Source organism: Rhodococcus sp. no. 34 (assembly GCF_054589475.1).
The window spans coordinates 127,643-180,440 of the sequence record NZ_BAAILK010000046.1 but is presented as its reverse complement, the minus strand read 5'-3'; the positions used below and the strand labels follow the sequence as shown (position 1 = coordinate 180,440).

The 52,798-nt window shown below is 64.4% G+C and carries 26 protein-coding genes and 1 riboswitch; of the genes, 14 read left to right on the top strand and 12 right to left on the bottom strand.

What is annotated here, in order from left to right:
- Positions 1-26,016 (bottom strand): non-ribosomal peptide synthase/polyketide synthase (locus tag ACYP01_RS21980; protein ID WP_459682435.1); only part of this gene is annotated, 26,016 nt, incomplete at its 3' end.
- 294 nt (positions 26,017-26,310) lie between these two features.
- The gene (locus tag ACYP01_RS21975) at positions 26,311-26,667 is read right to left on the bottom strand and encodes a hypothetical protein (RefSeq protein ID WP_054781759.1); all 357 of its coding nucleotides are present in this window, start codon (positions 26,665-26,667) and stop codon (positions 26,311-26,313) included.
- 189 nt (positions 26,668-26,856) lie between these two features.
- Here ACYP01_RS21975 and ACYP01_RS21970 point away from each other — a divergent pair, with 189 nt between their 5' ends.
- The gene (locus tag ACYP01_RS21970; RefSeq protein WP_003944971.1) at positions 26,857-27,195 is read left to right on the top strand and encodes an RNA polymerase-binding protein RbpA; all 339 of its coding nucleotides are present in this window, start codon (positions 26,857-26,859) and stop codon (positions 27,193-27,195) included.
- Positions 27,196-27,623: 428 nt separating this feature from the next.
- On the opposite strand, the gene ACYP01_RS21965 is transcribed toward ACYP01_RS21970, so the two are convergent.
- The 6 genes from ACYP01_RS21965 to ACYP01_RS21940 all read right to left on the bottom strand — a co-directional run bounded on the left by ACYP01_RS21965 (position 27,624) and on the right by ACYP01_RS21940 (position 34,325).
- Positions 27,624-28,802 carry a PrsW family intramembrane metalloprotease gene (locus ACYP01_RS21965; protein WP_459682431.1) on the bottom strand — a complete coding sequence of 393 codons (1,179 nt, stop codon included), beginning with the start codon at positions 28,800-28,802 and terminating at the stop codon, positions 27,624-27,626.
- A complete protein-coding gene (locus tag ACYP01_RS21960) occupies positions 28,799-29,452 on the bottom strand; it encodes a hypothetical protein (RefSeq protein WP_251014841.1) in 654 nt (217 codons plus the stop codon). The genes ACYP01_RS21965 and ACYP01_RS21960 overlap by 4 nt, the downstream gene beginning before the upstream one ends.
- 136 nt (positions 29,453-29,588) lie before the next feature.
- The gene (locus ACYP01_RS21955) at positions 29,589-30,419 is read right to left on the bottom strand and encodes a hypothetical protein (RefSeq protein ID WP_459682428.1); all 831 of its coding nucleotides are present in this window, start codon (positions 30,417-30,419) and stop codon (positions 29,589-29,591) included.
- A 92-nt stretch (positions 30,420-30,511) separates the two neighbouring features.
- Positions 30,512-32,080, bottom strand: coding sequence for an apolipoprotein N-acyltransferase (gene lnt / locus ACYP01_RS21950; RefSeq protein WP_030536364.1), 1,569 nt, complete (start codon positions 32,078-32,080; stop codon positions 30,512-30,514).
- Positions 32,081-32,117: 37 nt separating this feature from the next.
- The gene (locus ACYP01_RS21945; RefSeq protein WP_459682425.1) at positions 32,118-33,752 is read right to left on the bottom strand and encodes an amidohydrolase; all 1,635 of its coding nucleotides are present in this window, start codon (positions 33,750-33,752) and stop codon (positions 32,118-32,120) included.
- Between the two features lie 12 nt (positions 33,753-33,764).
- The gene (locus ACYP01_RS21940) at positions 33,765-34,325 is read right to left on the bottom strand and encodes an FxsA family protein (protein WP_003944915.1); all 561 of its coding nucleotides are present in this window, start codon (positions 34,323-34,325) and stop codon (positions 33,765-33,767) included.
- Between the two features lie 250 nt (positions 34,326-34,575).
- Here ACYP01_RS21940 and ACYP01_RS21935 point away from each other — a divergent pair, with 250 nt between their 5' ends.
- Positions 34,576-35,235, top strand: a complete 660-nt coding sequence (locus ACYP01_RS21935) for a hypothetical protein (protein ID WP_003944837.1) — start codon at positions 34,576-34,578, stop codon at positions 35,233-35,235.
- A gap of 37 nt (positions 35,236-35,272) precedes the next feature.
- On the opposite strand, the gene ACYP01_RS21930 is transcribed toward ACYP01_RS21935, so the two are convergent.
- Together ACYP01_RS21930 and ACYP01_RS21925 are read right to left on the bottom strand one after the other, a co-directional pair.
- On the bottom strand, positions 35,273-35,932 hold the full coding sequence (locus ACYP01_RS21930) for a response regulator (RefSeq protein WP_459682422.1): 660 nt from the start codon (positions 35,930-35,932) through the stop codon (positions 35,273-35,275).
- A gap of 57 nt (positions 35,933-35,989) precedes the next feature.
- The gene (locus ACYP01_RS21925; RefSeq protein WP_063316393.1) at positions 35,990-37,153 is read right to left on the bottom strand and encodes a sensor histidine kinase; all 1,164 of its coding nucleotides are present in this window, start codon (positions 37,151-37,153) and stop codon (positions 35,990-35,992) included.
- Between the two features lie 38 nt (positions 37,154-37,191).
- On the opposite strand from ACYP01_RS21925, the gene ACYP01_RS21920 reads away from it, so the two are divergent.
- From ACYP01_RS21920 to ACYP01_RS21905, 4 genes are read left to right on the top strand one after another with little or no spacing between them, the layout of a single operon-like run.
- Positions 37,192-37,959, top strand: coding sequence for a TSUP family transporter (locus ACYP01_RS21920; RefSeq protein ID WP_030536361.1), 768 nt, complete (start codon positions 37,192-37,194; stop codon positions 37,957-37,959).
- Positions 37,960-37,989: 30 nt separating this feature from the next.
- Entirely contained in the window at positions 37,990-39,510 is a 1,521-nt protein-coding gene (locus tag ACYP01_RS21915) for a TldD/PmbA family protein (protein WP_459682419.1), read from the top strand.
- A complete protein-coding gene (locus ACYP01_RS21910) occupies positions 39,507-40,865 on the top strand; it encodes a metallopeptidase TldD-related protein (RefSeq protein ID WP_459682417.1) in 1,359 nt (452 codons plus the stop codon). The genes ACYP01_RS21915 and ACYP01_RS21910 overlap by 4 nt, the downstream gene beginning before the upstream one ends.
- Positions 40,865-41,770, top strand: coding sequence for a TIGR01777 family oxidoreductase (locus ACYP01_RS21905; RefSeq protein ID WP_459682415.1), 906 nt, complete (start codon positions 40,865-40,867; stop codon positions 41,768-41,770). Before ACYP01_RS21910 ends, ACYP01_RS21905 begins: the two co-directional genes overlap by 1 nt.
- Before the next feature lie 7 nt (positions 41,771-41,777).
- On the opposite strand, the gene ACYP01_RS21900 is transcribed toward ACYP01_RS21905, so the two are convergent.
- Complete coding sequence (locus tag ACYP01_RS21900; protein WP_459682412.1) at positions 41,778-42,158, bottom strand: PPOX class F420-dependent oxidoreductase; 381 nt, start codon at positions 42,156-42,158, stop codon at positions 41,778-41,780.
- 218 nt (positions 42,159-42,376) lie between these two features.
- On the opposite strand from ACYP01_RS21900, the gene ACYP01_RS21895 reads away from it, so the two are divergent.
- Positions 42,377-44,017, top strand: a complete 1,641-nt coding sequence (locus ACYP01_RS21895) for a GMC oxidoreductase (RefSeq protein ID WP_459683044.1) — start codon at positions 42,377-42,379, stop codon at positions 44,015-44,017.
- 39 nt (positions 44,018-44,056) lie between these two features.
- Here ACYP01_RS21895 and ACYP01_RS21890 read toward each other — a convergent pair whose 3' ends face one another.
- The gene (locus tag ACYP01_RS21890) at positions 44,057-47,677 is read right to left on the bottom strand and encodes a cobaltochelatase subunit CobN (RefSeq protein WP_459682409.1); all 3,621 of its coding nucleotides are present in this window, start codon (positions 47,675-47,677) and stop codon (positions 44,057-44,059) included.
- Between the two features lie 39 nt (positions 47,678-47,716).
- A riboswitch (cobalamin riboswitch) is annotated at positions 47,717-47,849 on the bottom strand.
- 51 nt (positions 47,850-47,900) lie between these two features.
- Here ACYP01_RS21890 and cobG point away from each other — a divergent pair.
- From cobG to ACYP01_RS21855, 7 genes are all read left to right on the top strand, one after another.
- Positions 47,901-49,043 (top strand): precorrin-3B synthase, encoded by a 1,143-nt coding sequence (gene cobG, locus ACYP01_RS21885; RefSeq protein ID WP_459682405.1) that lies wholly within the window; start codon positions 47,901-47,903, stop codon positions 49,041-49,043.
- Positions 49,044-49,062: 19 nt separating this feature from the next.
- Positions 49,063-49,689: a precorrin-8X methylmutase gene (locus tag ACYP01_RS21880; protein WP_007729839.1), complete on the top strand. Its 627-nt coding sequence runs from the start codon at positions 49,063-49,065 to the stop codon at positions 49,687-49,689.
- Positions 49,686-51,173 (top strand): precorrin-3B C(17)-methyltransferase, encoded by a 1,488-nt coding sequence (cobJ, locus tag ACYP01_RS21875; RefSeq protein ID WP_459682401.1) that lies wholly within the window; start codon positions 49,686-49,688, stop codon positions 51,171-51,173. The genes ACYP01_RS21880 and cobJ overlap by 4 nt, the downstream gene beginning before the upstream one ends.
- A 26-nt stretch (positions 51,174-51,199) precedes the next feature.
- On the top strand, positions 51,200-51,559 hold the full coding sequence (locus ACYP01_RS21870; RefSeq protein ID WP_459682398.1) for an HNH endonuclease: 360 nt from the start codon (positions 51,200-51,202) through the stop codon (positions 51,557-51,559).
- Positions 51,556-51,960 carry a nuclear transport factor 2 family protein gene (locus tag ACYP01_RS21865; RefSeq protein ID WP_021344303.1) on the top strand — a complete coding sequence of 135 codons (405 nt, stop codon included), beginning with the start codon at positions 51,556-51,558 and terminating at the stop codon, positions 51,958-51,960. Before ACYP01_RS21870 ends, ACYP01_RS21865 begins: the two co-directional genes overlap by 4 nt.
- Positions 51,961-52,064: 104 nt before the next feature.
- Positions 52,065-52,316 (top strand): hypothetical protein, encoded by a 252-nt coding sequence (locus ACYP01_RS21860; RefSeq protein ID WP_021344304.1) that lies wholly within the window; start codon positions 52,065-52,067, stop codon positions 52,314-52,316.
- Positions 52,313-52,645 carry a type II toxin-antitoxin system HicB family antitoxin gene (locus ACYP01_RS21855; RefSeq protein WP_322742449.1) on the top strand — a complete coding sequence of 111 codons (333 nt, stop codon included), beginning with the start codon at positions 52,313-52,315 and terminating at the stop codon, positions 52,643-52,645. Before ACYP01_RS21860 ends, ACYP01_RS21855 begins: the two co-directional genes overlap by 4 nt.
- The last annotated feature ends 153 nt before the right edge of the window (positions 52,646-52,798 follow it).

Below are 52,798 nucleotides of genomic sequence, written 5' to 3'. Positions count from 1 at the left end.
CGCGTAGTCGTCGGCGAGTTCGGTCAGCGAGTCGAAGCTGGGCCCGCCGCTCAGGGACGGTAGCTGAAGACCGTAGACGGGTTGATCCAGCTCGAGATGCTTGACGAATTCTGCGTAACCCCAGGACAATCCGATACCCGGATGGACGAAGAACAGTGGTGCACGATCGGATCCGGCGCGCAGCGTGATCATCGGGGCGAGAAGATCCGACGAATCGTCCGGCGAGTGTGCGTCCATTCCGTCGGCAGCCCGGGCGACTCCGGCAGGTGTCGGATCCAGGAAAAGCGATTGCAACGGCACTCGCATCCCGAGACGCTTCTCGAGTTCGATGGTGATGCGAGTGGCCACGATCGACGTTCCGCCCAGTTCGAAGAAGTCGTCGTCGACGCCGATGTGCTCGTGCCCGAGCACGGTCTCGAAGATGTCGACGACCGTTCGTTCGGTGTTGTTTGTCGGCGGTGCGTACGGGACCGTGCGTCGCTCGAAGCTCGGGGTCGGCAGTGCCTTGCGGTCCAGCTTGCCGACCGGTGTCACCGGAATGCGGTCGACGACGACGATCGCGCCGGGAACCATGTGCGCGGGCAGGCGAGAAGACAGATGGCGGCGAAGCTCCCAGTCGTCGACGGTCTGTCCTTCCACGGGCTGGATGTAGGAGGCGATCATCGTCTCCCCCGACGGCGCTTCGTGCCCGAGTGTGGCGGCGAAGTAGACGGATGGGTGTGCCATCAGGACAGAGTCGATTTCGCCGAGCTCGATGCGGAATCCGCGGACTTTGATCTGGAAGTCGCTGCGGCCCAGGTATTCGAGGGTGCTGTCGGAGCGCCAGCGCACCAGGTCGCCCGTGCGGTACATCCGCTGGCCTGGTTCGCCGAACGGATCGGCGACAAATCGGTCGGCGGTGAGGTCGGGACGATTGTGGTATCCCCGGGCGAGTCCGGGGCCGGTCACGTACAGCTCCCCGATGACTCCCACCGGCACGGGCTTGAGGTGCCCGTCGAGGACCAGTCCGGCAAAGCCGATGGCCGGTCGTCCGATGTTGATGTCCTTGCCCGGCCGCATGGGTTCACTGACGCTGGCCTGGATGGTGGATTCGGTGGGTCCGTATCCGTTGAACATGCGACGGTCGCGGCCCCAGATGTCCACGAGTTCGGGTGGGCAGGCCTCGCCACCGACTGCGAGTACGCGGAGTTCGGGTAGCGCGGAGCTTTCGATCGAGCTGAGCGCGGTCGGAGTGATGAACGCGTGTGAGACGTGTTCGTCGGCAAAGATTTCGGCCAACTCGGATCCGCCGAAGACCGTCGGTGGGATGACGACCAGGCACGCTCCGCTGCCGAACGCCATCATGAGTTCGAAGACCGAGGCGTCGAAGCTCGGTGATGCCAGGTGAGAGATCCGCGAATAGGGCTGGACGTTGAATCTCTGATGTTCCTCGGCGTTGAGGTTTGACAACCCGAGGTGGGTGACGATGACGCCCTTCGGCTTCCCGGTTGAACCCGAGGTGTAGATCAGGTACGCGGGATGCCCGTGATGCAAGGGGATCGTGCGGTCGCGATCGGTGATCGCGGCTGCGCTCTGGGCGTCGATCTCGTCGACGGTCTCGGCTTCATCGAGGACCATCCACTCGACCGTGTCGGGAAGTTGACTGCGGTGAGCGTCGTCGGTGATGCCGAGTACGGCCCGCGAATCGTCGAGCATGTGGTTGATGCGATCGTCGGGATAGTTCGGGTCGACCGGCAAGAATGCTGCACCGGTTTTCGTGACCGCCCAGATCGCGACGATCTCCGCGGTGGACCGCGGCAGACCCAGCGCCACAAAATCTTCGGGACCGACGCCACGCCGACACAGCGCGCGCGCCAGCTTCGTCGATTCCTCGTCGAGCTCGCGGTAGGTCATCGACCTCTCGCGACTCGAGAGGGCTGGGGCATCCGGGTTCGAGGAGACTGCTTCGGCGAGGATCTCCGGCCACACCCGCGCTCGAGTCGCGGCGGCACCGGATGCCGGCACCAGGGCAGCTGTTTCATCGGCGCCGAGGATGCCGATGTCGGCGATACGTGTTGCGGGTTCGCGTCCGACAGCGTCCAGGATCAGGCGCAGTCGGTCGGCAAACCGCCGAATGGTGGCGGGTTCGAAGAGATCGGTTGCGAAGTCGAAGGCTGCGGACATCCCAGCCGGGATGCCGAACTCGTCGAACTTCTCGTCGACGATCAGCTCCAGGTCCTCCTTCGCGAATTTGGTTTCCACGGTCAGTCCGTCGATGTCGAGGCCGGGTAGGTGGAAATGTGCGGGTTCGTTGTTCTGAAGTTCGAGGGCGACCTGGAACAACGGTGAGTACGACGTGGATCTGGTTGGGTTGATGACGTCGACGAGCCGTTCGAATGGCAGGTCCGAGTTCTGGAATGCGGCCAGGTCGATTTCCCGGACGTGCTCCAGCAGGTCGGCAAACGTGATGTCGGGATCGACGCTGGTTCGCAGGACCAGTGTGTTGACGAACATTCCGACGAGATGGTCGAGCGCTGCCTGACCTCGGCCGGCGATCGGTGTGCCGATGGTGACTTCGTCGGCGCCCGACAACTTGGACATCAGCACTGCGAGCGCGCCGTGCAGCGCCATGAACATCGTGACACCGTTTGCCCTGGTGAGATCCGCGAGGGCGCGGTGGGTGTTCGCGTCGATGTCGAAGGTGAATCGGTCACCGTGGAAGGTTTGTTGCACGGGTCGCGGGTGGTCGGCGGGCAGTGCGATGACGTCGTCGAGTCCGGCGAGTTGCTCACTCCAGTAGTGCAATTGGCGACTGATGACGGATTCCGGGTCGTCTTCCGATCCGAGGACGCGATGCTGCCACAACGTGAAGTCTGCGTACTGCACCTCGAGCGGCGCCCACGTGGGCTCGGTCCCTGCCGTACGCGCCAGGTAGGCCGTCATCACGTCGCGTGCGAGCGGCGCCATCGACGAACCGTCGGCGCAGATGTGATGGACCACGACAAACAGAATGTGAACGGGTTCAGCGGTGTCGAGTCGGAACAGTGCCACGCGCAGCGGCAGGTCCACTGACACGTCGAAGCCGGTCGTGGCGAGTCGTTGCATGCGCTCCGCGAGTTCGTCCTCCCCCAACGTCATTTCACGGACCGGCGGTACTGCCTCGTCGACGGTGAGCACTTGCTGAATCGGATCGCCGCCGACGGCGGGGAACACCGTCCGCAGTGTTTCGTGCCGCTCGACGACGTCGGCGATGGCCTGTTGCATGGCCGTGACGGCGAGGTCACCGGTAAGGCGAACAGCTAGTGGGATGTTGTACGCGGCTGAGCGTGTGTCGAATTGGTTCAGGAACCACATGCGCTTCTGCGCCAACGAGAGCGGGACGCTGCCACTGCGCTCCATGGGAGTGAGCGGCACAGCGCCGACGGCAGTGACAGCGCTGGAGAGCCGTTCGGCGAGCTGAGCCGTCGTCGGTGCCTCGAACAGCACGCGCACCCCGACGTCGATGTTCAGTGCGGAGTTGAGCCGCGAGACCACGCGAGTGGCGATCAGCGAGTTGCCGCCGAGCTCGAAGAAATTGTCGTCGACGCCTACCCGCTCGACGCCGAGTACGTCGATGAACGCATCGGCGATCCTACGTTCGAGGCTGGTGCCGGGCGCCCGGAATTCCACACCGGTTCCGGTGAACTCCGGCGTCGGCAACGCTTTTCGATCGAGCTTGCCGACCGCGGTGCGCGGTAGCTCGTCGACGATCATGATGCTGGCCGGAACCATATGCGAGGGAACACGTCCGGCGAGGTGCGCGGTGATCTCTGCCCCGGTCAGCGTCGATCCTTCCTCGACGGTGAGGTAGGACGCGAGAACTGTGGCGCCGGCCGGTCCGTCGACGCCGAGTGTCACGCAGTTCGTGACACTCGCCATTGCGGTGATCTGGGCGTCGACCTCGCCGAGCTCGATGCGGAATCCGCGAATCTTGACCTGGAAGTCGCTACGCCCGACGTATTCGATGGTGTGATCGCTTCGCCAGGAGACGATGTCGCCCGTGCGGTACATCCGGTCGCCTGGCTTGCCGAAGGGGTCGGCGACAAATCGCTCGCTGGTCAGGCCGGGACGCCGGTGGTATCCGCGAGCCAGGCCGACGCCGGCGATGTACAGCTCACCGGGAGCTCCGACGGGTACAGGTTGCAGGCGCGAATCGAGGATCATCTCGTGCACGCCGCGGATCGGTCCACCGATCGTGATGGGTGCGCCCACTGTCATGGGTTCGCTGATGTCTGCCATGACGGTTGTCTCGGTCGGGCCGTAGGCGTTGACGAATTCTCGTCCGGGAGCCCAGAGGCCGACGAGATGCGGCGGTAGTGTCTCTCCCCCGACGACGACGTGCCGGAACTCGTCCAGGCCGGCCGGGTCGACGGTGGCGAGTGCTGCCGTGGTGACGAACGCGTGAGTGACGTGTTCGCGGCGGATGAGACTTGCCAGTTCGGCGCCGCCGTAGATGTCGGTCGGGACGATCACCATGGTTGCTCCGACACCGAATGCCTGCAGGTACTCGAAGACGGCTCCGTCGAAGCTGGGGGTGGCGAAGTGCAGGGTTCGAGAGTGGTGATCGGCGTGGAATCGACGTTGCTGGTCGAGTGCGAAGCTGTCGAGTCCGGTGTGGGTGACGACAACTCCCTTGGGTCGGCCGGTGGATCCCGAGGTGTAGACCACGTAGGCGGCGTTGTCCATGACCACCGGTGCACGCCGTTCGTCCTGGGTGATCGGCAGCGTGCAACTGGTGGCGACGTCGTCGTCGAATGCCTCTTCTCCGAGCACCAACCAGGACACGATGGGTGGAAGTGTGTCGATGGCGTCGACGACGGTCAACCCGAACAACACCTCGGAGTCGCTGAGCATGTGTTCGATTCGGTCAGCCGGATAGGTGGGGTCGACGGGGACGAACGCTGCGCCGGTCTTGGCCACCGCCCACACCGCGAGTACGGATTCGACGGACCTTTCGATGCCGATGGCAACCGACGTCTCGGGCCCGGCGCCGCGGCGAATCATGGCTCTGGCCAACTGGTTCGAGCGCCGGTCCAGTTCGGCGTAGGTCATGGAACGGCTGCCGGCCGAGAGCGCGATGCGGTCGGGATTGGTGGCAGAGACGTCGGCGAGAATCTCTGGGAGCGTTCGCGCGGAGCGCCCCGGGGAGCCGAAGACCGGCGCAAGATCACGGCTCTCGAACTCCGTGAGAACCTGCAGACGGGCCAGCGGCTGATCCGGTGCCGAGGCGAGTTGCCCGAGGACGATGCCCACGCGCTCGGTGATCTTGGCGACTTCGCGGGCGGAGAAGTGTGTCGGCAAGTACTCCATCTTCAGATTCAGCGTGTCACTTTCGGACGCCACCACGGCAATCGGATAGTGCGCCGAGTCGCGTCCGTCGATGCCGAGAACGTGCATTCCCGCGATGTCGGTTTCGGCGGTCAGGGCTGTCTCGTCGACGGGATACGACTCGAATACCGTCAGGGTGTCGAAGGAACCGGCGGCGCCGACTGCTCCGGCGATGTCCGACAGTCCGATGTGGTGGTGGTCGAGCAATGACGCTTGCTCGGATTGGACGCGAATGGCCAGTTCGGCGAGGGTTTCTCGGGCGTCGAGGCGGACTCGGACAGGCACCGTGTTGATGAACAGGCCGACTATCGATTCCACGCCGGGCACCTGTGGTGGGCGTCCTGAGACCGTTCCGCCGAAGACGACGTCGTCGCGTCCGACAAGTTCGGCGAGCACGATTCCCCATGCCACCTGTACCAGGGTCGCCATGGTCAGGCCGCGGCTTCGCGCGAACGCTCGAAGAGTCTCGGTTCGTTCTGTCGGCAGCGAGTACGAGTGGATTTCACTTGCCACGGTTTCGGCGGCGGTGTCTGCCCTCGAGAGGTGGGTGGACGTGTCGACGCCCCGTAGCGCTTCTTGCCACGCCCGTAGCGAAGTCTCGGGTTCTTGCTTCGAGATCCAGGAGAGATAGTCGCGATACGACTGAACTCGGGGCAGAATCTCGGGGTCACCGTCGGTTGCGTAGAGAGTGAGCAGGTCTCGAAGCAACAGCGGGGTGGACCAGCCGTCGAGCAGGATGTGGTGGTTCGTCACGACGAGGCGTGCTGTGTCCGGTCCGATTCGCACGAGCATGAAGCGGATCAACGGGGCTGTTTCCATGTCGAAACGATGAGCGCGATCGCGTTCGAGCAGCTGACCGAACGCGACTTCACTGTCTTCGGCCCCGGACAGGTCGATCTCGGCCCAGCCGATGTCGACACCGGAACGGATCACCTGCAGTGCCCGCCCTCCCGGTGCGGAGACAAATCCCGCGCGCAGGCTCGGATGACGATCAACCAAGGCCTGCGCGGCGCGGCGCAGGCGCGGCGCCTCCACCCGACCCCCGAGCTCGAGGGTCAGTTGCACCATGTACGGGTCGATTTCGGTTTCGTCGAACTGGGCGTGGAAGAGCATCCCCGACTGCAGAGGTGACAGTGACCAGATGTCGGTCAGGTCGGGGAATCTGCGCTCGAGCTGTTCGATGCTCTGTTGATCCGCGGTGACGAGATCGAGATCGGTGGGCGTGAGCTCGCGCTCGGAGTGTTCCTCCACGTATTCACTCAGTGCGCCCAGTGCTCGGGCCCAGAGCTCCGCCAGTTCGGTGACTTCGGCCTCGCTGAGAATGCCGCGGGGGAAGGACCACGTAGCGCGCAGAATCGGACCGTGTGCGGTATCGGTCGTGACGGCATTGATGTCGAGCACCGACGCGGCGGCCAATTCGCCGCTGTGCGCTTCGTCGAGGGTCACTTCCGAGATCGGCAGCCATGGCACTTCGCCGTGCTCGGGATCCGAGCCGGCAAATCGTCCGAGGTAATTGAACGAGATCTGCGGCGTGGGCAGCTCACGAAGTTCCTCGTTTCGATCGAGGTACTTCAGGATGCCGAACCCGATTCCGTTGTCGGGCAGGCCGAGCAGCGTTTCCTTGACGAGTTTCACGGCGGAGGCGGCGGTTGATCCCCCGGCCAGTGCATCGACGACATCGAGTCCGGTGAGATCGATCCGGACGGGGAACAAGGTGGTGAACCAACCGACCGTGCGCGAGAGGTCGGCGCCCGGTACGGCGTTCTCCTCGCGGCCGTGCCCTTCGAGGTTGACGAGCACTTCCCCGCTGCGCTGTCCGCGCGATCGACGCCAGGCGGTGACGGCAATCGCGAGAGCTGCAAGCAGCCCGTCGTTCACCGAGCCTCCGAAATGCTGAGGCACCGTCGAGATGACGTTCTCGGTCACCGAAGTCGGAACGTCGACGCTGACTCGGTCGACGGTGGCTCCGACATCGACGGCTGGGTCGAGCCCGCGTGCCCCGAGCAATGGCTCGTCGGTCCGCATTCTCGACCACAGGTCGATCTCGTCGCGTCGCTGCGCAGCGGTCTCGGCGAGCGCTGTCGCCCAGCGACGTATCGACGTTCCACCCGGCGGAAGTATCGGTGTTTCTCCGTCGAACGCCGAGGCATAAGCAGTGACCAGGCCCGGGACGAGCATGCGCCAGGACACACCGTCGACCGCGAGGTGATGAAGGACCAGGAGCAACCGTCCGGCTTCGGCCCGGTTGCCGTTCGAGCTGACGGGATCCAACCAGACTGCGCTGATCATCTTCCCGTGTTCGGGATCGAGGCGGCTGGATGCGTCCTGCATCGCGGTTTCCGCAGTGGCGACGAATTCTTCGCCGCTGGTGGACACGATGGAGGTTCGGCGCAGTATGTCGGGGGCGGTGATGCTCCCTGGCTCGCGGATCTCGAGTTGGTGAGTCGCGGCGTCCAGGCGCGCCCGCAGCACGTCGTGACGATCGAGGATCGTTTGCAATGCTCGTTCCAGCGCGGGGCCGGAGACATCCGCGGGCAGTGCGATCAGCGCACTCTGGCTGTAACTGCGGATCGTGCTCAGGTCACCGCGACTGCGTTCGACGAGCCACTCCATGATCGGCGTGAGCGGTAGCGGGCCGGCTCCCCCGCCGGGTAGCTCCGTGAGAACCGGTGCCGTTTCCGATGATTCGATGAGGAGCACTTTGGTGAGGCCGGCCACGGTCTTCGCTTCGAAGACGTCCCGCGGAGTGAAGACGAGGCCTGCGGACTTCGCCCGTGAGACGAGTTGGATCGACATGATCGAATCGCCGCCGAGACCGAAGAAGGAATCGTCCACTCCGATACTGCCCCGACCCAGCACCTCCGCGAAGAGGTCCGCGAGGACCGCTTCGGTAGCGGTGGCCGGCGCCCGCGTCGCCTCGGTTGGTCCCGTGACGGTGAAGTCCGGAGCCGGGAGGCTTCGTCGGTCGAGCTTTCCGTTGACCGTCAGTGGAAGCGATTCGAGGACGACGATCGCGGTGGGCACCATGTACTCCGCGAGTTCGGCGGCGACGAAGTCGGTCACCGTCGCTGAATCGACGGTACTGCCTGTTTCGGCGACCACGTACCCGACGATCCGCGGTGACGCTCCCTCCGTTCGAACAAGTGCTACCGAGGCCGCGACGCCGGGGCAGCGGAGCATTGTGGCTTCGATCTCTCCGAGTTCGATGCGGAAACCACGCACCTTCACCTGGAAATCACTGCGGCCCACGTACTCCAACTGCCCCGCGTCGTTCCACCTCGCCAGGTCCCCGCTCCGATACATTCGATCCCCCGAACTACCGAATGGATCGGGAAGGAACCGCACCGAAGTCAATGCGGGTTTCCCGAGGTATCCCCGAGTCACCTGATCACCGGCCACGTACATTTCGCCGACGACACCTGGTGGTACCAAGTTCAGTCGCCGATCGAGTACGTAGACGGACAATCCCGGTACTGCTCGCCCGATGATGCTCGCCGACGCGTGCTCGCTGTCGTTGCGGTCGAGTGCGATTCGACTGACGTGCACTGTCGTCTCGGTGATCCCGTACATGTTGACCAACGTCGGAGCCGTGTCGGGCCGCCTGTCGTACCACTTGCGCAACTGCCCGAGATCGAGCGCTTCGCCACCGAAGACGACGTAGCGCAGTGCAAGGTCGGGATCCGTGCCGTTCGGTGAGTACGCACGGTCGGCTTCGGCGAGTTGGTAGAAGGCGGTGGGTGTTTGGTTCAGCACCGTCACTCGCTCCCTGCGGAGCAGTTCGTGGAACATGTCCGGCGATCTGGTCGTGTAGTAGTCGACGACGACCAGTCGGCCCCCGTGTAGCAGCGGCCCCCACAACTCCCAGACGGAGAAGTCGAATGCGTACGAGTGGAACATGGTCCACACGTCCGTGTCGTCGAACCCGAACGTCGGGGCGGTGTTGTCCATCAGAGTCAGCACGTTGCGGTGGCTGACCTGGACACCTTTGGGGCGCCCTGTGGATCCGGAGGTGTAGATGATGTACGCGACCGCGTCGGGCAGAAGTGGTGTCGTCCGGTCCGCGTCGGTGATGCGATGGGGCGCGGAGTGATCGAGGCGTACCGCGATCTCCGGCGATCCGAGTTCGACGACGTCTATGCCGGATTCGATGATCTCCGAAGGTAGGTCGCTTCGGAAGTCTCCGGTCGTGACCAGGCATACCGGCTGCGCGTCGTCGAAGAGGAACCGCATGCGCTCGGCCGGGTAGGTGATGTCGACCGGCAGGTATGCCGCTCCGGTTTTGATGACGGCGACGAGGGCGAGCACGAGATCGGTGGTTCTGGGCATTGCAACGGCAACCACGGATTCCGGACCGATACCGCGGCCGATCAGGAGCCGCGCCAGGCGGTTAGCGCGCCCGTCCAGTTCGGCGTACGTCATGGCGCCGTCGCTGTCGTTGACCGCGGTCGACGACGGATGTGCTGCAACAGCCTCGAAGAATCGGTCCGCGATGTTGTCCGCTGGGGCCGGTTCGGCGTGAGTGTTCCACTCGGTCAGCATCTGTCGACGCTCGTCGGCGCCCACGACGTCGATGTCACCGGTAGGAGTCGACGGCTCTCGCGAGACCGCCTCGAGGATGGTGAGCAGTCTGCGTGAGAACGAATCGATCAAGTCACCGTCGAACAGGTCTGTGGCGTAGATGAATTCGGCGTCGATTCCATCCGTTCCGCCATCCGCGTCGTAACGCTCGGTGACCGAGAGTTGCAGATCGAACTTGGCGACGGGTAGGTCGAACTCGACTCCCGAGACCGACAGCCCCGGCAATTCGAGTTGTGGGAGTGCATTGTTGCGGAACTCGATGAGGATCTGGAACAACGGAGTGTGCGAAGTCGAGCGTTCCGGGTCGAGTGCGTCGACCAACCTTTCGAAGGGCAAGTCGGTGTGCTGGAACGCGCCGAGGTCGCCTTCGCGAACCTGGGCGAGGACGTCCTCGAACGACGCGTCGGGCGTGATCTGTGTTCGCAGCACAAGAGTGTTGACGAACATACCGACCAGGTGATCGAGTTCGGCCTCGCCGCGGCCGGCGACGGGTGTCCCGATGGCGATGTCCTCGGTACCGGCCAGGCGCGCCGCAAGTACCGCCAGTGCTGCGTGCATGAGCATGAACATGGTGGTGCCGTGCTCACGTGCCAGGTCGGTCAGCGCCCGATGGGTCTGCGGCGATACCGCGAACCGGTGGACCGAGCCGACCATGGACGGCTTTGCCGGACGTGGGAAAGACGTCGGCAACGCGATCGGTTCACCGAGTCCCGCGAGTCGGTCCTTCCAGTAATCGAGCTGACGGGTCAGAGCCGAGTCCGGATCTTCCTCGGAGCCGAGCACTTCGTGCTGCCACACAGCGAAGTCGCCGTACTGAACGGCCAGTTCCGACCAGTTCGGCGCACTGCCGGCACTGCGGGCCGCATAGGCGGTTGCCACGTCCGCTGCGAGGGGGTTCATCGAGAACCCGTCGGCGACGATGTGGTGGACGACGATCACAAGTACGTGCCTGCGCTCGTCCCCGTCGACGCGCAGGACCACGCAGCGGATCGGAACTTCGGCCGAGGCGTCGAAGCCTGCGGAGGCCAGCTCGAGGATTCGATCGGACACTCTGGCAGCAGTGACGATTTCCGGCTCCAGGATCGGCATGACCTCGTCGCTGGACATCACCTGCTGAACCGGCTGTCCGTCGATCGAGGGGAACTTCGTCCGCAAGCTCTCGTGGCGCCCCAGTACGTCCGCTACCGCGGCCTGCAATGCGGCGAAGTCCAGATCGCCGTCGAGGCGCACTGCCAGGGGAACGTTGTAGGCGGGGGACGTCACGTCGAACTGGTTGAGGAACCACATCCGCTTCTGTGCCAGTGACACGGGCAGTGGGTCCGGGCGGGATCGCCGAGTCAACGGTGGTCTGGGGTTCTCTCCGCGGCCGACGCTCTCCGCCAGACGCGAGAGCTGCCGAACTGTCGGAGACTCGAACAGTCCTCGAACGCCGATGTCGGTGCCGAGAAGTGCGTTGACGCGGGCGATGACGCGGGTCGCGGTCAGTGAGTTTCCGCCGACGTCGAAGAAGTGAGTGTCGATACCGATCGGAGACACTCCGAGCACGTCCTCGAAAACGCCCACCACCAGCCGTTCCAACTCGGTGGCCGGTGCAGTGAGTGTTTCGGCATCGGTGTCGAAACGAGGCCCCGGAAGAGCAGCCCGATCGACCTTGCCGACGCCGGTCAGCGGTAGTTCGTCGAGCACGACGACGCTTGCGGGCACCATGTGTGCCGGCAGTAGCTCCCGTGCCGCCGCCCGGATGTCCTCGGCGCTCACCCGGCGTTCGTCGTCGCAGACGACATATGCCGCCAAGGCCTGCTCGTCGGAGGGTCCGCGCACCGCCAACGTGACCGCGTACTCCACGCCGGGCAGCTGACCCAACGCCGTGTCGACCTCGCCGAGTTCGATACGGAAGCCGCGGATCTTGACCTGGAAGTCGCTGCGTCCGAGGTACTCGATGGTGCGGTCGCTGCGCCAGCGCACCACGTCGCCCGTGCGGTACATCCGCTCCCCCGGCTCGCCGTACGGGTTGGCGACAAATCGTTCGCTCGTCAGTGGTGAGCGCCCGTGATAGCCGCGCGCGAGTCCGACTCCGGCGACATACAGTTCGCCGGGAACTCCGACGGACACCGGTTGAAGTCTGCGATCGAGGACAACCTCGCTGAATCCGCGGTTCGGCGGTCCGAGATAGACCTTCTCGCCGGCCGGGATGGGGTCGCTGAGGTTGCAGGAGATGGTGGTTTCGGTGGGTCCGTAGACGTTGACGAACGATCTTCCCGGCGCCCAGGTGCGCACCAGGTCCGCCGAGGGCGCCTCGCCGCCCACCGTGATGGTGGTCAGTTCGTCGATTCCCTCGGGATCCACCGACGTCAGCGCTGCAGGCGTGATGAACGCGTGGGTGACATGTCCCTCGCGGAGAACGTCGGCCAGTTCGGTTCCCCCGTAGACGGTGGTGGGAGCTACGACCAGTTCGCCGCCGACGGCGAAGGCGAGCAGGTACTCGAGAACGGAGGCGTCGAAGCTCGGAGAGGCGAAATGCAGTGCGCGCGAATTCTCGGTGAGACCGTAGCGATGACGCTGTTCGTCGGCGAAGTTCTCGAGACCGGTGTGCGTGACGACGACGCCCTTGGGTCGGCCGGTCGAGCCCGAGGTGTAGATGAGGTAGGCAGTGTTCTCCAACCGCGGGGTTCCTCGACGCTCGTCCTCGCGTAGCGGCGCCGTGGACACTCCGGAGAGCCGAGCGATGCTCGTCGGGTCGTCGAGTTCGAGCCACTTCGTCACACCGCCGTCGCCGGGTCTGTGGGCAGCTGTGGTCAATCCGAGCGAGGATGCCGAGTCCTCGAGCATGAACGAGATCCGGTCACTCGGGTAGCGAGGATCGATCGGCACGAAGGCGGCGCCGGTCTTGGTGATCGCCCAGACCGCTGCGACGGATTCGAAGGAGCGTTCCACACAGATCGCCACCCGTGAGTCCGGCCCGGCGCCTTCAGCGATCAGCACGCGCGCCCACTGATTCGACGCCTCGTCCAGCTCTCGATAGGTCATCTTTCTCTCACCACAGGACAGCGCGACCCGTTCGGGGAATCTGCTCGCGGTGTCCGAAAAGACGCGATCGAGTGTCCTGACCGAGCGGCCCTGCCTGCCGCGCGCGGGAACCAATTGCTGCACTTGCGAATCCGGCATCAAACGCAGTTTCGCCAGCGGCAGATCCGGTTGTGCGGTGATCAGCTCGAGGGTGCGGAGCAACCGGTCGGCGATCGCGTCGATGTCGTGATCGCCCAGGACTCCCGGGAAATACTCGAATTTGAGCCGCAGTCGCCCGTCTGCCGCAGAGGCAACGATCGCGAGTGGATAGTGCGCGGCATCCTCGGCGTCGTGGACGTCGAGAACGTGCATTCCGGCGATGTCGGTGCCGGAGGAGAGTCCACCGCGGTCGACGGGATACGACTCGAAGACAGTAAGGGTGTCGAACGATGCAGCGGCGCCCACTGCCGAAGTGATGTGCGAAAGCCCCACGTGATGGTGATCGGACAACCGCGCCTGTTCCGCCTGGACGCGAATGCACAGCGCTGCCAGGGACTCTCGCGGATCGAGGCGCACTCGAACGGGGACGGTGTTGATGAACAAACCCACCATCGACTCGACGCCGGACACCTGGGGTGGTCGGCCGGAGACGGTTCCACCGAAGACGACGTCGTCGCGGCCGAGGAGTTCGGCGAGCACGATTCCCCAGGCCACCTGGATCAAGGAGGCTGTCGTCAGGCCACGGGAGCGGACGAATCCACGCAGAAGTTCCGTCTCACGTTCTCCGAGGGCTGTGGTGGTCGAGCGTGAAGTCGCGCCGTCCTCGTCGACAGCGTGGGTTCCGGTCAGCAGCGTCGGGTCGTCGAGTCCGCGGAGTGCTTCGCCCCAGGCTTCGATCGACACGCTGTCGTCGCGAGTGCTGATCCAGCTCAGATAGTCCCGGTAGGGGTGTACGCGTGGGATGGCACTGTGATCACTGTCGGTGGCGTAGAGCGTCAGTAGGTCACGGACCAGCAGCGGCATCGACCATCCGTCGAGGAGGATGTGGTGGTTGGTCAGGATCAACCGATACGCGTCGTCTCCGGTTCGCAGAAGCAGGAACCGCAGCAGGGGCGGCGTGGCCATGTCGAAGCCTCGCACCCGATCCGCATGGAGGAGCTCGCGTATCTCGGTTGCCTGTTCGGTGGGGGCCAACGGAGAGATGTCGATCTCGGTCCACGGCACGTCCACGTCTGCGTTGATCACCTGCACCGATCGTCCACCGGTGTCGGTCGTGAACGCCGCGCGTAGGTTCTCGTGTCTGTCGAGCAGTGCCTGTGCGGCGCGGTGCAACCGGGACGCGTCGACGCCGTCGAGTTCGAGTGCGAGTTGGACGGTGTACGCGTCGACTGTGTGTTCGGCGTAGCGGGCGTGGAAGAGCAGTCCGGATTGCAGTGGTGAGAGGGACCAGATGTCGGTCAGTGTCGGGAACTCGTGCTCGAGGTGGTCGATGGACTCCTGGTCGAGGTCGATCAGGTCGATGTCGGACGGGGTGAGTCCCCCGCGTTCGCTGTGTTCGGCGTAGGTGGCCAGCGCGCGCAACGCCTGCACCCAGAGGTCGGCGATGGCGCGAGCATCGCGCTCTGCCAGCACGCCGGTGGGATAGGCGATAGTGGCACCGATGTGCGGTGCGCCCGAGATCTCGGTGGTGACGACGTTGACGTCCAGGACCGAACCCACGGGCATGGCGGACCGAGCTGCCTCTTCCAGATCGACGTCCCGCGCCAGTGCCCAGTCCCCCAGTGACTCTCCTGCTTCGGTTCCGGAAAAGCGACCGAGATAGTTGAACGAGATCTGCGGTTGGCGGAGGTCTTCGAGTTCCCCTCGACCCACCTCGTCGAGGTAACGCAGAACTCCGTAGCCGATGCCGCTGTCCGGAACACCCAAGAGTTCTTCCTTGACACGCTTGAGCACCACCGCTGCCTCTGGGGCGCTGCTCATCACTTCCGAGATGTCGATGCCGGCGAGGTCGATCCGCATCGGGAAGACGCTGGTGAACCAGCCGACCGTGTGCAGGACGTCCGCACCGGGCACCACGTGAGCTTCGCGTCCGTGGCCCTCCATCGAGATGAGTACGTTGTCGGTTCGTATGCCCTGTGCCTGCCTCCACTGCGTCAGTGCCAGTGCGAGAGCAGCAACGAGACCGTCGTTGACTGATCCACCGAAAAGCGCCGGAAGCGTGGTCAGGACTGTGTCGGACAGTTCGACGGGTACGTCGGCGACAACTCGGCCGACCGAATCGAACGTGTCGAGCCGCGGGTCCAGCGGCCGGGTTCCGATCAGCGGGTCGGCACCTTCGAGTATCGAACGCCACCGGGGCAATTCGACTCTTCGATCGGGCGCGATGTCGCGGAGCGCATGCGACCAACGACGAACCGACGTGCCCGAGTACGACGGCTCCGGTTCCTCGCCTGCATCGATGCGGTGGAAAGCCGACGCAAGTTCCGGCACGAGGACGCGCCAGGAGACACCGTCGACGGCGAGGTGGTGGATCACCAGGAGCAGCCGGCCGGTGTTGCGCACGCCGGACAACCAGACGACCCGCACCATCACGCCCCGGCCGGGGTCGAGTTCTCGACGCGCACCGCCCAGTGCGTCGACGATCGCCGCGTCGAACACCGCGGTGCCCGGCTCGGCCTCTACCTCGATCACCCGGCAAATATTCTCGGCTGCAACAGATCCCGGCTCGCCGACAACAAGCCTGCGCTCGCCGTCGAGCTCGAGGCGTGCGCGAAGGATGTCGTGACGATCGAGAACAACTTGAAGAGCCGCGGTCAACTGCTCCACACTGTGAAGCCCGTGCGGCGCGTTGAGAAGAGTCGCTTGGGAGAACGAATCGAGACCTCGGAGATCGGAGCCGAGCCGGTCGAGCCACCACTGAGCCACCGGCATCAACGGCACGTGGCCCACGCCGTCTCCGGGAAGTTCCTCGAGCACCTCGGGTTCGTCGTCCTTGGTCGATGCCAGCAAAACCGCAAGACCGGCGACCGATTTCACCTCGAAGACGTCACGCGGGGTGAAGACGAGCCCGGCATCGCGGGCACGGGCGACGAGCTGAATCGACATGATCGAATCGCCGCCCATCGAGAAGAACGAGTCGTCGACGCCCACCGATTCGACACCGAGGACATCGACGAACAAGGCGGCCAGCGTGCGTTCGGTATCGGATTCGGCGGCCCGCGAGCGTGCCTGGGTTGCTCGCAAGTCGGGAACCGGCAGGGCTCGGCGGTCGAGCTTTCCGTTGGCAGTCATCGGCAGTTCGTCGAGAACGACCACGACCGCAGGAACCATGTACGGGGCCAGAGCCGAGCCCGCGAACGCGATGACGGCCTCGGGATCCACAGTCTGAGCGTCGTTGGCAGGCACGACGTATCCGACGATCCGTGCGGCGCCTCCGTCACGTTCGAGCGTGGTCACCACGGAATGTGCAACGCCGGGATAGCGAGCCAGAACTGCCTCGATCTCGCCGAGTTCGATGCGGAATCCGCGAATCTTGACCTGGAAATCGCCTCGACCCTGGTACTCGAGTTCGCCGTTCTTGTTCCACCTGGCGAGGTCGCCGGTTCGGTACATCCGTGTGCCCGCACTACCCGCGGGATTGGGCACGAATCGTTCGGCGGTCGTGCCGGCGCGGTTTCGGTAACCGCGGGCGAGTCCGTCGCCGCTGACGTACAGCTCTCCCGTCACTCCGACCGGGACGCGGTGCAGGCGATTGTCGAGGACCCACGCGGTGATGCCTGTCGACGGGCGACCGATCGTCACTCGATCGGTCGGGGACATCGGCTCGGTGATGCTGGCGACGACCGTCGATTCGGTTGGTCCGTAGGCATTGATCATGATCCGGTGATCGCTGACCCAGGCGGCGACGAGGTCCGGTGGGCAGACGTCGCCGCCGGTTCCGATGCACACCAGCTCGTTCAGTCCGCTCGGATCGACCGTGGCCAGAGCGGCTGGTGTGATGAAGGCGTGCGTGACGTGCTGGTCGGCGATCAGACTCGTCAGTTCGGTTCCGCCGATGATGCTCGGTGGGGCGATGACCATCGTGGCCCCGGCACCAACAGCCATCAGGAGTTCGAGAATCGAGGCGTCGAAGCTCGGTGAGCTGAAATGCAGCGTGCGCGAGGTCGACTCGACGCGGAAGCGACTGCGTTCCTGCTCGGCAAGTGCCGAAAGCCCACGGTGAGTGACCATGACGCCTTTGGGGACGCCGGTGGAACCGGAGGTGTAGATGACATAGGCCGGGTTGTCCAGGGACACCGCAGCCAGCAGCTCCGAGGCATCTATCCGCTGATCACCGATCTGTTCGAGGGTTGCGAGTGTCTTTGCCTGATCGAGCAGAACGGCGTCTGCCTCGTCGGGGACGACACCCACATGCTCGGCGGTGGTGAGAACGACGCCCGCTCCCGAGTCGTTGATCATGTGGTGCACGCGGTCGACGGGATACGCCGGGTCGACGGGTACGAATGCAGCGCCGGACCGGGCAACCGCCCAGATCGCGACCACGGATTCCAGTGAGCGTGGTAATGCCAGGGCGACAACGGATTCCGGACCGACCCCGCGGCTGATCAACAGTCGTGCAAGCCGGTTGGCGCGGCGGTCCAGATCGGAGTAGGTCAGATGGCGGTCGCCGAAAATCAGTGCAGTCCTCTGCGGTTCGTCGACGTACTTGCGCTCGAGCAACGTCGAGAAGTGAACCTGCTCGGGAAGTTCCGGTGCGACGGCGCGAATCGTGTCGAGATCACTCACGAGATCGATGTCGCCGACCGGCGTGTGCGGTGATTCGGTGACAGCACCGAGAATCCGAACCAGGTATCGAGCGAAACCTTCGACGGTCGACTCGTCGAACAGGGCGCTGGCGTAGGTGAACCCGGCCTCGATTCCGGCCGGCCGGCCGTCGTCGTCGAAGGTCTCGGCAAGCGTGAGTTGCAGATCGAAATTCGAGACGGCGGATTCGAGTTCGAGGACCTCGACGTCCAAATCCGTCAGACGAACTGCTGGCCGAGTGGTGTTCTTGAACTCCAGCATCACCTGGAACAACGGTGAATGCGACGTCGACCGCTCCGGAGCCAGCGCATCGACGACGCGCTCGAAGGGGACGTCTGCGTGAGCGAAGGCGTCGAGGTCGGTGCTGCGAACTCTGGCCAACAGATCGGTGAACGAGGCGGCGGGGTCGACGTCGGCGCGCAGGACCAACGTGCCGACGAACATACCGACCATCGGATCCAGCAGGGCATTTCCGCGCCCGGCGATCGGTGAGCCGATCGTGATGTCTTCCATGCCGGACAATCTCGCCACGAGCACTGCGTATGCGGCGTGTACCGCCATGAACATACTGCTTCGGTGTTCGATCGCGGTTTCGCTCAGACGACGGTGGATGCCGGCATCGATGTCGAATCGAACGACGCCGCCCGAGAGATCCTGCACACGCGGACGCGGTCGATCTGCGGGGAGCGCAAGAAGTTCGGGAACACTCGCCAGTTGACGTGTCCAGTACTCGAGCTGACCGGCAAGAGTGCTGTCCGCTTCGTCGATCCGACCGAGAGCCCTTTCCTGCCAGATGGCGAAGTCCGCGTACTGGACCGGAAGAGGAGACCAGTCTGGCGCCTCACCTCGATGCCTTGCCGAGTACGCGCTCATCACGTCGAACGCCAACGGTGCCATCGAGAATCCGTCGGCGCAGATGTGATGGACGACCACGGTCAGGACGTGATCTTCTTCGTCGACCTCGATCAGTTCCGCCCTGATCGGTGGAGTCTGCGTGACGTCGAAGCCCCTCGAGGTGAGACGTTCGATCTCCCCGAGTACCGCTTCGGCGTTCGCGGCGACAACCGGCAGCGCGCCCAACGCTTCACCGGGTTCGACGATCACCTGCGCCGGCACTCCCTCGGTCATGGGAAACAGCGTGCGCAGCGATTCGTGGCGAGTAAGCACGTCGGTGATCGCGCCCTCCAACACGGCAACGTCCAACCGGCCTCTCAGCCTGATCGCTATGGCGACGTTGTACGCCGCGGACGTGACGTCGAATTGATTGACGAACCACATGCGCTTTTGTGCCAGCGACAGCGGGATCGTCTGTGGCCGCGGCAATGCCTCGAGCGGAAGGACTGCCGGTCCCCCTCGTGCCGTGGCGCACTCGACCGCCAACTGCGCAACGGTCGGCGCGTCGAACAACTCTCTGATCGACAAGTTCAACGACAGCGAATCGTTCACGCGCGCCACAGCGCGTGCAGCGACGAGGCTGTTTCCGCCGATCTCGAAGAAGTTGTCGTGAACACCGACTGCCCCGGATTCGAGAAGCTCCTCGAAGATCGCCGCCAACTGCGCTTCGAGCGGTGTTCGCGGCGCCAGATACGTCTGCGAACTGTCGAAGCTGGGCGCGGGCAGAGCCTTCCGATCAAGCTTGCCGGTCGAACCGAGAGGGAACACGTCGAGGGCGATGACCACCGCGGGAACCATGTAGGCCGGAAGGAGACCTCTCAACTCGGTGCGTAGACCGTCCGTGTCGATCGAAGTGCCGGTCTCGGCGATGACGTAGCCGACCAAACTGTCACCGACCACGTCGTCGTGATGGACGAGAGCAGCAGCTTGCGTGACACCGGGCAGCCTGAGCAACGCTGCTTCGACCTCGGCGAGTTCGATGCGCTGCCCGCGGATCTTGACCTGGAAATCGCGTCGACCGACATAGTCGAGCAGCCCGTCGGCGCGCCACCGGACGACATCACCGGTTCGGTACATCCGGGTGCCAGACGGGCCGTACGGGTCGGCCACGAACCTGTCGGCGGTGAGATCGCTGCGCCCGAGGTATCCACGCGCCAGTTGCACTCCCGCCAGATACAGCTCGCCGTGAACGCCGACCGGAACCGGATGCAGCCGCCCGTCGAGGACATAGAGCTGGGTGTTCCACACGGGCGCACCGATGGGAACGGTGACGGTCATGTCGGGGGTGAATTCGGCGGCGCTGACGTCGACGGCAGCCTCCGTGGGTCCGTACAGGTTGAACAGTCCCGCAGAACTCAGACGGGTGAACGCCTCCGCAGTGGTAGGCGCGAGGGCTTCACCGCTGCAGAACACCTGACGCAGGCTCGCACACTGCCCGGCAGTCGCGGCAGCGACGAATTCCGCGAGCATCGACGGAACGAAGTGCGCCGTCGTGACGCCTCTGTCGGCAATCAACACCGACAGGTACCCGGGATCACGGTGCCCGTCCGGTTCCGCGATCACCAACTGCGCGCCGGTCTGCAGGGGCCAGAACAGTTCCCACACCGAGACGTCGAAGGTCACCGGAGTCTTGTGCAGCACCACGTCCGACGCGTGAAGGGGGTACGTGTCCTGCATCCACAGCAGGCGATTGACGATCGAACGGTGTGATACTGCAACACCTTTCGGTCGACCCGTCGATCCGGACGTGAAGATCACGTAAGCAGCATTGTCCGGGCGGAGGGGTCCGAGCCGATCAGCGTCGGTGATCGGCGCCGTCGTGGACACCTGACGATCGAGATCGACGTCCACGATCGGGACTCGCGCGGGAAGAGCGCCGTGGTCCTGGGGCCGGCTCAGCACGCAGATCGGTTCCGCGATGTCGAAGACGTACGCGATGCGCTCGGCGGGATGATCGGGATCCACCGGGACGTATGCCGCACCGGCACGGATCACGGCGTGGACCGCGACGAGTAGTTCCGGTGACCGTCGAATCGACACCGCGACGCGCATGTCCGGGCCGACCCCGCGGGCGATGAGGGTTCTGGCAAGTTCACCGACCCTCGCGTCGAACTCCGCATAGGTCAGTGTCCGCTCGCCGAAGACCAGCGCGGCCCCCTCGGGTGTCCGGGCTGCCTGCTCCGCCACCAGGTCCGAGAGGGTGGTGATCGGTACGGCGTGTTCGGTGGCATTCCAACGCTCGAGGACCAGTTCCGCCTCGCCCGGAGCTGTGAGATCGACGTCGCCGACGACGGATTCCGGGTAGGCAGCTACCGCGTCGAGGAGCATCGTGAAGCGATCAGCGAGGCCGGACATGGTGTCCGAGTCGAAAAGCTGGCTGGCGTAGTTCAACTGGCCGTCGAGATGGTCGCCGCGGTCGGTGAGAATGACCTGAAGATCGAACTTTGCCGCGCCCGTCGACAGTTCGTCGACCGTGACCTCGAGCTCGGGCAAAGTGACCTCGGTAGGAGCGGCGCCCTGCATCACCAGCATCACCTGGAACAGCGGCGCCTGGTTGTCTGCGAGGGATTCGACGAGTACGTCGTACGGCACTTCGGTGTGCTGCAAGGCCGCCACGTCGACGTCGCGGACGCGGGTGAGAACTTCACCGAAGGTGAGTCCCCCCTCGAGAACCGTCCTCAGCACCACCGTGTTGACGAACATTCCGACGACGTCGTCGAGAGCGCGCTCGCTCCGCCCGGCCACCGGAGTGCCGATCGTGATGTCGTTCGCTCCGGATTCTCGGCTGAGCAGGACGGCCAGCGCGGCGTGGATCACCATGAACACGCTGACATCGCTGCGCGCCGCGATCTCGCCGACCCGGCGGTACGTCGCGGAGTCGATCCGGAAATCGAGATCGTCACCGCGCAGCGAGACACCCGCAGGCCGCGGATGATCCATCGGCAGTTCCGCGAGCTCACCGCGTTCGGTGAGCGTGTGCGACCAGAACCGCAACTGCTCGGCAAGAATCGAATCCGGGTCGGACGCTTCACCGAGCGCTCCGCGTTGCCACTCGCTGAAATCGCCGTACTGCACTTCGAGTGGCAGCCACGCCGGCACGCGTCCGCTCGCCCGCGAGGCGTACGCCACCATCACGTCACGAGCCAGCGGCGCCATCGACAGGCCGTCTGCTGCAATGTGGTGCACGACGAGGACCAAGGTGTGCTCGCGTTCGTTCACCTCGAGCAGAGTCGCGCGGATCGGCACCGATTCGCTGACGTCGAATCCCTCTCGCGCGAGCTCACTCGCCCGCGCCGAGGTCACTGCGGCAGGCACCGTTTCCACCTCGAGATGATCGAACATCTCGTCCACACCGAGAACGTGCTGGACGGGGCCACGCGCACTCTCGGGGAAAACGGTCCGCAAGATCTCGTGTCGAACGATCACGTCCCGCAGCGCGGTGAACAGTGCATCGACGTCGAGATCGCCGGTCATCGAAACCGCGATCGGAATGTTGTACGCCGGCGAACTCGGATCGAGTTGATTGGTCAGCCACATTCGTTGCTGCGCCAGAGATACCGGTATCCGGTCAGGGCGATCGATACGCGTCAGTGCCGGGGCACGTGTGTTCCGCGAGTCCGCGAGGTCGGCACGTGCTGCCAGAGCGGAGACGGTCGGCGCCTCGAAGAGGTCGAGAACGCTCAGCGTCGTTCCGAGAGCTCCGTTGACTCGCGACACGACGCGGGTCGCGATCAACGAGTCACCGCCGAGGTCGAAGAAACTGTCGTCTGCTCCCGCCCGGGTGATACCGAGCAGATCGCAGAACACCGCCGAAATTCGCTTCTCGGTCGAGGTCTCGGGGGCACGGTATTCAGCCGACCCGCCCACAGAATCGATGTCCGGTAACGCTTTCCTGTCGATCTTTCCTGCCGGAGTCAACGGAATGGAGTCGAGGACGACGATCCGCGCCGGAACCATGTGGGCTGCCAACGAAGATCTCGCGTGGGCGACCAGCTCGGAGTTGTCGATGTGTGTGCCCGCAGCCGCCGTGACGTACGCCGCCAACAGTGTTTCCCCACTCGGGCCCGCAACTCCGGCGGTGACTGCCTGTGCGACGCTCGGGTGGCGGCGCAGCACGTCGTCGATCTCGCCGAGCTCGACGCGGAAACCGCGGATCTTGATCTGGAAGTCGCTCCGGCCGAGGTACTCCAGCTCACCCTCGCCGTTCCACCGCGCGAGGTCACCCGTGCGGTACATGCGCTCTCCCGCAACACCGTTGGGGTCGGCCACAAATCGTTCGGCCGTAATCGTGGCACGCGCGTGGTACCCGCGCGCCAAACCGACACCGCTCACATAGAGCTCGCCGGCGACACCGATCGGCACCGGTTGAAGCCGCGAGTCCAGGAGGACGGTTGCGGCTCCGCGCATCGGCTTCCCGATGGTGACGGGAACATCGCTGCTCAGCGGTCCGGTCAGAGTGGCGACGACGGTGGTTTCGGTCGGTCCGTACGCGTTGAACATCGAGCGTCCGTGTGACCACTGATCCACCAGCGCGGGTGAGCATGCGTCGCCGCCGGTCACGACCACTCGTAGATCCGGTAGGCCGGCGGGATCGACTGTTGCCAGCGCGGCCGGGGTGACGAAAGCGTGGGTGACCCGTCCGATACGCATCACCTGTGCCAGTTCGTCGCCGCCGTACACGGTGGGCGGCGCGATCACCATCGTTGCCGCGCCCCCGAAGGCAAGGAGGAGTTCGAGGACCGAAGCGTCGAAGCTCGGCGAAGAGAAATGCAGGGTGCGGTCTCCAGGTTCGACTCCGAACCTGACTCGTTCTTCGTCGGCGAAGCTGCTCAGCCCGCGGTGACTGACCACGACGCCTTTGGGGACACCGGTGGAGCCGGACGTGTAGATGAGGTATGCCGGGTCGTCGTAGCTCAGGCGCGTACGCCGCTCGGCGTCGTCGACCGGTGCATCGGAATGGTGCGAGGTGTCCAGTTCGTCGAGGAGCAGCCAATCCACCGAATCGGCGAGCCCGCCGTGGTGCTCCCCCACACTGATTCCGACTACAGCTCCCGAATCGGTGAGCATGTGCCGAATACGATCCTCGGGGTAGTGCGGATCGATCGGGAGGAAGGCACCGCCGGTCTTGGCCACCGCCCACGTCGCGGTCACCGATTCGAGAGACCTCGACAGCGCAAGGGCGACATAGGTGCCGGGGCCGACTCCCCTGTTGATCAGTTCACGGGCGAGTGTGTTCGACTCGGCGTCGAGATCCCGGTAGCTCACCTCACGATCACCGAAAACGAGCGCTGGAGCATCGGGGTTCACAGCCGAGGCCCGGCGGAGAATATCGGGGAGGGTCAACGGGGAGGACGCGGTCGCTCCCCGCGCCGGTACCAGGGACTCACGCTCGAAGTCGTCGAGGAGATCGAGGTCTCCGACCGGCGTTCGCGGGGCTGCTGCTGCGCCTGCAAGGATCCGCACCAGTCGCGAGAGGAAGGCTCGGACCGTGGATTCGGCGTAGTGCTGCGTGGAGTACGCAACCTCGAGGGCGCCGGTATCTGCGTGGACGTCGATCGCCACGTCGAGGCCGGCAATCGTGGTCTCCTGCGAGCCGTCGTTGAGGTGGACGTGCAACTCGGGCAGTGCGGGGACACCTGCCGCCGATCGAATCGACAACGTATCGCGTTCTCGAGCAAGAGAACTCACGAACTCGTCGAACGGCGCCGCCGGATCGACCTCGCAACGCAGGGGCAAAGTTCCCCACTCGGTCCTCGTTCCGATCAGCACGTCCCGGCGCTCGGTCGATCTCGACAGCAACGCAGCAAATGCGGCATGGACAACGGCAAAGAGGGAGACGCCTTCCGTGCGCGCAAGTTCGGCGACCGCGGGATCGAGTGGGACGCTCAGCCGATTCGTACCGGTGGGCTCCGATTCGGCGTCGATTCGCTCGAGGCCCAGTGTCTCGAGGTCCATTGTGGAGCCCTCGTCGGAGTCCCCCAGGTATCTCGCCCAGAACCGCTCGAGTTCCCTGCGCTGTGCACTGCGCGCCCCTGCCTCGGCACTTGCCGGATGAATCCGGTTCATCGGCGTACCGGCCGGTGCTGCTGTCAGTTCTGCGACCAACTCGGTGAACGCCCGGTGGTGCTCGGCCAGTTCGTCGTGTCCGTAGCGATTGGGGTTTCCGCGAAAGTCGATCAACGTCTGCGCCGGATCGCCGCTCTGGTACACGTTGACCAGCAGATCCTCGACCGGACCCGACGTGACGATGTGATACTCACCGGTCAGTGGCCCGAGGGTTATCTCCTGCCGGAAGAGCATCACATTCATCATCGGGCCGGACAGACGCGCGTCGCCGACGGTCAGACCGGCATCACGCCGGATGTCCTCGAGGCTGCATCGCTGATGACGAAGCGCACCGAGAAGTTCGAGTTGCACGCGCCCGACCAGATCGTCGACACTTTCGTCCGGGTTTACGTGGATGTGTAGCGGCGCGACGTTGACCAGCATTCCGCCGGACCGCTGCAGCGGTGCCGTCGTCCTCGCGGAAACCGGCAGGTTGATCAGCACGTCGTCGTAGCCGGTACTGCGGGACAGGTAGCACGCCAGTGCCGAAATCAACACTGCGGCCGGAGTTGCACCGGAACGTGAATTCCACTCGTCCAAGGCAGCAAGGCTGTTCGCCGACATCGCGGCACTGACGAGTTCACTGCGTGCAGTCGGGGGTCCCTCACGGGTGGCCAACGTCGAACCGTGTTCGACGCCCGACACACGCTGGGCCCAGTACTCGCGGTCGGCTTCGAATCGGCTCGATTCGCGGTACTTCTGGTCGAGCTCGGACAGCGTCGTGACGTCGAGCGCCTTGTTCACCGCAGGCTCTCGACCTTCGACGGCTGCGGTGTAGATCGCCGCAATCCGATTGACGATCGTCATACCGCTGTATCCGTCGAGAGCGACGTGATGAATCCTGGTGTACCACAGGTAATCCCGATCACCAGTTTGAAGAATTGTCATCTCGACGAGACGATCGCGAGTCAGATCGAGCGTCGTCGCGTAATCGTTGTCCATCCACTCCGAGGCAGCCTGCCGAGGGTTCTCACGCTCGCGGAAGTCGAAGTAGTCGATGCCCGGGTCGATCGTGAAGTCCACGATCTGGCAGGGCTCCCCATCCGGGTACATCAACCGTAGAAACGGTGATTCGAACTCGTGGGCAGCCTCCACCGCGGCGCGACTGAGCAGTTGCATGTCCAAATCGCCGTGGAACTCGATGTACTGCGCGATGAAGTACGGGACCGTCGGGTGAAGTTGCTGCGCAAACCACATGCTGCGCTGCACCGCTGACAGGGGGAACGCTCCTGCCGGCAGGCTTCGCGATCCGGTGAGCGGGTCGATCCTCTTGTCGGTATCCATCACGACCACCCCCACACAGCGTTGTGACGATCAGCGTTGTCACGATCAGCGCCGGGAAGTGTGGCTCGGGGATTGAAGAGAAACATCGCACCGCCTCGATATCGAGTGGAAACCATGTGGCGATCCTGCGAGAGCGCAGCCGAAGGTCATCGACCTCGACGAAGGGTCGCTTCGAAGTCCGAACCTCCCCGAAGGTCCGAACTCAGGATCAAAATTTGTCGTCGTCAGGCGTCAGGAGCACCGCAGTGTTGCAGTGCTCGACGCAAGGCTAGAAACCGGTTGCCCACACCTGCTCTACCGGAAACGTTCGGCTTCGCGGGCAAGCTCGGTCAACCGTTCACACAACTGTGTGAGCTCTGAATTCTCTGCGCCCTCGGCAATTGCTGTCGCCACATCTTCGGCAGCGCATCGGACCTCGAACATCCGATCCACGAGTTCGACCGCTTCGACTGCGGTCAAGATGACGGCGTCAGCCGGGATCGACGTGCCCTTGACGGCATTGCGCTGCTCGTACGCACGCTGTCGACAAGACTGGCTGCAGTACCGGCGTCGACGACCGACACCGGTCACCGCGACCTCTCGACCACACCACACACACGGGTTTCCCGAACGCGCAGACTGCGGTGATCCGACGCGTGTGCTCTCAGCCATGAATCGACACTGTACTCGAGATTCGGACGCCTTCGATGAACGCGCACGGTACCCGGTAAGATGGAGAGGTTGCGTCTTCTCGCCACACGGGAACCAATCGGGTGCTCGTGGCGTTGTAGATGAGTGTGAGCGTCTACTCCCCAAGTCAGGGCGCCCACCAGCGGTGACGAACGAAGAGAGGACACCACCATGGCAGATCGCGTACTTCGAGGTAGCCGACTCGGAGCTGTGAGCTACGAGACCGACCGTGACCATGACCTCGCGCCCCGTCGTATGGCCAAGTACAAGTGCGAGAACGGCGAGATCTTCGACATCCCGTTCGCGGACGAAGCCGAGATCCCCGGCACCTGGTTGTGCCGAAACGGCCTCGAAGGCACCCTCATGGAGGGGACTGCTCCCGAAGCCAAGAAGGTCAAGCCTCCCCGCACCCACTGGGACATGCTGCTCGAGCGTCGCTCGGTCGAGGAACTCGAAGAGCTCCTCAAAGAGCGTCTCGATTTGCTGAAGGCCAAGCGTCGCGGCGCATGAACTAGCACTTCGATCAAGACCGTCCGGTTCTACACCGGGCGGTCTTTCTCGTTCTTCGGGGAGTGATCGTTCACAAGTCGACGTCATACTTCGGCCCTTCTTCGACGTGGCAACTTCAGGATGCTTCGCGGTCCTCAAAGACACTTCAGGGCAACGTCATTCAGCATCCAGGCGCACTCGCGGGCCGACAGTGCGCAAATCCTGGACTTGCGCTGGAGAACCATCGGCACTGCTTCGTGCACCAGTGTGAGCTGTATCCCCCACCCCGCGACACACCAAACTTCGGTACACCAAACTTCGATACGGAGTGAACTGGTAGCCCAGTCACTCGGCCGGGTTGCTTGCCAAGTGACGATGGCAAGCAACCCGGCCGACTGGGGTGTGGGTGAATGATTTGCGGTGCTGAACGTTCTTCCGCTACTTCCCGGTCACCGAGTGATGCTCTGTGCCGCGGTTCCTTGGCGGAGGCGGGTGATTTCGTTGCGTGATTCGACGACCTGGGGGCTGTCGTCGCCCTTGCTGACAGCTAGGTCGCTGCACAGATCCAGCGCGGCACGAACGATATGTCGTCGTTGGCGACGTTCGGTGTGAGTGGGTGCGGCTTTCGCGTAAGTGCGTTGTTGTCGCCATCCGCCGGCGGCTGTCACCTCGGCGTCGGTCAGGACGCCGGACTCGATTTCCGGGGCGAGAATGTCACGGACGAAGTGGGATTCACGTGGGTGCGCCCAGACGAACGCGATCCACAAGGCAGTGAACGCGAAGACGATGTCGCCGATCATGATGACGAACACGAGCGAACTGCTGCCGCCGGCGATCGCGAGCATGGAATCCCACACGCCGTGGATCAGGATAGGTGCCACGATCAACGCCAATCCGCGTCCGATCCGCCGGGGCTGGGCCGGGGTGCCGATCAGATAGATCACGCCGGCGCAGAAAAGGGCGGTGAAGAGGGGATGAGAGACGATGTCGGAGTAGGTGCGGGTGGCGATGGAACCGAGCAGGCCGTCGGTTTGGTGGGCGCCGAAGCCCTGTGTTGCGCCGGCAATCGAGTACAGAAAGTCTTCGCTGGTCTGAAATCCCAAGCCGATGAAAGCACCGAGGAGCAGGCCGTCGGTTGCGGTGCGCACCAGGCGTGGTGCAAGCGCGAGGAGGACTACGATGCCGATGCCTTTGGCGGTTTCCTCCACGAAGGGTGCAGAGAGGCCCGCATGCCAGTCCTGAGCCCATACCTGCCCGAAAATCTTCGAGTAGAGCGAACCGACTGCTCCGTTCGCGGGTACTGCGATAGTGAACGTTGCTGCGGTGGCGCCCCAGATGAAGCCGGTGACCACTAGTCCTACGGGTTGGCGTTCGTAGCGGTCGATGTGCCGGAACCACCATGTCCAGACCGCGGCGCTGATGACGCCGACGATGCCGGCCACGAGGAGTGCGCGCCCGAAGTATCCGGCGAAGGGAGCAAACATCTGCCAGCCTTTGACGAGGCCGAATCCGCACATCCACAGGTATATCCAGAACACGATGTTGCGTGGCTGGAAGAAGTGAAATTTCTCGCCCCAGGCCGTCGTATCGAATGCGCGGGAGCGGGTTTCGAGGAGATCGGTGCTCACTTGGTGTCTCCCTCGTGTGTGCCGATAGAGGCGATCATGTCGGTGATTTCTCGACTGCGGGCGGCGATCTGATCGGGTGGGCCGACTACCTGTACCCGAATTCCCTTGCCGTCGACGACGAATGTGGTCACCGATCCGGCGGACCGCGGAGTGTCAAAGCTGACCTGGACGCCGCTCAGACCCCCGTCGGTGCTGATCGGCTGGCGCGCACCGGAGACCGCAAGCACGGAACTGCCGTTCGTCGCAAGACTCACGGCATCTGTTTGGGAGAGGAGTTCGTCGGCAGTTCCACTGAATGTGTCGGCGTCGACGCTCACGGTGACGGTGCCATCGGTCAACGTCACACGTGGGAGCGAATCGGACGCGCCATGTTGGTCGGTTCGGAAACCACTGTCGACATTCCAGCCCGCAGGTGCGGCGAAGGAGACCGTTTCGGTCACGGCCATCCGGTCTCCGGCGCCGGTTGGATCTTCGGAGGAGACAGCGGAATCGATGGCGGGCACGATCACGGTCCAGAGCATCCACACCGCCAAGATCGCGAGGGCGTGTGGGAAGACTCGTGTGTCGAATCCGAGGAAGCGGTGATCCGCTGGTGGACGTCTTCCGTGTAGGGGCTCGTGCTTGTGTGCAGTACTCGAAATAACGCTCAATTTCCCTCGTTTCCATTGCACGGCAGGTGCACTGACTATCGCAGAAACGGACAAATTCCGTGCATCAGCCGGCACCTGCCGGTCATCGAGACGATCGTGCACCAAGTTCCCGTAGGCGCGAGATCACCGAGAGCTCCTAGTCGACGGTGAACCGTCGCATCGCCAGATGTCCGAACACGCCGACCAGAATCAACGTGACGCCTGCGGTCACGGAAACGGAGTCGGTCACCAACCCCGCGATGCCGGTCACGGCTACGAACACCGGCAAAAAGTCGAACAGCCTGAAAATCGACTGCGGTGGTTCGGTTTCGAGGCCCTGAGCCTGAGCGGCCTTGTTCGGCGCATACTCGGGGTACCACTCGGTGAAGGAGATCGCGAAGAAGGTTCCGAGCAACTGCAGAATCCATCCGGTCCAGAAATTGTCACCGTCGTGCAGCAGTGCGTCTCCGAACAGGCCCACTACGGCCGACCAGGTGAAGGCGAGAGCCCACACCGCCGTAATGACGTAGTTGATGCGCAGAAACAGTGGCGTCGTCCAATACTCTTCAGGCGTCGACTCTTTCGCGTACTGCAAAGTGAAAGGATTGCGGAGCAGGATCGATCCGAAGGCAAAGACCACCAGCGCGATGTTGGTCAGTTCGCCTCCCCAGAGTTCGAACCACCGAATCGTGTTCGCCGACGCGAGGAGGCCGACGGCCGCCAGAACGCCGAAGAACACGACGTCGAAGACCTCCAACAGCTTCACGGTGCCGCCGCGCCGGTGACTGGCCGCCAAGATCAGCAGCGACAACCCGAGGGCTGCGGCCGCGGATTCCTCGAACCTTCCCGGCCCGGAGAGCAAGGACAGCAAGATCCACGGCGACAGGCCGGCGAGCGGTGACTGCAGAACCGCGTCGACGACACTGGTTTTGTGAACTGCATCCCGGGGCTCGGACTTGTCTGGCTCGGTTTTCTCAGGCTCGGTCACAAGAAGCCGCCTTATGCAGGAACGGGTGGCACAGCGAGTACCCGCGTAGGCGCTCCTCGGAACATCGGCAGCCCTAATATCCGATGCTCGGCTCAGATTGCCGCAGTCTCCTCGGGTGAGTGCTCAGCCTGATCTCGGCGCCGGGCCAGCACTGCCATGGCAATCGCGCCGACCGCGATGATGCTGAGCACGATCTCCGGCACCGGACCTACTCGGCTGGCAAGGGTGGAGCTGGTCGAGAGCGGCACCTTCGCCACCAGGGCCGCCGGCACGAACAGGTCGGTTTGCGAAGTCACCGCACCGTCGGGAGCGATGATGGCGCTGACACCACTGGTTGCGGCGACAACGACGGCGCGGCCGTGCTCGACTGCCCGCACACGCGACATTGCCAGCTGCTGATAGGTCATCTCGGTGTCCCCGAAAGTGGCGTTGTTGGTCGGTACCGCCAGCAACTGTGCACCGTTGCGCACAGATTCCTGGAACGCCCGGTCGAACGCCACCTCGTAACAAGTCGCGACACCGATGGGTACCCCCGCTGCATGGACAACGCCGTTGCCCTCGCCGGGAACGAAATTGCCCGCGCGATCGGCGTACGAGGAGAAGTTCCTGAAGAAGCTTCGGTAGGGCAGGTATTCGCCGAACGGCTGAATGATCTTCTTGTCGTGCTGTTCCTGAGGACCGTTGGCGCCGTCCCACACGATCACCGAATTGGTGGTCGTACGATCGGCGTTCACGAGTACGGTGCCGACAAGAATCGGCGCTCCGATCGCTTCGGAGGCCCGGGTGATGTCGGCAGCGGCATCGGCGTTTCGCAGGGGGTCGATGTCCGAGGCGTTCTCCGGCCAGATCACGACGTCAGGCTGATCGACGCGGCCCGCGTCCACCTCGGCAGCAAGTTTCACGGTTTCGGCGACATGGTTGTCGAGGACCTGCTTGCGTTGCGAGTTGAAGTCCAAGCCCAACCTCGGAACGCTTCCCTGAATGGCGGCGACGGTGATCGTTCGATCACCGGAATCCATGGTGGACAAGAACGGCGACACCGCGAGAGCAATGATCACGGGCACGAGGGCAGCGGCAACAGCTCCGAAGAATCCTCGGTCCCATCGTTTGGCCGCGACAGCGACTGCAACTGCTGCCAAGCCGGTACCGGTCAGGGCCACCGCGAAGCTGAGCAGCGGCGCACCGCCGACACTCGCAAGTGGGAGGAGCCACCCTTCGGATTGACCGAATGCGAGCCTGCCCCAAGGAAATCCGCCGAAAGGAACGCTGGAACGAAGCCACTCGGTGAGCGTCCAGGTCGCGGCAATCCACAAGGGTGCCCATGGCAACCTCGCCACCAGAACCGCAAGCAGCCCGAACAGTCCGATGAACAACGACTCCACCGCGGCCAACGCGATCCACGGGACCGCACCTACGAACACACCGATCCACGGAAGCAACGGCACCAGAAATCCGAGACCGGCCAAGTATCCGTAACCGAAGCCGGCACGAAGGCGCAGTCCGCCGCGCCCGAAGTTCGTCAACACACACGTCAGAAGAGCGATCCCGACGGGCGCCAAGAACCACAGCGGGCGGGGTGGGAACCCTGCGAAGATCAGGAATCCACCTGCGGCCGCGTACAGCGAACGTAGCCATGCGGAACCGGTGAGCACAGCGCTCACGCGGGAGCTATCACCGACAGACGCCTCTGCGCCGGCCTCACTCACTCGACGAGCCGCGCTGATAGACGACGCGTCCGCGATGCACCGACTTGATGCAGACCGGAATCGGCGCATCTTCCGCCAGCCTCGGCAGAGCGGGTACGCGCGAGCGCGGATCGGTAGACCATCGCTGAACCGAGTCGGCGGGTGCGCTCACTTCGAGTTCGCCTGCCGCCCACAACACGTAGGAGGCGGGTGCACCCGGATTGAGCGTTCCCGCGGCGCCGTCCCGCACTCCGCCCGCACGCCAGGCACCGCGCGTTGCGGCGGAGAAGGCCGCACGCGGTGAGATTCCACTTCCGTCGGTGCGGTGCTGGACAGCGGCGCGCAGCATCGCCCACGGCTCGATGGGGGTGACCGGGGCATCGGAGCTGAATGCGAGCGAGACACCCTTACCGGCAGCAGGTGCAAACGGATTCAACGCTGCTGCGCGCTCGACTCCCAGGCGCGTGGCGTACAGACCGTCGGTACCGCCCCACAGTGCGTCAAACACCGGTTGGACGCTCGCGATGACGCCCAAGGCCGCGAAGGTTTCCGCGTCGGCCATAGACATCATTTCCGCGTGCTCGAGGCGGTGACCCAACGCGGCGACCTTGGGGCCACCCAGTTCGTCGGCGACCCTGCGGAACGCGGCAGCTGCCGACGAGACGGCGCCGTCACCGATGGCATGGAACCCGGCCTGGACGCCCGCGAGGGTGCAGGCCCGGATGTGTGCGGCGATCGCGTCGACGTCGAGGTAGGCATTGCCCGTCGAATCAGGTTGGTCTGCATAGGGTTCGAGCAACCACGCGGTATGCGAACCGAGCGAGCCGTCGATGAAGAGATCCCCGCCGAGTCCGTCTGCTCCGGTTTTGTCGAGGAGCGCGCGAGCATCCTCTTCGCTGTCTACACGCTCACCCCAGTAGCCCCGAACCTCCACGCCGTGATCGTGGGCCAACAGTTCCTGGAAATCGGTCAATCCCGAGATGTCCGGTCCCCCGCACTCGTGAACGGCCACGATTCCGCGTGAGGCGCAGAGATCGAGCGCAGCGGTACGAGCAGAAGCGCGCTGAGTTTCCGTCAGCAGATTCCGAGCGGCATTGCGCGCCAGGTGGTGTGCGTCGAACGTCAACGGGCCTTCGGCTGAGTATCCAGCGGTGTCGGCGAGGCCGGAGATCCCGTCGCGCAATGCGCTCGAGCACGCGGCCGAGTGAACGTCGATCCGCGAGAGATACACCTTGCGGCCAGGGGCGGCCGCGTCGAGATCTGCGGTCGACGGCGGGGTCTGCTCGGCCCACTCGGTGTCGTCCCAACCGTGTCCCCAGATGACTGCGTCGGGATGGGCAGTTTCGGGGTTCGCGGCTGCGAATGTTCGTACTCGCGAGAGACATTCGTCCAGAGAGTTCGCGCCCACGAGATCGAGGCCGACGAGATTGAGTCCCAGTGCGGTGATGTGGACGTGGGTGTCGACGAACCCGGGAGTGACAAACGCACCACCCAGGTCTTCGATCTCCGCGGCGGGGTGCAACGCCCGTCCGGCGCGCTCGTCGCCGACCCACACGACGGTGCCGTCGGTGATGGCGATCGAGGTCGCGTCAGGTGCAAATGAACTGTAGATCCGGCCGTTGACCAGCAGACGAGTAGTCACGAGCACCCAGTCTGCCTGTTAGTACTGCGGCCCCCGCGAACGGGTGGGTGTATCCGTGTCCAGAATCTCACCCTCGAGCACCAGTTCCTTGCCGTTGCTGGCGACGTACTCGGTGGTTTCGGGTGTCTCGACGATGATCTCGCCGTCGATCACCTCGCCGTTTCCGCGCATCCGCGCCGCGTAGCCGACGGTTCCGGCGAAGGCGTCACCACCGGCGGCAAATGCTGCTGCGCGCTTACCTGCCAGGAGCACTGCAAGCGGGCGCAGCGCCCAGCGGGTCGGCGGAATCAGAAGCAGCAGGCCCAGAACCGAAGTCACGAGTCCGGGTACGAACATCAACGCGGAGCCCGCCGCGACCAAGGCGCCGTCGGCGACCGCCAGTGACGGCGATCCCTCACCCCGCGTGGCCTTACGGAACCCGTCCATGACCCGTCGCCACTGCGAGCGCATGAGGATCAATCCGACAAGCGATCCGGCGAGAAACAGCAGCACTGTCCAGGCGACACCGATGGCGTTGCCCACGATGACCAAGGCTGCGATCTCGACGATCACGTAGAGGAGAAAAACGGCGGCGATCATGACGTCCCCTTTCAGACGGTCTATTCGTTCAACGCTCGAGGGGCCGGTTTTTCTCCCGACAACGACGCAGAGGTGCAAAACAGGTGGGTGCCGTGAGTCACACGGGCCTTCTCTCACGCACGTGCGACTTGCCTGGCGTTAACTAACGCTCCGCTAACGATTCTAAACCTCAAGTTGACGTTGAGACTCTGCGCATGGTCAAGTCACTTCGGGCCGCATTTCCCGGCCTCATGAAATGAAGGAGCCCGACATGAGCCGACTCCCCGGCAAGACACTCGCCCGACGCATTCCCGCTGCCATCGCCGGCACAGCCGCCGTCGTGGCACTCACCGCCGGCAGCGCGATGATCAGCGCGGGAACCGCGGCCGCAGAACCGGTGGTGCCCGAAGGAATTGCCGCGCTGATCGCGCAGGCCGCAGCCATCTCCCCCGAAGCCTCTGCGGCCGTTCAGCAGTTGATCGGCACGGCAGGCGCTGATCAGATCACGACCGCCCTCGATCTACCGGACATCGGCGTCACCAAGCCGCAGTCGTTCATGTACCCCGCACCGACGGTCGGGTGTGGCGTGGCCGGTGAACCCGTCACCGTCACCCTCAGCTCCGCACAGGCCGGTCCGAACTTCCCGTTGCCGCCGTGGGTCGAGGCCGACCATCTCCGTTTCCAGGCAATCCCGGGTTACGTCGGCATACCCAAGACCTCAGGGTTGAGTGTTGCCTGGATCAACGTCGGCACGTTCAAGGGCGGTATCGTCCCGTTGGACGAGAAGTTGCCCGTACTCGATACGCCGTTGCTCTCGAAGGTCGTCGACACCGGTGACGGCAAGGTGTTTGCCGCTCTGTTCGGCAATGTCGATTACGCAGACGGGAAGACCTGCATCGTGCTGCCAACAGTGGGCGCTTTTGATGCTTGAGCAGAGCGAAACGCTCGCTGCCTGACAGGCGGCTGGCCTACGCGCCCGGAGTCACCAGTCCGGTCTCGTAGGCCAGCACCACAGCCTGCACACGATCACGCAGATCGAGTTTGGTCAGAATGCGTCCGACGTGCGACTTGATCGTCGATTCGGACAGGTACAGCTGCTGTGCGATCTCGATGTTCGACAGTCCCGTGGCCACGTGTCCGAGGACTTCGCGTTCGCGTTCGGTCAGGACGTCGAGAACCACCGGATCGCGCCGGGGCGCCGGACCGTCCACGATGAACCTCGACAGCAGACGACGTGTCACCTTCGGGGAGACAACCGCGTCACCGGCTGCCACGCTGCGGATAGCCGACACGAGGTCCTCGGGCGGGGTGTCTTTGAGAAGAAAACCACTCGCTCCGGCACGCAGGGCGCCGAGCGCGTGTTCGTCCAGGTCGAACGTCGTCATCACCAGGACCCTGGCTTCGATCCCGGACGCAAGAATCTGCTCCGTCGCTTTCACCCCGTCGACAATCGGCATCCGCACATCCATCAACACGACGTCAGGCTTCAGCGCCACCGCCGCTGCGACCGCCGCGGCTCCGTCACCGGCCTCACCGATAACCGAGATGTCTTCATGTGCTTCGAGCACCATGTTCAGGCCCATCCGCATGAGTTCCTGGTCGTCGACTAGCAGCACGGTGATGGGCACGGCGTAAACCTATCGGGCCTGAGACGTCGGTGCCAATGCGATTGCGGCGAGCCGGTATCAATCGTGGATCTCGAGCGGCAGCTCTGCGTACACACGCCAACTGCCGTCGGGGCGTCGTCCGGTCTCGAGTGTCCCGTGCAGTACCGCCACCCGCTCACGCATTCCGACCAGTCCATTCCCCGAACCGTGGGAGAAGGTCGAACTCGACGTTCCGTTGTCGACGACCTCGAGCAGCACCGCGGTGTCGGTGCGGCGCACGGTGACTCGTGCCTTCGGATTTGCGCCGGCGTGACGGAGGACATTGGTCAGTGACTCTTGGACCAGGCGATGAATTCCCAGGCTGACTGAAGGACTGACGTCGTCGAGCTCGCCGGTCAGCTCGAGGCGCACGCCGAGACCAGCGGCACGCATCATCTCGACGACCTTGGCGATGCCGGCCGTTCCGTGTTGCGGCATCAAATCGCTACTGACCTCGGTGCGCAGCAGCGAGACGGTCCGGCGAAGCTCGGCAAGGGCGTCGCGTCCGGTGCTGGAGATGTTGCCGAGCGCCTTCTTGGCCAACGCGGGATTGGAATCGACCGCATACGACGCGCCGTCCGCCTGGACGATCATCACGCTGACCGCGTGGGCGACGACATCGTGGAGTTCGCGGGCGATTCGGGTTCTTTCCGTGGCCACCGCATCCTCGGCACGCCGATCCCGTTCGTATTCGGCCACTTCGAGTCTGGCGGCCACTTCCTCGTCGTAGGCGCGGCGGGCGCTCAAGAACTCGGCGGTGATCCAGGCCAGTGCATAGAGCAGGGTCGCAATGATGATCGTGAGGATCACGTCTTCGCGGATGACGAGCAACGAGAGTGTCATGTCCAGGGCAAGGAAGCACGCGAAAATCGCCCCGGTGCGTCGATCGACATACGCAACGAGTGTGTAGAGCGAGACCCCGAGCGCCAACAGGCCTGGATGTTCCGCAGCCGGATCCCCTGTCGCCCACATCATCAAGGTTGCGAAGTACGACATCGACAAAATGGACGCAGCGGACACACGCGGATATTTGCGACGCCACACGACGGGAAGGCAGATCAGAAATCCGACGACGAGCTGAGGCCACCGCTCCTCACGCGGCGAACTGACGAACGTGACTACCTCGAGCGCGAAGAACACGAGCGCCAGCGCGCTGTCCGCGATCATCGGCTTTCCTCGCAGCCACAGGCTGAACCTCCGCATGTGCTCAAGAGTGTCACAGCTGTGAAAGAGTCACCGCCGTGGATATTGCTGATTGGGGACTGCTGATGACGGCAGCGACGGCGGCGGGTTGGGTCGACGCCGTGGTCGGCGGCGGTGGATTGATTCTGTTGCCGGCGCTCTTTCTGGTCGCACCCCAATTGACCCCACAGGCGGCACTGGCCACCAATAAATTGACGGCATTCACCGGGACGAGTGCTGCGGTGTACACGTTCTCCCGTCGAATCCCGATGGAGTGGCGGCAGATGGCGCCGGCAGCCGCGTTGGCTGCGGTGACGGCCGCGTGCGGGGCGGCGGCCGTTTCGCTGATCGACAAGAAGTACTTCATTCCGATCGTGATGGTCGTCCTCGTCGCCGTCGCCGTCTTCGTGACCATGCGTCCGACGCTGGGCACCACGATCGCGACCCATCGTCCGACGCAGCGCAAGACCGTCCTCGTCCTGCTGCTCTCCGCCGGACTCATCGGCCTCTACGACGGTCTGCTCGGACCCGGCACCGGCACCTTCCTCATCATCAGCTTCGCGACCTTCCTCGGAACCGAATTCGTTCGGAGCGCAGCGATGGCGAAGGTGATCAATCTCGGTTCCAATTTCGGCGCGCTCGCCTACTTCGCCGTCACCGGGCATGTCTGGTGGAGTTTGGGTTTGGCGATGGCGGTGTGCAACGTTCTCGGCGCGGTCATCGGTTCGCGGATGGCGCTGAGCAAGGGATCCGGATTCGTGCGGATCACGCTGTTGGTGGTCGTGATCGCCATGGTGATTCGCCTCGGATGGCAGCAGTTCGGCTGAGATCGGCGGTCGTCGGCTAGCGTCGTGTGCGTGACCGTCACCCGAGATGTCGATGCAGATTTCCTCGCCCTCCCGCTGCGAGCTGTCGCTGATGCGGCGCTGTCGGCAGCGAGAACGGCCGGCGCCCAGCACGCCGATGTTCGTGTCCACCGCGTGCTCACACAGTCGATCAGGTTGCGCGACGGCGTAGTTCAGGCGGTGTCCGACGGAGACGAGATCGGGGTCGCCGTCCGTGTGATCGTCGACGGCACGTGGGGATTCGCCTCGCACGCCGAGGTGTCCCCCGATGTCGCTGCTGCGCTGGCACGCCAAGCGGTCGAGGTCGCGAAGGCATTGCGCTCGCTCAATCGGGATCCGGTCACACTCGCCGACGAGCCCGTCTACGCCGACGCGACGTGGGTGTCGCCGTACCTCGAAGATCCCTTCGCGACACCGACGGCCGAGAAGGTAGGCCTGCTGGTCGACTACTCCGGACGGCTTCAAGCCGCCGACGGCGTGGATCACGTCACGGCGAGTGTCCTCCAGGTCAAGGAGCAGACCTTCTACGCGGATCTGGCCGGTTCGTCGATCACCCAGCAACGGGTGCGTCTGCACCCCGAGTTCGAGGCGACCGCCGTCGACAAGTCGGCCGGCAGCTTCGAATCGATGCGCACCTTGGCGCCGCCGGTAGGCCGCGGATGGGAGTACCTCGGGGCGGAGAGCACATGGAACTGGGGCGATGAGCTCGCGCAGATCCCGGAGTGGCTGGCCGAGAAGACCAAGGCACCGACCGTCGAAGCGGGTCCGACCGACCTCGTGATCGATCCGACCAATCTGTGGCTCACGATCCACGAATCCATCGGACACGCCACCGAATACGACCGCGCGATCGGCTACGAAGCGGCCTACGCCGGTACGTCGTTCGCGACGCCGGACAAGCTGGGAACGCTGAAATACGGAACGCCACTCATGCACGTGACCGCCGACCGAAACGAAGAGCACGGCCTGGCCAGCGTCGGATTCGACGACGACGGCGTCGCCTCTCAACGGTGGGATCTGGTGGCAGAGGGAACACTGGTCGGGTATCAACTAGACCGCGTGTTCGCGCCGAGGCTGGGGCTGACGCGTTCCAACGGTTGCTCGTACGCCGACTCCGCACATCACGTTCCCATCCAGCGAATGGCCAACGTCTCGCTCTCCCCCGACCCCCACGCGGACACCTCGACCGCAGACCTGATCTCGCGAGTCGAGAACGGCATCTACGTCGTCGGTGACAAGTCCTGGTCGATCGACATGCAGCGCTACAACTTTCAGTTCACCGGTCAGCGGTTCTTCAAGATCCGTGACGGAAAGCTCGACGGTCAGGTGCGCGACGTGGCGTATCAGGCGACGACGACGGATTTCTGGGGCTCGATGGAAGCCGTTGGCGGTGAGTCGACCTGGCGCCTGCAGGGCGCGTTCAACTGCGGCAAGGCGCAACCCGGTCAGGTTGCGGCGGTCAGCCACGGCTGCCCGTCCGCTCTGTTCCGCGGAGTCAACATCCTCAATACTCGTTCGGAGGCTCAGCAGTGATCGATCCGCAGCAGGTCGTCGAGCGTGCATTGGCCGCGAGGACGGTAGACGAATCGTTGGTGATCGTGACCGATGCGAGTGAGGCGTCGCTGCGGTGGGCCAACAATTCGATGACCACCAACGGAGTTTCGCTGTCCCGGACGTGGACGGTGATCTCGATCGTGCGCGAGGGTGACATCGCGAAGGTGGGCACTGTCAGTTCCAGCAGTGTCGATCCGGAGCAGATTTCCGCGCTCGTACATGCAAGCGAAGAAGCTGCGCGCACAGCCACTCCGGCTGACGACGCGTCCGACCTGATCACGCAGTCGGCGGCAGAGACCGACTGGGACCTGCCGGCCGCCCTGACCGACATCGCTGTCTTCGCTCAGTTGGCTGCCGACCTGGCGAAGGGCTTCGACGGCGGCGACCAGTTGTTCGGCTTCGCCCACCACCAGTTGCACACCACCTGGCTCGGAACCTCGACGGGCGTGCGACGTAGAACGGCTCAGGCCACCGGCTCCGTGGAAATCAACGGCAAGCGCGACGACGCCAGCGCCTGGGTCGGATCCGGAACCGTCGATTTCAGCGATATCTCGATACCGAAGCTCTTGTCGCAGTTGACCACTCGACTCGACTGGGCGGGTAACTCCGTCAGTCTGCCTGCCGGCCGCTACGAGACAATTCTTCCGCCGTCTGCTGTGGCGGACCTGATGATCTATCTGATGTGGACCATGGAGGGTCGCGGCGCCGAAGAGGGCCACACCGCACTGTCCACCACCGGTGGTACCCGGATCGGCGAGAAGCTCGGATTGCCACTGACACTCACCTCTGACCCCGGCGCCGAGGGCTTGCAATCCGCGCCGTTCGTGATCACGACGTCGTCGAGTGAATCCGTCTCACTGTTCGACAACGGTTTGGAGATCGAACCCGTCGACTGGGTCCGAGACGGCGTCGTCAATGCGTTGGCGTACCCGCGCCACGCTGCACGAGAATTCGGTCGACCTGTCGCAGTTCCCGGCGACAATCTCATCCTGACCGGTGGTGACGACACCTCGATCGAGGACATGATCGCAGGTACCGAGAAGGGTCTACTGCTCACAACCCTCTGGTACATCCGTGAGGTGGATCCCACGACGCTGCTGTTGACCGGACTCACGCGTGACGGGGTGTATTTGATCGAGGACGGCAAGATCGTCGGCGCCGTCAACAACTTCCGTTTCAACGAGAGTCCGCTCGATCTCCTGCGGCGGGTCACCGAGGCTGGACGCACCGAGATCACGCTTCCCCGGGAGTGGAAAGATTGGTTCACCCGCACGGCCATGCCGCCCATGCGGATTCCCGACTTCCACATGTCCTCGGTCAGCCAGGCGCAGTGATGACGAAGGTCGTGATCGCGGGCGGCACCGGCGCTCTCGGCCGCCGAATCAGCGACGATCTCGCGGACCGCGGATATGACGTCGTGGTCCTGACTCGCTCACCGAAACCCGGCAGGCACAGGCAGGTTCAGTGGGACGGCGTCACGGTGGGCGACTGGGCGGGAGAACTCGACGGCGCCGCGGTGATCAATCTGGCCGGCGAGTTGGTCGATCGCCGACCCACCCCGGCAAACATCGCACTGCTCACCAGTTCCCGAGTCGATCCGACCCGCGCGCTGGTCGAAGCGTCGAAACTACTGGCGCACCCTGTTCCGGTGTGGATCCAGGCGAGCACGCTCGCGATCTACGGCGACGCCGGAGAGACCCGGCTCGACGAGGCTTCCCCACTCGCTGACGGGCCACCTCAGATGACCGACGTCGCAAAGGACTGGGAGGCAGCGGTCGAGGGTGCAAACGCGTCACGAGTGGTGATCCTGCGAACCAGTGTCGTGTTGGAGAAGGGCACACCGGCGCTCGAGCGACTGCTGTTGCTCGTGCGTCTCGGTCTGGGCGGACGCGTCGCCTCGGGTAGGCAGTGGACCAGTTGGATTCACATCGAGGACTGGCTGTCGATAGTGCGCTGGGCACTCGAACCCGTTTCGGCTGCCTCGGGCGTGGTCATCGCGACGGCTCCGGATCCCGTCCGAAACTCAGAACTGATGGCCGGGCTGCGCAAGCACCTTCACCGGCCACCTGCGCCGCCGACGCCCGCTTTCATGGTCAGATTCGGCGCGTTCCTGCTGCGCAGCGACGCTGCCCTGGGCCTGACGGGTCGTCATGCCGTGTCGAAAGTGCTGACGGACAACGGCTTCCCCTTCACCTATCCGCGGTTCGATTCAGCGTTGGACGATCTGCTCGGCAACTGACGCGCGGTCAGGCTGCAGTGATGGCAAGTCCGATCGTTCCGGTCTTGCCGCGGCGCAGGAGACTGCCCTTCATGGTGATCCAGCCAAGGATTCCGTAGCGCCGCGCGATCGCGTCGCGGGCATGATCGGTGCCCGGCGCGTCGAGGATCTCGGCGACGGCGGCCACCGGTTCACCCTTCGGATTTCCCCGCGCGTCACACGCGGCGACGGTGACCGACGGGTTTCGCCTGATGCGCTTGACCTTGTAGGAATAGGTCACGGTCCACATCAGGAGCTTGTCGCCGTCCGGCGCGGCCCAGAGCGGAGTCGCCACCGGCGTTCCGTCCTTGCGGAAGGTCGTGAGTAGGACGTACTTGGCCTCGGAGACGCGCTTGAAGTCGGGGTTCACTCCTCGAGGATAGGTGCGAGCGCCTCCCGTTGAACACCGACAGGTTTCCGCGACTATCTGGCGACCGATCAGTACCACCCAGGAAGTGCCACTTATGCACGTTTTATCCGGTTCTTCTTGACGTCGGACACGCCGTTTCGTCCCCAAACTCCATCTCGAGTTATTCTGAGGCAAACCGTCGAACTGGGGAGTCGAACTTACACATGCAGCGCCGTGACATGCAGCGTCGTGTCTTTTTCAAAGCCGCCGGGGCGGGGGCGGCAGTTGCAGCCGCGACACCGCTCATGTCGACGTCGACCAGCCACGCAGCCCCCGCACCCCTGCGGGCGCTCCCGATGGGTGCTGATCACTACCGCGCGCTCGTTCCCGAGTTGTTCGTACCCTCGCCTACTCCCCCGGAGCATTCCGAAGCCATCGTCATCGGGTCCGGATTCGGCGCCAGCGCCACCGCCCTCAGACTGGCGCAGAGCGGCACCCAGATCACCATCCTCGAACGCGGACTTCGGTGGCCCCACGATCCGCAACGGGAGATTCACACCTCCGACATGCTGGCCGACGGCCGCGGAGTCTTCCGGCGAACATCGTTCACCAACCTCACCGGACTCCCCGTGGCGTGCGACTACTTCAGCGGCGTCCTCGATGCCACCGACTACGAACACATCTCGGTCTGGCGCGGCGCTGCAGTCGGCGGTGGTTCCATCATCTTCACCGGCGTGATGATCGCGCCCGAGCGCCGATTCTTCGACGCAGTCTTCGGCAACTCCCTCGACTACGACGAGATGGCGTCCACCTGGTACCCCAAGGTGCGCCAGATGCTGCGTCTGAGCCCGTTGCCCGAAGACATTTACCAAACCCCGAATTTCGGCCACTCGCGTCGTTGGGATCAGGACGCTCGTCGTGCCGGATTCGATCCGCAGCGGATCGACGGGATCTGGAACTGGGACGTGGTGCGCTCAGAACTCGACGGCCGAACCCGAGCCTCGGCCACTGTCGGTGACAGCAACATGGGTAACTCCAACGGCGCGAAGTTCGACCTCACACAGAACTACATTCCCGCCGCCGAAGCCACCGGACGAGCCACCGTCTGTTACGGACATCAGGTGCTCGCGATCAGTCGCGAACGTGATGGACGCTACGTCGTCGACGTCGAATCGACGGATCCCACGGGTGGCGTTCTGGCCCGGAAGACTCTTACCTGTGACCGTCTGTTCCTCGGCGCCGGCTCGATCGGCACCTCCGAACTGCTGGTACGCGCCCAGGCGACGGGCGCGCTGCCCAACCTCAACGAACACGTCGGTAAGGGCTGGGGAACGAACGGCGACGCCGGGATGGTGCGCTCGTTCGGCTTCAGTGACGGCACTGCGCAAGCCTCACCGTCGGCATCACGCATCGTCGACGAGTCGGGAATGCCACTCTCCCTCGAGAATTGGTATGTCCCCGGCTTGCCCGTCAACATCGGCATGCTCGGAACATTGGGGATGACCCTCGACTCGCAGCGCGCCGACTTCGCCTACGACGGCGGCTCCGATCGGGTGGTGCTGAACTGGCCGAAGAACGGCAACGACGCCACCGTCGAGGCACTACGCGCCGTCCAGAACAAGATGGCCTTCGCCGGCACCACGCTGCCGTCCGCCCTGCCGTTCGCGAAAGACGTCAATTCCTCGTTCACCGCGCATCCCCTAGGCGGTGCGGTTCTGGGCAAGGCCACCGACGGCTACGGGCGAGTCAAGGGCTACGACGGCCTGTACGTGATGGACGGCGCCGCCATTCCGGGCAGCACCGGCACCGTCAACCCGTCACTGACCATCACTGCTCTGGCGGAGCGGAACATCGCTCAGATCATCAAGTCCGGACGCTGACTCACTTCAGCGCCCGGACCTGCCGGTGATGCTCGAGGTCTACTCCCCCTCGAGCTCGCCTTCGGTTTCGAGGTACACCTGACGCAAGCCGTCGAGTGTCTTCTGCTCGGGGTGCTCCCACATGTTGCGTTCGGCGGCTTCGAGGAGCCGCTCGGCGATTCCGTGCAAGGCCCACGGGTTGGACTGCGTCATGAACTTCTGGTTCTGCTCGTCCAGAACGTAGGTCTCGGCGAGCTTTTCGTACATCCAGTCCGCGACCACGTTGGTGGTGGCGTCGTACCCGAAGAGGTAGTCGACCGTGGCTGCCATCTCGAACGCACCCTTGTACCCGTGACGGCGCATCGCGTCGAGCCAGCGGGGATTGACCACGCGCGCCCGGAAGACACGTGCGGTCTCTTCCGAAAGTGTGCGTGTGCGAACCGATTCCGGCCGAGTGCTGTCGCCGATGTACGCCTCGGGCGACTTTCCGGTCAGCGCGCGCACGGTGGCAACCATGCCGCCGTGGTACTGGAAGTAGTCGTCCGAATCGGCGATGTCGTGCTCACGCGTGTCGGTGTTCTTGGCCGCCACGTTGATTCGACGGTATGCACTGCGCATGTCGTCGGCTGCCGGGATTCCGTCGAGCCCACGGCCGTACGCGAAGCCGCCCCAGTTGGTGTACACCTCGGCGAGGTCGTCGTCACCGCGCCAGGTCTTGGAGTCGATGAGTTGCAGCAGTCCGGCGCCGTAGGTTCCGGGCTTCGAACCGAAGATACGGGTGGTCGCACGCCGGGCGTCGCCGTGCTCGGCAAGGTCGGCCTGTGCGTGGGCGCGCACGTAGTTCTGCTCGTCCGTCTCGTCCAGTGCCGCGACCAGCTGAACGGCGTCGTCGAGCAGTGCGAGCACGTGCGGGAACGCATCACGGAAGAATCCGGAGATGCGGACGGTGACGTCGATGCGCGGGCGGCCGAGTTCTTCGAGATCGATGACTTCTAGGTTGACGACGCGTCGGCTTGCTTCGTCCCAGACGGGGCGAACACCGAGGAGCGCGAACACTTCGGCGATGTCGTCGCCGGAGGTACGCATGGCGGCGGTTCCCCACACCGACAGACCCACCGAGCGCGGGTATTCGCCGTGATCGGCGAGATAGCGAGCGGCGAGCGACTCGGCCATCGCCTGACCGGTCTCCCACGCCAAGCGTGAAGGAACTGCCTTGGGGTCGACGGAGTAGAAGTTACGACCAGTGGGAAGAACGTTGATCAGGCCGCGCAGCGGCGAACCGCTCGGACCCGCGGCGATGAATCCGCCGTCGAGCGCGTGCAGGACCTGCTTGATCTCGTTGTTCGTCTGTCGGAGGCGTGGAACCACTTCGGTGGCGGCGAACTGAAGGATCTTCACGACGGTCTCGTCGTCGCTGAGTTGTTCTGCCGCAGCGGGGTTCCAGTCGGCGTCGTACATGCCGCGAACCAGAGCGTGCGCCTTTTCCTCGACGTCGTCGACACGGTTGCGGGACTCGTCGCCGTCTTCGCTGAGCCCGAGAGCTTCGCGCAGACCAGGGACACTCTGTTCGCCGCCCCACATCTGACGGGCACGGAGCATGGCCAGGACCAGTTCGATTTCGGCGTCGCCCTCGGGTGCGCGGCCGAGAATGTGCAGACCGTCGCGGATCTGGACGTCCTTGATCTCACACAGCCAACCGTCGACGTGCAGGAGCATGTCGTCGAACACGTCTTCTTCGGGACGCTCCGCGAGGCCGAGGTCGTGGTCCATCTTGGCCGCCCGCATCAGCGTCCAGATCTGCTGGCGAATGGCCGGGAGCTTGGACGGGTCGAGTGCGGAGATATTGGAGTGCTCGTCGAGCAGTTGCTCGAGGCGGGAGATGTCGCCGTAGCTTTCGGCGCGGGCCATCGGCGGGATCAGGTGATCGACGAGAGTCGCGTGGGCGCGACGCTTTGCCTGTGTTCCTTCACCCGGATCGTTGACGAGGAACGGGTAGATCAGCGGCAGGTCGCCCAGGGCCGCGTCGGTGCCGCAGTTGCTCGACATGCCGAGTGTCTTGCCGGGCAACCATTCGAGGTTGCCGTGCTTGCCGAGGTGTACAACGGCGTCGGCGCCGAATCCGCCGTTGTCCGGTGTTGCAGCGATCCAGCGGTACGCGGCGAGGTAGTGGTGGCTCGGCGGCAGATCCGGGTCGTGGTAGATCGCGACGGGCTTTTCACCGAATCCCCGCGGCGGCTGGACCATGAGGACGATGTTGTTGAATCGCAGTGCCGCGATGACAATTTCGCCGTCCGGATCCTGCGAGCGGTCGACGTACAGCTCGCCGGGCGCTGCGCCCCAGTGCTCTTCGACACCGCTGCGCAGTTCCTCGGGCAGGGTGGCGAACCATTCGCGGTACTTCGCTGCCGAGATGCGGATCGGATTGCCCTCGAGCTGCTCGGCAGTGAGCCAGTCGGGATCCTGTCCGCCGGCCGCGATCAGGGCATGGATCAGCGCGTCGCCGTCCTTCGCCGCCAGGCCGGGAACTGCGTCCGGACCGTCGACCGGACCGAGGTCGTAACCGGCAGAACGCATTTCGGTGAGCAGGTCGATTGCGCTCGCCGGAGTATCGAGACCGACCGCGTTGCCGATGCGGGCGTGCTTGGTCGGGTACGCCGAGAGCATCAGAGCAACGCGACGCTCGGTGGTGGGAATGTGGCGCAGCTTGCCGTGACGGACCGCGATCCCGGCGACACGGGCAGCGCGCTCGACGTCGGGGACGTACGTGGACAGTCCGTCGGAGTCGATCTCCTTGAATGAGAACGGGACGGTAATGATGCGGCCGTCGAACTCCGGCACCGCCACCTGCGTCGCGACGTCGAGAGGCGACAGTCCGTCGTCGTTCTCGTCCCAGGTGGCGCGGCTACTGGTCAGGCACAGGCCCTGCAGGATGGGGACGTCGAGCGCAGCGAGTGCGGCGACATCCCAGGCTTCGTCGTCGCCACCGGCGGACGCGGTCGCGGGCTTCGTGCCACCGGCAGCAAGAACTGTCACGACCATGGCGTCGGCGCGGCGGAGCGTGCTCAGAAGTTCGGCCTCTGCGGTTCGCAGAGATGCGCAGTAGATCGGCAGCGCGGTGCCACCGGCCTCGGCGACCGCGTCGCACAACGCCTGGATGTACCGGGTGTTTCCGGCCAAATGCTGGGCGCGGTAGTACAGCACTGCGATGACGGGACCGCTCGCCGAGTCGAGATCGGGCGCGAAATCAGCGATTCCCCAGGAAGGCAGGTGAGCCGGCGGCTCGAAACCGTGACCGGTGAGCAGGACGGTGTCGGAGAGGAAGTGGTGCAGCTGTGCCAGATTCTGCGTGCCACCCTCGGCCAGGTAGTTGTGCGCCTCGGCAGCAACGCCGGCGGAGACCGTCGAGCACTCCATGAGGTCGGCATCCGGCGCGTGCTCGCCGCCGAGAACGACTACGGGGAGTCCGGAGGCGAGGACCATGTCCAGGCCGTCTTCCCAGCTGCGACGGCTGCCGAGGATACGAACGATCACGAGGTCGACGCCGTCGAGCAAGGGCGGCAAGTCCTCCGAGACCAGCAAGCGTGAGGGGTTGGCCCAGCGATAGGAGACGCCGTCGCCGGCTTCCTGGCTGGCGCGGGCGCTCAGCAGATCGGTGTCGGACGTGGAGAGCAGAAGAATCACGGGTGAAGCCTTCCTGGGGTTTCGCGCCCCGTGGCACAGATCTGTCATCGACGGCGGTTGAGGGTCTGACTCGTGTTTCCGAGCGGAAACACGTCCCGCTCGAGCAACACTCACAGTGGCGCGACCGCACCGGACTTTCACCGGTTTCCTCAACTGCCGTCACTGGTGGTGGTGATGCTACCGGTCCGCAGAAGGCACTCATGACAGGTCGTACCCTGGAGCCATGCCCACGGACCGTTCACAGCCAGACGCGTGCCCGGGTGCACTGCAAGTTCACCACGCCGCCGATGGCGCACTGGCACGCGTGCGCCTACCCGGCGGACTCCTCACCCCGGTCCAATTGCAGACGCTCGCCGACGCAGCGCGCGATCTGGGCAACGGGCAGATGGAACTCACCTCGAGGGGCAACGTACAACTGCGCTCGGTCTCGGACCCCGAAGCCTTCGCGGCGCGTATCGCTTCGGCCGGTCTGCTGCCGTCAGCGACGCACGAGCGAGTGCGCAACATCCTCGCGTCCCCACTGTCCGGCCGTATCGGGGGCGTCGCCGACATCCGTGAACTGGTCCACCGTCTCGATTCGGCGATCCAAGCGGATCAAGCATTGGCAGATCTGCCAGGGCGAACCCTGTTCACCCTCGACGACGGGAGCGGAGACATCACCGGGCTACGGGGCGATTTCGGACTCCATGCGCGCAGCGCCACCGAGCATTCACTGGTGCTCGCCGGTCACCACACCACTCATCTCGTCCAGGCGGACGACGCCGTCGAATTGCTCCTCGAGGCGGCTCGATCATTCCTCGACGTTCGCGACAAGCACTGGCGCCTGGCCGAGGTTCCGGACGGAATCGAACGCACCCTCGAGCAGCTGGGTCTGAGCGCCGAGTCCACCGTTGCGGCGGACCTCACGCCGGATGCACGGCCCACTATCGGCTGGCTCGAGCAGCGCGACGGGACCGTAGCTCTGGGCGGCGGCCTGCGATTCGGGCTGCTCGACGCTCGGCTGGCCGAGTTCCTCGCCGCCGTCGACAAGCCCGTCGTCGTGACGCCGTGGCGATCGGTGCATATCTTCGACCTCGACGAATGGGCAGCCGAGCAGGTAGTCCGGGTGCTGGCACCCATGGGGTTGATCTTCGACGAGAACTCACCGTGGCTCGAGGTCACCGCCTGCACCGGAAGCCCGGGATGCGAGAAGTCTCTCGCCGATGTGCGCACCGACGCGATCACCGCCGTCGAGCAGGCAGAACTTCCCGTTGGCGGGCGCCAGCACTGGGCCGGGTGCGACCGCAGTTGTGGACGTCCCCGCGGGGACGTAGCGGATGTGATCGCGACGGGTGACGGTTACCGGGTGAATCCGCCCGATCGGTGATGCCTCTATCGTGTGGCACATGATCGAGTACATCCGTGACGGCGCGGAAATCTATCGCCAGTCCTTTGCCACCATTCGGGCCGAAGCCGACCTGAGCCGTTTCCCGGCGGATGTCTCGCAAGCTGTAGTGCGCATGATTCATGCAAGCGGCCAGGTCGATCTAGTCGACGACGTCGCCTTCACACCCGGTGTCGTCTCGGCTGCGCGCGCAGCTCTGCGCGACGGCGCGCCGATTTTCTGCGACGCCCAGATGGTGGCTGCCGGCATCACGCGCAAGCGTCTGCCCGCCGGCAACGACGTCATCTGCACCCTCGGCGATCCGCGGGTTCCCGTGCTGGCGTCGACCATCGACAACACTCGCTCGGCGGCTGCTCTCGAACTGTGGGGAGCCAAGCTCGAGGGCGCTGTTGTCGCGATCGGAAACGCACCCACCGCACTGTTCCATCTCCTGAACCTCATCGAAGCCGGAGCGCCCCGTCCGGCCGCCATCGTCGGAGGTCCGGTCGGCTTCATCGGCGCTGCCGAGTCGAAGGAAGCCCTCATCGAACACGCCAGCGGGATCGATCATCTCGTTCTCCGCGGCCGACGCGGCGGCAGCGCGATCACCGCCGCCGTCGTCAATGCGATTGCGAGCGAAGTCGAATGAGTGCAGGCAAGCTCTGGGGTGTCGGTATCGGCCCCGGCGATCCCGAATTGGTGACCGTCAAGGCCGCCCGCGTCATCGGCGAGGCAGATGTGATTGCCTTCCACTCCGCGCGGCACGGCAAGAGCATCTCCCGCGGAGTTGCAGCGCCGTACATGCGCGAAGGACAGATCGAAGAACACCTCGTCTACCCCGTGACCACCGAGACCGTTGATCATCCCGGCGGATACCAGGGCGCGATGGACGAGTTCTACGAAGCAGCTGCCGAACGGCTGGCAGTTCACCTCGCGGCCGGTCGAACCGTCGCGTTGCTCGCCGCCGGCGATCCGCTCTTCTACAGCTCCTACATGCACATGCACAAGAGACTGGCCGATCGCTTCGACGCCGAAGTGATTCCCGGCGTCACCTCCGTCAGCGCGGCATCTGCTGCACTCGGAAAGCCGCTGGTCGAGGGTGAAGAGATCCTCACGATCCTGCCCGGAACGTTGCCGCAGGCCGAGCTGACCAGGCGGCTCAAGGAAACCGACGCCGCGGCCATCCTCAAGCTCGGACGTACCTTCCCACCGGTCCTCCAATCGCTCGAGGATTCCGGTCGCCTCGGCGAGGCCCACTACGTCGAGCGCGCGAGCACCACACGTCAACGCGTCGAATCCGCTGCGGAGGTCGACCCGGACGGAGTTCCGTACTTCTCGATCGCCATCGTTCCGAGCCCGTCGAACAACCCTCGACCTGCGACCGAGTCTCGCGGCGAGGTGGTCGTGGTCGGACTCGGGCCGGGCGACACCGCCTGGACCACACCCGAAGTGGCGCATGAGCTTTCGTTGGCAACCGACCTCGTCGGCTACGGCCCGTACGTCGATCGCGTGCCGACGCGTCCGGGCCAGCGTCGCCATTCCAGCGACAACCGCGTCGAAGCGGAACGCGCCGCGATGGCGTTGGACCTGGCGAAGAACGGCGCCCGTGTAGCTGTCGTCTCCTCGGGTGATCCCGGCGTATTCGCCATGGCTGCAGCAGTTCTCGAAGTTGCCGCCGAAGACCAGTGGCGCGGGGTGCCGGTCCGCATCCTTCCCGGCATGACGGCGGCAAACGCTGTCGCCAGTCGCGTCGGCGCTCCCCTCGGGCACGACTACGCGGTGCTCTCGTTGTCTGATCGCCTCAAGCCGTGGGATGTCGTCGCGCGCCGTATCTCGGCAGTTGCAGCCGCAGACATGGCATTTGCGGTCTACAACCCGGCGTCGAAGTCCCGGACGTGGCAGGTCCAAGCCATGAAGGACCTCGTGCTCGAGCACCGCTCCCCCGAGACTCCCGTCGTCATCGGCCGCGATGTTGCCGGTGCCGAGGAATCAGTTCGCGTCGTGACCCTCGGAGAGCTCGAGCCTTCCGAGATCGACATGCGGACGCTGCTCATCGTCGGTTCGTCGATGACAACCGTCGTCGAAACCGGTTCGGGTCGTCAGGTGTTCACCCCGCGGCGCTACCCGGAGTGAACGCCGCACGGCGATAGCATGGCGTCATGCCCGTCAACCGGACCCGGAAAGCCAGATACGCGCGTAAACGGAAACGCCGGATAGATCTGGTGGAGCACGATCTGTCCGTCGAGCAGTGGTCCGCGCTCAAAGCGGCCTGGGGTGGCTGCGCGTACTGCGGCGAGTCGGACGAGTCGCCGCAACGTGACTGCGTGCTGGCGATCTCCCGCGGTGGGCGCTACACACTCGACAACATCGCACCGGCTTGCCGCTCGTGCAATGCGAGCAAATGCAACAGCGAGGTCACTCTCTGGTTGCGGCGCAAGGGGTATGACGAGAAGGCCTTCCTCCTGCGCCACGCGGAGATAGGTATCGAGATGAGGGCGCAGTTCTCGGAGCAGTCGTGACGACTCCGCACGAGTTGCGCCCGATCCTCGACGAGTTGATGGAGTTCGAACCTCTGTTTCACCGAACTCGAGTAGCGATGTCACGAGACGAGTTCGATGCGGTCGTCGACCCGGAGTTCCGGGAGATCGGAGCCTCGGGTGCGCGATACACCCGCGATTACGTGCAATCGGTAGTCGCGAGCCGGCGACTCCGCGGCGAAGTGAACGACGCCGCCGAACTCGGGTGGACGGTTGACCGGCCAGCGCTGAGCCGGATCGCGCCTGACACGTATCTGGTGACGTACCGGCTGGCGCAGGCGCATCGGGTTACCGAGCGATCATCCATCTGGCGGTTCGCCGAGAATCGATGGAGCGTGTTGTTTCATCAAGGCACAGTCGTCGAAAGTGGTTTGGAAGCGTGAACAGCTCCACCTCCGCCTCGGGAGAGAGAATTGCACGGTGTGGGCACTTACACCTTGCGCACTCCGCTGACCCACGGTGATACTAGATGCAGTATCAATATTGCATGGGGAAGAGAGACAAGCTGCTCGCGCAAATGCGGACCGCGCCGCAGAACGTCACCTACGACGAACTGTTCGCACTCTGCATCGATGTCTTCGGCCAGGCCAGGCAGAACGCCGGGTCTCACGCCAAGTTCCAGACGCCGTGGCCGGGACCACGCATCAACATTCAAAAGGGTTCGGGCGGTAAGGCCAAGCAGTACCAGGTAGGGCAAGTTCTGGCAGCAATCGAACGCATGGAAGGAGAATCGCCGTGATCCCCGCAGTGGAGCACTACACATACCGAGTCGAGTGGTACGAACCCGACGGAGAGTTCCTGGGAACCTGCACGGAGTTCCCTGGCCTGTCGTGGCTCGCGGATACCCAAGCAGCCGCGCTCGACGGCATCCGTACAGCGGTGGCCGAGACGCTCGAGGACATGGCAGAGACAGGTGAGCAGATCCCCGAACCGCTGAGCGAGCGCGGATATTCGGGCAAGTTCCAGGTCCGGATCACCCCGACTTTGCACCGCAAGCTGGCACGCGCCGCCGCCGAAGAAGGGGTTTCCCTCAACGCGTTGATCTCCGAACGTCTCGCGTCCGCGTGATCGACGGGGTACCGAGGGATCGTCGATCTCGCGGTACTCCCAAACACCTGCACGTGTTGTTCCATCAAGGGTGATCGCGGTGCCTGTACTCGGTGCGCTCGTCTGGTTACTGTTCGGTCGACCCCCGCGTGACTCCAGGTCCCGAACCTGATC

What these genes read in the sequence shown, in the direction of transcription:
- ACYP01_RS21940 (WP_003944915.1), bottom strand. Translation starts at nt 34,325, where the DNA reads ATGATCGCCGCCGTTTTTCTCCTCTACGTGATCGTCGAGATCGCAGCC.
- ACYP01_RS21860 (WP_021344304.1), top strand. Translation starts at nt 52,065, where the DNA reads ATGGGGAAGAGAGACAAGCTGCTCGCGCAAATGCGGACCGCGCCGCAG.
- cobJ (WP_459682401.1), top strand. Translation starts at nt 49,686, where the DNA reads ATGAGTGCAGGCAAGCTCTGGGGTGTCGGTATCGGCCCCGGCGATCCC.
- ACYP01_RS21975 (WP_054781759.1), bottom strand. Translation starts at nt 26,667, where the DNA reads ATGGCTGAGAGCACACGCGTCGGATCACCGCAGTCTGCGCGTTCGGGA.
- ACYP01_RS21935 (WP_003944837.1), top strand. Translation starts at nt 34,576, where the DNA reads ATGAGCCGACTCCCCGGCAAGACACTCGCCCGACGCATTCCCGCTGCC.
- ACYP01_RS21880 (WP_007729839.1), top strand. Translation starts at nt 49,063, where the DNA reads ATGATCGAGTACATCCGTGACGGCGCGGAAATCTATCGCCAGTCCTTT.
- ACYP01_RS21925 (WP_063316393.1), bottom strand. Translation starts at nt 37,153, where the DNA reads ATGCGGAGGTTCAGCCTGTGGCTGCGAGGAAAGCCGATGATCGCGGAC.
- ACYP01_RS21905 (WP_459682415.1), top strand. Translation starts at nt 40,865, where the DNA reads ATGACGAAGGTCGTGATCGCGGGCGGCACCGGCGCTCTCGGCCGCCGA.
- cobG (WP_459682405.1), top strand. Translation starts at nt 47,901, where the DNA reads ATGCCCACGGACCGTTCACAGCCAGACGCGTGCCCGGGTGCACTGCAA.
- ACYP01_RS21970 (WP_003944971.1), top strand. Translation starts at nt 26,857, where the DNA reads ATGGCAGATCGCGTACTTCGAGGTAGCCGACTCGGAGCTGTGAGCTAC.
- ACYP01_RS21870 (WP_459682398.1), top strand. Translation starts at nt 51,200, where the DNA reads ATGCCCGTCAACCGGACCCGGAAAGCCAGATACGCGCGTAAACGGAAA.
- ACYP01_RS21895 (WP_459683044.1), top strand. Translation starts at nt 42,377, where the DNA reads ATGCAGCGTCGTGTCTTTTTCAAAGCCGCCGGGGCGGGGGCGGCAGTT.